A 45,141-nucleotide genomic window follows, 5' to 3' on the forward strand; every position below is an offset into this window, starting at 1 on the left:
CCGACCACGGCAACTTCTTGACCATGACACCCCTCCAACTACAGGGGTGTTGCACTAGCCACCTGAAGACGCCTGCCCGGCATTGTCATTAAGTGCCACCTCGGCGAGAGGATGAGGGGTTTAGCGCAGGGACTTGTCGTCCGGATTGCGGGGAACCACGTAGGTGCTGCCATCCGGACGGCGGAGGGTTTCCCACTGCTGGGTCTCCGCTTGGCGCTGGGCGAGCAGCTTCCGGTTGGCTTCCGTCATTTCGTGATCCAGGGAGCTGCTGTGTGCCGGGCCAAAAATCACGCGAAACTTTCCGGTTGCGCGCATGAATTTCCGGGTGAAGGATTCCTTTGCCACGCGGATCGACTCCTCAGTGTTCGACGACTCTATACGTTCATAGTACGCTAATCATTAGTACACTAACTAATTGGTTCGGTGTAGCCTCGTCAGTGCAGCAAGCAGGAGGAAGCCATGACGACCATCAGCGATACCAGCCAGGAAACCGATGACCTCCTTCTGGAGCGCCAACTGTGCTTTGCCCTCACCGTAGCCTCGCGCAGCGTTGTGGGTGTCTACAAGCCCGTTCTTGAAAAGCTCGGCCTGACCCACCCCCAGTACTTGGTGATGTTGGCACTGTGGGAACGCAGCCCGAGGACGTTGAAGGACATCAGCGACAGCCTGCTCCACGATCCCGCCACCCTCTCCCCCTTGCTCAAACGCCTGGAAGAAGCCCAGCTCATCACCCGCGAGCGCGTGCCCGGAAATGAGCGCGCACTGGCCATCACCCTCACTGACAAGGGAGCGGCCCTCCGCGCACAGGCCACGGCTGTGCCCGGCGAAATCCGCAATCGCCTGCACCTCAGCCGCGAAGAAGTCGCCGAGCTCCACCAAGCGATGACCGGCCTGATTGCCGCCACTCAGCGCACCGCCGACGAGCCACGTAAAATGGAGGCAACCTAGGAGATCCCATGAGCATGCGAAGTGTCCGCCCGTTACTGGCAGTACTTGCTGTCGCAAGCCTCGCCGCATGCTCCGGTGCCCCCTCACCAGGTTCCTCAGGCAGCCCAACCCAGGCGCCGACGTCGGGCCCTTCAAGCAGCAGTACAGCACCCGGCAGCCCCTCCACCAGCAGCACCCCGACGGCGGGCGGCAGCCAATCGGCAACGGCCGGACGCGGCGACGCTGAACTGAGCATCACACTCCTGGAAACCCCCGAGGCCGCGCCCAAGACCTTCACCCTTGTCTGCACGGGCGGAACTCCCGCTGCGGAGAGCAACCACCCGTCGGCCGCCGAAGCATGCGCCGCGATCAAGAACAACCCCTCCATGCTCAGCCCGGCTCCGCCCCGGGCCGACCGGGCCTGCACCATGCAGTACGGCGGCCCCGCAACCGCCAAGGTGACCGGCGCCGTGGACGGCAAGGAAGTAGTCGCGGCCTTCAACCGCACCGACGGCTGCCAGATCGGTATGTGGGACGTCGCCAAGAGCGTCCTCGGATCAGATGGCGGTTTCTAGGCTGCGACACCTCCCCCAAGAGGAATGGCTTGGGCTGGAGGCTGCCCATCACACTCGGGTCGCACGCTATGCGGACCCGTACTTGGCCCGGCGTTCGGCCGGGAAGAAGCACCCCGTGGAGGACTTCCTCTTCACCTACTACACCCAGAAGCCGGGCCAGTTGCTTCGCTGGCACCCCGGGGATGCCATAGTCCTCAGCGGTGAGCGGGCATTGGAGCGCAGCGCGTGGAAGTTCTACAGGACACCCGACGACGGCGAACTCGCCTCACTGGGGCTGCCCTCGGGTACACCGGCGGTCACCTTCGACCGGGCCGGCTTCCTGGCCGACCGCGCCGAGGCCGTCCGCTTCGCGGGCATCATCCTCTCCGGGACCGCGAAACGTCCGGCCCAGTTCGGCTGCTTCGGCCTGCACGAGTGGGCCATGGTGTACCGGCAGGAAAAGTTCGAGCTGCGCCACGAATACCTCAAGCTCAGGCTGGGCGGCGAGGGTACTGACACCGTGGTGGAAGAGAACCGGATCCGCTGCTCCCACTTCGATGCCTTCCGCTTCTACACCCCCGACGCCTTGCCCCTTAATGAGCTCACGCCAACCCGCGAAAACCAGCGGACCATGGAGCAACCGGGCTGCCTGCACGCCAACATGGACCTTTACAAGTGGGCCTACAAACTGACGCCTGCGTTGCCAAGCGGGCTGGTGATGGACTGCTTTGAGTTGTCGTGGCGGATCCGGGCCATGGACATGCAGGCTTCTCCGTACGATCTCGAAGAATGGGGCTACCCGCCCATCAGGATTGAGACACCGCAGGGCAAGGCCGAGTACGTTGAGTACCAGCGGGCTTTCGCAGCCGAATCCCAGGAGCTGCGGGCCCGCGTGCTTCAGGCAGTAAGCCCGCTCTTGGACGAGCTGAGCGGCGCGGCCGCCTGAGCACCCGACGCCACCAGCGAAAGGTCACCATGGTTTCCCCAAGCAACAGCGACACCACCGACGCAAACGCAAGCGAAAACGACGTCGACCTCACCGTCACGCTGACAGAGTCACCGGGCGCTGACAGCCGGGTGTTCCACCTCCGGTCCGCAGGGGGTGTCCTCTCCCCCGACCCGGACTCGGTCGACTCAAACCTGCCGGATGCGACGGCGGCGCTTGCCGCCGTCGAGCAGTTCGGGGAGGAGATCTTCTTCCCGCAGCCGCGGCCGGACCGGATCTGCACGCAACAGTACGGGGGCCCGCAGGTAGCCGAAGTCCGGGGATGGTTCCGTGGGCGTAAAGTCCATAGCCATTTCAGCAGGACGGATGGTTGCGAGATCGCCCGGTGGAAGACCATGGCGGCGTTGCTGGGCAATACCGGAGGCGCAACGTCCGGCTCATGACACGCAAATGGGCTGGGGACGCCCGGATTCGGGTGTCCTCAGCCCATTTGCGTGTCCCGCAGAGTTTTAGCCGGCGTTGTTGCTCTGTGTCGGCTCATCGCCGCGGATCTTGCCCCGCGGCTTCTTGTCCTTCTTGTCCTTCTTGGGGTCTTCCTCATCCGGAACCACAACAGCTCCGCCGGGGTTGACCAGGACCGTGACGAAGCTCGGCTCGCTGGTTCCTGCGAAGGTCAGGCGGCCAATGTAGGAACCCGGTTCCAGGTTCTTCCAGTTCAGCGAAATCTGGCCCGTCTTGCCGTTGGCGAGTCGGATCGGATTCGGCGTCACGGTGGCGTTGCCCTGGTTGGCCCCCAGCACTGCAGCATCAACGGTTGCCTTGGTGGGCTGGTTGTTGGGGCTGGCGTAGAGGTTGGCGTAGACAAAGTAGTCGCCCGGGGCCGGGTTGGGAACGGACAGGGTTTCGCTGGCGGATGCCGTTGCGGCCGGCAGCTGCTGACCGGACGGAGTCAGGACCAGCATGTCGAAGTCGGCGGCCTCATTGGAGGAGATCACCGAGAACTTGGCCAGGGCACTGCCCTCACCAACGGTCACCTTCTTCACGAAGTTCGATGCGTTGGTTTGGCCGGCAAACGGGCCGGGAACCAGCTCGATAGCCGAAGAATCCGCCTTGGACAGGCCATCAATGGTCACACCCACCGGCAGGTTGGTGCCGGAGGTGATGTTGATGGTGCCCGAGCCGTTGGGGCCCGTGCCGGTGAAGGCCAGTGCCTTGTCCGCGATGACGGACTGCGGACGGACGGCGATCGGCGAAGTGACGGTCTTGTTGGCACCCTGCCAGTTGAGCGAACCCATGGCGAACTTGCCCAGTTCGGCGTTCTTGTTCTCAAACTGGACCTTGAAGGTCTTCTTTTCACCGGGTGCACCGAAGGTCAGCACGGACGGTGTCACCTTGACGTTGACGCCCGGAACGTTGGCCGTGGCCCGGTAGGTGCCCGGCGTCAGCGCAGTCAGCGTACGCGTGACTTCGATCTTGCCGGCCAGGTTGCCCAGCGCGAAGGAGGGAACGTTCATGTCGCGCGCAGCCGTGGTGCCGAGCCCTTCCATGCCCAGGTCCATCCCGGTGCCCTGGATGAACTTCAGGTAGTCCTCGGTGGTGGCGTCGTAGACCAGGCCCGGGTTGAGTACCTTTGCCGGATCAACCTGTCCGGCGCCGGTGGCGAAGACGTCCTTGTTGACGGCGCCGTTGGCCAGCTTAACCGGACCAGCGGTGGTCATCATGGCGGACTTCACCGTAGCCGGGGACCACTGCGGGTTCTTGCCGAGGATCAATGCGCCGAAACCGGCCACGTGCGGTGAAGCCATGGACGTTCCGGACAGGAAGCCGAAGTTGTCGCCGCCGGTTCCGATCGGGGATACACCCGCGAGGATGGCGACACCGGGTGCCGAAACATCCGGCTTCAGCAGGTCCGAGTCAGTGGCAAGCAGCGGCCCGCGCGAGGAGAACCCGGCGATCTGCGGCTGTGCTTCGGCCGGCAGTCCCGTGGTGTCGCGGTTCAACAGGGACACAGTGATGGTCGGGTTCGCCGTGACCTTGTCCTTGATGGTCTGCGTGGCGGGCGGGTTCACGTGCACGGTGGGAATGACGTGCTTGTCAGTATCCAGCGACGAGTCCGTCAGGTTGACGAGGATCATGCCAACGCCGCCGCCGCGCAGGACTTCAGCGCTCTTGGCGGTGCGGTCAACCACGCCACGGTCACAAACAACAACCTTGCCGGCAACCTTTGCCGGGTCCAGGGACCCGGGAGCACACAGCGCTGCGTTACCTTGGCCGCTTGCGGCGTTGGTGGACAGCACGACGCCGGCCCCGCTCACCTCGCGGTTCATGATGCTCGCTCCGCGGAACTTGCTGCCGTCGGAGAATTCAACTGTGCCCTGGAGTTCCTGGGAGAAGGACGTCGCAGCAACGGTGGTCAGCCAGGGAGCTCCGTGATTGACGGTGCTGGCCGTTGGTCCGGAGTTGCCGGCCGAGGTGGCGACGAAGATGCCGGCTGACGCTGCGGACAGGAATGCCAGCGACACCGGATCCGTGGTGGAAGTGGTGGAACCGGAGATGGAGTAGTTCAGTACGTCCACGCCGTCCAGGATGGCCTGCTCGATCGCATCCACGGAAGCGGAGCCGTAGCAGCCACCGGTGGCGGGATCGGTGTCTTCCCAGCAGACTTTGTAGATGGAGAGCTTGGCGGCCGGTGCAATGCCGCTGGTGGTTCCGAAGCTCCTGCCATCCACGACGGCGTCAACGTTGCCATTGCCTGCTGCCGTGCTGGCGGTGTGGGTGCCGTGGCTGTCCACGTCCACCGCTGAAATGACTTCTTCGGGAGCCCGGTTTTCCGGGGGAACTGTTTCAAGGAAGGCGTCTGCGAAGTAGTGGGTGCTGAGGACCTTTGAGTTGCAGGCGCTGCCGTCGTAGTCGGCGCCCGTCCCGGTGCCCGGCTGGCATTCGCCGACGAAAGTGTCGCCGTCGGCCTTGAGCATGGCGATCTTGCCGTCCGCAGTGCGGTAGGGAACGCCAACCTGGGGGTTGCCGACCAGCGGCCCCACGGGCTCACCGGCGAAGAACGGGTTTGAAGGGGTGTAGCCGGTGTCGATGACGCCCACGACCGTGCCCTTGCCGGCATTCTCCTGCCCGCCATACTGGGTGGCCCAGGTGCCGTTGGGGCCGCTGAGCTTCAGGAAGTCGGTGGTGGAGTAGTCCGGAGCGTATTGCGTGTCCGGTGCGACCATCAGGACTTTGGGATCCTTGGCAAGGTTGATGGCCTGGTCCGCGGTCAGGTTGGCGCTGAAGCCGTTGACGGCGGTGGTGAACTCGCGCTTGATGGTGACGTTTTCCTGCCGGGCAACTTCCTGCTGCTTCTGCTGCAGGTGCTGCTGGTATTCCTTCACCTCGGCACTGTCGGCGTCGAGCTTTTTGCCTTCCTCCGGTTTGGTCGGCGCGAGCCCTGCCGTGCCGCCGTCGTAGGTTGCCGCAGGCTTTTCGGCAAGGACCACCATGTAGCGGCCGTCCTTGTAGGAACCGGGGTCAAGGTTCTTCTTGGCCACGCCTGCAACATTTCCGGGCGCCTCCGGGGCAGGGGCGGCCTGGGCCGGCATCGCCATGGACGAGAGCAGCAACGGCAGGCCGACGGCAAGCACCGCGGCCTTCCGGAGTCCCCCGCTTCTGACGAAGCTCTTTCCTTGTGATTTCACGAGTGGTTGCACCTTTCACTGAGGAGGCCCGGGCTCCATCGCCGAGGCCTGTCAACTTTCAGATGGTTGAACCTTTGACAGTTCTTGTCAAAGCCGCACAACCAGCCGAGTCATAGAGTATCTACTGAGAGCCGAATATGACATACAGCACATTTCAGCGAATTTGTCTTGTCACAATGGCCGCGATTCGTCATGGAAAGCAGCAACGGACCGCAGGGAACAACCCTGCGGTCCGTCGTGTGCAGCCAGCCGTAAACGACTAGCCCTTGGGTGTCACCTGGAGCCGGTCAAACGAAACCTGCACGCCATCCTTGTCCAGGACCACGACGTCGTCGCGGCCGTTCTTGACATCCGAAGGCAGGATGAACTCCACGGTGTTGTCGGTGGTGGGGAAGATCCAGCCGAGACGGTACATCGTCTTGTTGAGATAGACGTAGTACCACTGACCGTATTCAAGACCCTTGAGCTCTACCTTCTGTCCGGTCCGGTACTTGTCCGTCGTGCCCAGGTCAAAGGGCGGCGTCCGGCCGTCGAAGTCCTGGACTGTCAGCGCAGGCACGTTGCCCGGCTTGGCCGGCTGGACAGTCAGTACCAGCGGATCCGCTGCCGCAGCGACAGCCACTTCCGTTGCACCATTGCGGGCCGTCGCCCCGAAACCCACTGCCGCAAGGCTTCCGGCGGCCACGTCCGCAGCTGTCAGGACATGCTCCCGGGTGGACGTCACCGTGGCGCCCTCAGCAAGCGCTGCTGCGGAAATACCGGCGTCGGGGGCCTCCAACCCGGTTACCGCAACATTGCCCGCGTTGCCCACCGTGTACGTGTAGGTCACGGGATCACCGGGGCTGGCGAAACGATCTCCGTCAGCGTCCCGCCATTCAGCGGAAACCGTTGCCGCAAGCTTCGGTTCGCGCACTTTGAGGTCCACCTCGCCGCCGTTCACCGTAATGGTCTTGGTGCTTTGGCCGGCAGCGCTGACCTCCCAGGTGGTGTCCGGGACGAAGAAGCCCTGCTCGGCTTCGGCGGCAGTCACCGTGTGCCGCGGGGTGGTGCACTCGTAACTCTGCCCCGCCGGCAACACGCTGTAACGGCAGTTCCCCGGACCCTCGGGAAGGAACGGGCCGAAGTTGCCGGCGGTGGGGACTGTTTTCTCCACCAAAGGGCTCGTGTTCTTCACCGTGAACGTGTACGGGACAAGCTCACCTGCGGCGTAGGGCCGGGTTGCGAGGTCACGCCCGACGTCGGCACGCGTCCCGCTGATGTCGGCCGTCAGCAGACCGTCGCGCAACGCGACCGCAGCACCAGTGAACTGCACCGTTTTGCTGAGCGACGGCGTCGCGCTGGCAGTGATGGTGAAGCCCGCCTCCGGAAGGAAGTAGCCACGCTGGACGTCCGTAGCCGTGATCACATGCTTGGCAGTGGTGCAGGTGTACGCGGCGCCTGCGGCCAGGTTGTTGAACCGGCAGTTGGGAGCCGAGGGCGGCAGGAAGCCGGAGTCGAAGGTTCCCGAGACCGGTACGGAGTTGGCCGTGACGTTGGCCGTGCTCTTGACATTGAACGAGTAGCTGAGGACTTCGCCCACCTGGTAGGGGCTGGCCACGACATCGCGTGCGGGTGCAGAACCGGTGATGGTGAGACCCACCTGCGGAGCCACCGGCACGGTGGCGGTGAAGGTGAACTGCGAAACCCGGCCATCCGCCGTCGTGAAGGCCGCGTTGAGGTTCTGCGGCCCGCTGGCGTTTGCCGGTGCGGTGAGGGCTACGTTGACGGTGACCGAGGCTCCCGGCGCGACATCGGGAACCGGCACTGTGGTGGCCGACCAGCCGCTGGGTGTGTAAACAGTGGCGTTGGCGCCAGTGAGCGTGGTGGCTTCCTGGTTTGTCACGGTTACCGGCACTTGCTGCGTAGCTCCGGGAGCAGCGGTGACGGCCGGCGCGGACAACGGTGCGCAAACGTAGTTCAACCAGGCGTCGTCGAACTTGGCGAACGGCATGTTGTCCGTGTAGTTGCCCTCATAGAGCACGCCGAACTTGCCGTCCTCCAGCCGGGTCACAGTTGAGTACGCGGAGAACCCGGAGCGGATGGTGCGGACGCCCGGCCACGTAGCGCCGTCGTCGCAGGAGACACGGGCGGAGACATTTTCGCGGCCGGTCTTGGAGTTGGCGTTGGTGAAGATGAGCTTCCTGGCATCGGCCGAGCCCTGCGCGGCGTTCGGGAACATGCGCGCGATGGCTCCGTTGTTGGCGGGATCCGGAAGCTCCGTGTCCTGCGTGACCGGACCGTACGTGGCGCCACCGTCAGTGGAAACGGCCACCTTGCGGTAGCCCTGGTTGGCGTTGTCCCGGGAATTCAGGAGGACACGGCCGTCGGAGAGTTCAACGGTCTTGTTTTCGTCCATCCGGTCACCGACGTTGGCACCCTTGTGCCAGGTGGCGCCGTGATCGTCCGAATAGACGCTGTAGGCCTGGATCTTGTTGGTGCCGTCGGCCTGGCGCACATCGCCGGCGTACTGCTGGATGAGCCGGCCCTTGTACTGGCCGTACTTGAGCTGGATGCCTTCGCCGGAGGAGGCAAAGTTCGAGCGGACGTCCCCGGCCGCCGGGCTGGTCTTGCTGGTCCCGGGCTTGGTCACGTTGGTGATGAGCCGGGGCTGGCTCCAGGTGATTCCGCCGTCGGAGGACTCGATGACTGCCGAGGAGATCACTGCCCTGTCGGCGTCGTCGTTGCCGAACTGGCTGCCGCCGAAGCCTTGGTCCTTGGAGTAGACGAAGAAAGCGAAGACCTTGCCTGCTTCCGCGTCGTAGATGTAGGAGGGGTCGCTGTAACCGTATTTGGGTCCGCTGGCGTCAGCCACGTGACCCGCAGCGATGACCTGCACCGGCCCCCAGGTCTGGCCGCCATCAGTGCTGCGGCGCTGGACTATCGAGTTGGGGTTGGGCGCGTCGGCCGCTGAGCCGGGACGTCCGTCCCAGGCTGCCAACACCACATTGTTGCCCAGGTAGGTCAGGGCGGGGATCCGGTAGAAGAAGTTGGCAGCCGTGCGGTCAGCGGCGATGTTGGCCTCGGTGAAGGTGCCGGGGGATGCAGAGGGGTTGCTGGGCGGGATGGGGGCGGCGGTGGCCGGAAGGCCGAGCCCGGCCAGCAGGCCCAGGCTCAGGGTGCCGGCAGCCGCGACGCGGGCGAGCGATGGTGCAGGGGGTATGGATTTCAAATCCAGTGTCCTTTCGAATCGGCTCCGGGTTGGCACTTCACGCGTGGTTGGTTCAGGGATTGGCGTGTAGTGCTACCTCGTGATGGGCGTTCGTGTTACGTGCTACGTCGAACGTCCTACAACCATAGAGTGCTGGCCGTCACATTGCCAGAGATGGAGCAGGAGCAGATGCGCGGCGGGATAAAGCGGTAGCCTCGAGTGCGAACTGCCCGACGCCCGTAAACCTTGGAGTTGCCGTGAAAATCCTCGTCCCGGACACCATCGAACTGGACCTTTCCGATCCCGCAACCTCCGGGGACGAGATCGTGGTCTACGCAGTGGACAAGCCCATCCCCGGCGAGCACCGCGACGCAGAGGTTCTGGTGGCATGGCGGAACACCTCGGAGAACCTCGCCGATGCCGCCAAGGAAATGACCTCACTCAAGCTGGTCCAGACGCTCGCAGCCGGACCCGACTCCGTACTCGCCGCTGGATTCGGGGACACCACAGCCATCACGTCCGGACGCTCACTCCACGACGGCCCGGTCGCTGAACACGCGCTGGCGCTGGTCCTGGCTGCCGTGCGGCGCCTGGATGTCCTCCTGGAATCGCAAAAAGCCGCTACCTGGAACCAGCCGTACAACGCCGAGCAGTCCAACCCCGGCACCGAACAGCTCTACACGCTCGACGGCGCCAAGGTCACCATTTGGGGGTTCGGTTCCATCGCAGGGCGGTTGGCTCCCCTGCTGGCCGCGCTGGGCGCGGAGGTCACCGGCGTCGCAAGTTCCGCCGGCGAGCGCTATGGCTTCCCAGTGGTGGCCGCGGATGGGTTCCCGGAGGTCCTGGGCACCACGGACGTGCTGATTTCAATATTGCCCGCGACCCCGGAAACCGCCGACGCCCTCAATGACGAGGTCCTGCGTCATCTGCCGGCGACCGCCGTGTTCGTCAACGTGGGCCGCGGCGCGACGGTGGATGAGGACGCGCTGCTGGCGGCGCTGAAGGAGGGCCGCCTGCGTGCAGCAGCACTGGATGTGACCAAGGTGGAACCACTGCCGGCCTATTCGGAATTGTGGTCGGCGCCCAACCTGATCATCACGCCCCACGTCGCGGGCAACCGCCCCAAGGGTTCGGCGAAGCTGGTCCTGGCCAACATCTCCGCCCTCAAGGAAGGCAAGCCGCTCACCAATCAAGTGGCGGGCTGAACGAATCTCCACTTACTTGCGAAATTCCTTGCGTGGAAATAGTAAGCATGCTTATGTTAGGTGGGTCCGGGGTGGCCAGCAGAGGGTTCCCATCCCACGCATAGCATGAGGCAACGTGAGGAAACGTATGTACCTGCACACCCAACTTCTCATCAATGAAATCGCTGCCGACGAGCCTGATCCCGCTGCAGCCAACGCCCTCCAGGAAGGCCTGGGCGGACAGTTCGGCGAAATGCGGACCATGATGCAGTACCTCTTCCAAAGCATGAACTTCCGCGGCGATCCCGCCTCCAAGCCCTACAAGGACCTCCTCCAGGGCATCGGTACCGAAGAGATCAGCCACGTGGAACTCATCGGAACCACCATTTCCCAACTCCTTGATGGGTCACCCCGCTACCAGGGCAAGAAGTCGGATCCGGTGGACGAGCCCGGCGCCGGCGGTGCCACTCCCCTGAAGATCGCCCTGGACACCAGCAATATCCACCACTACCTGGTGGGCGCCCAGGGTGCGTTGCCCGTGGATGCGGCAGGCAACCCTTGGAGCGGTTCCTACGTCTACAACAGCGGGAACCTCGTCCTGGACCTGCTCTACAACCTGATGCTCGAATCCACGGGGCGGCTCCAGAAATGCCGCATCTACGAGATGACGGAAAACAAGACGGCACGCTCCACCATCGCCTACCTGATTGTCCGCGACCAGGCCCACGAGAATGCTTACGCAAAGGCCTTGGAAAGCCTGGGCGTGAACTGGGGCAAGGTCCTCCCGATCCCCAAGACCAACGCCGAGCAGTTCCCGGAAGTGAAGAAGCTCCTGGACCTGGGACTCCAGAGCGTTCAGTACACCTTCAGCGCTGACAACCTCAGCGAAGCAGGCAAGCTCTACCGTGGGGCGTCACCGTCCAACGACGGCACCGAACTGAGCACCGAGCAGATGCCGGACGGTTTCCCCATGACCATGTCGGCGGAACGCAAGGAAGAGTTTGCGCCCGGACTCGATCCTGAACTCCTGGCCTTGATCCAGGCTACGGCCGAGCAGGAGATGAAGGACGCCGACAGCCCCAAGGAAGCCGCGGCAACCCCGGCCAAATCCAAGACGGCCAAGAAGTAGCCTGACATCAAGAAAGTGGGCCCAACCTCGCAGGAGGTGGGCCCACCTTTCGCTTAGTCAGCAATCAGGCGTGCTCGTAGGTCAGGCAATCGGCGGCCTCGCGGCCGGGTCCGACCTTGACGTCGTGGGCCTCGCACATGAGGTTGTTGTTGTGGACGCATTCGGACCGCTGGCAGGCGCCGACGTGGGCCAGGACCTTGGGCAGGCCGCCCATGGCATTGGTGTCAATGAAAGTTGCGCAGGAAGCGTGGTCCTGGGTTCCGCCGATGGTGATTCCAAAAGCGGTGCAGCCATCGTGGTTGAATCCGCAGCTGCCAACGCTACAGGCGGATACTTCTGCAATGTGATCGGTCATTGGTCCTCCTGGTTATCTTTGTTTTACCAGGGGGGTGAACCCCCGCGTGTAACTCCAAAGTACGCCGGAATCACGCCGTTTAACCCCTTTGAATAGCGCATTTGTACGTGCGCTAATGTCAGGTTCCCTACCGGGGTCCGCGCAGGGCGTCGCTGATTTTCGCCCGGGTCTCCGCGTCCAAGGGAGCTGTCACCCTGTGGTCGCGGGCAGCTTTGTCAGCCCTGATCTTTTGGATGACCATGCGGCCCAAACCTGCAAAAACGGCTGCGGCCACAACACCCAGCACCATCGATTTCGGTTTTTCAGCCATGCGGCAATCCTAGTGACGCCGGGCCGCGGCGGCCAGCGCCGACAGGCGCTCGTGCCTGCCGCCGTCGGACGTTCCCTTGGCACGATTTCCGCCGTGACGGCGGGGTGTCCTCGCAGAATCGGGCTGAATAGGGTATGTGCGCCGCTCCCGGTAGAATGGTTGTGCAAGCTCGCGGAGCGCCCCCATGCCGTTCAAACAATGCAGTTCACAACCGTGTTTAACCCTGTGTCCATAACGCTGTTTGAATGCGGCTGAACGGCGTGAGACGGCATCTCCGCGGCAGCCTTATTTAAGGTTCACCCAACTCACGCACAGGAGTTACCGGATGCCCCGGATCGTCGTTGACGTCATGCCCAAGCCCGAGATTCTGGACCCCCAGGGGAAGGCCATCGTGGGTGCACTGCCCCGCCTCGGCTTCAACAGCTTCAGCGCAGTCCGCCAGGGCAAGCGCTTTGAACTGACTGTCGACGGCGAGGTGACCGACGCTATCCTGGCCCAGGCCCGCGAAGCTGCCGAGACCCTCCTGTCCAACCCGGTGATCGAGGATGTCGTCAACGTCGAGGTCGTCGAGGCCTGATATGACTTCACTCCCCCTGATCGGCGAGGCTATCGCCGCCGACGCTCATGGTGCTCGTGGCCTCGCTGGTGCCAAGATCGGCGTCGTCACCTTCCCCGGCACCCTTGACGACCGCGACGCCGCCCGTGCAGTGCGTCTCGCAGGTGGCACAGCGGTGCCGCTCTGGCATGCCGACTCCGAACTCGGCGATGTTGACGCAGTCATCATCCCCGGCGGATTCTCCTACGGCGACTACCTCCGTGCAGGCGCCATCTCGCGTTTCGCACCGCTGATGTCCAAGATCATCGATGCTGCGAACTCCGACGCCAAGCTCCCGGTCCTGGGTATTTGCAACGGCTTCCAGATCCTCACCGAGTCGCACCTGCTGCCCGGTTCCATGATCAAGAACGACCACCTGAAGTTCATCTGCCGCGACCAGACGCTGCGCGTGGAAAACGCCAACACAGCCTGGACCGTGGACTACACCGATGGCCAGGAAATCATCGTGCCGTTGAAGAACCAGGACGGACAGTACATCGCCGACGAGAAGACCCTGGACGCCCTTGAGGCTGAGGGCCGCGTGGTGTTCCGCTACGTGGGCTTCAACCCGAACGGCTCCCGCCGCGACATCGCCGGTATCTCTAACGCAGCCGGCAACGTGGTGGGCCTCATGCCCCACCCCGAGCACGCAGTGGAGGCCGGCTTCGGCCCCGAGTCGCTGAACGGCGAACCCCGCGACACCGACGGCCTGGGCTTCTTCACCTCCGTACTGACCAAGATTGTGGGAGGCGACAAGTGACCACGGAAACCACCAAGAAGTTCAACATCGACACCGTTGAGCACGCTGCCAAGACCCCGGACACGGAACTCCCGTGGGCCGAGCTGGGCCTGAAGCAGAACGAATTCGACGAGATCGTCAAGGTCCTTGGCCGGCGCCCCACCGGTGCCGAGCTGGCCATGTACTCGGTCATGTGGAGCGAGCACTGCTCCTACAAGTCCTCCAAGAACCACCTCCGCCAGTTCGGCGAGAAGGTCACCGAGGAAATGAAGAAGGACATGCTGGTGGGCATCGGCGAGAATGCCGGCGTCACCAACCTGGGCGACGGCTGGGCCGTGACGTTCAAGATCGAGTCCCACAACTCGCCGTCGTTCGTTGAGCCGTACCAGGGTGCCGCTACCGGCATCGGCGGCATCGTCCGCGACATCATTTCCATGGGCGCCCGCCCGGTAGCCGTGATGGACCCGTTGCGCTTCGGCGCCATCGACCACCCGGACACCGCACGCGTCATGCACGGTGCTGTTGCCGGCATCGGCGGCTACGGCAACTGCCTTGGCCTGCCGAACATCGGTGGCGAAATGGTCTTCGACTCCGTCTACCAGGGCAACCCGCTGGTGAACGCGCTGGCCGTGGGCGTTATGCGCCACGAGGATATCCGCCTGGCCAACGCCTCCGGCAAGGGCAACAAGGTTGTCCTCTTCGGTGCCCGCACCGGCGGCGACGGCATTGGCGGCGCCTCGGTGCTGGCCTCGGAGTCCTTCGATGACACCAAGCCTTCCAAGCGGCCGGCCGTCCAGGTGGGCGACCCGTTCGCTGAGAAGGTCCTCATCGAGTGCTGCCTTGAGCTCTTCAAGGGCTCCCTGGTTGAAGGTATCCAGGACCTCGGCGCTGCAGGCATTTCCTGCGCCACGTCCGAGCTCGCCTCCAACGGCGACGGCGGCATGGAGGTCGAGCTGACCTCGGTCCTGCTGCGCGACCCCACGCTGACCCCGGGCGAGATCCTCATGTCCGAGTCGCAGGAACGCATGATGGCCGTCGTTACCCCGGAGAACATCGAAGCCTTCGAAGCCGTGATGGACAAGTGGGCCGTGGAGTACTCCTGGTTGGGTGAAGTCACCGACACCGGCCGCCTCATCATCACCTGGGAAGGCGAAGTAATTGTCGACGTCGATCCCCGCACCGTCGCGCACGACGGCCCGGTCTACGACCGTCCGTTCGCCCGTCCGGAGTGGCAGGATTCCGTCCAGGCAAACTCCTTCACCGGTTCCGTTGAGGACGCCGGCCGCCCGTCGGCTCCCACCGAGCTGGCTGCGGCTGTCACCGAACTGGTGGCCTCGCCCAACATGTGCAGCAAGTCCTGGATCACCAAGCAGTACGACCGCTACGTTGGCGGCAACACCGCCATGGCTTTCCCGGATGACGCCGGAGTAGTCCGTGTTGACGAGGAAACCGGCCTGGGCGTCGCCCTGGCCACCGACGCCAACGGCCGCTACACCTACCTTGAGCCGTACCAGGGCGCACAGCTCGCACTGGCTGAGGCCTACCGCAATGTCGCTACCTCCGGCGCCGTTCCGATGGCCGTCAGCGACTGCCTGAACTTCGGTTCCCCCGAGGACCCGGATGTCATGTGGCAGCTCGCCGAGGCCATCCGTGGCCTCTCGGACGCCTGCATGGAACTTGGCATCCCGGTAACCGGCGGCAACGTCTCGCTGTACAACCAGACCGGCACCACGCCGATCCACCCCTCCCCCGTTGTGGCGGTCCTGGGCAAGCTTGACGACGTCGCCCGCCGTACGCCGTCGGGCTGGCGTGAAGATGGCCAGGCCATCTACCTGCTGGGTACCACCGCAGCTGAGCTGGATGGTTCCGAATGGTCCAACCTGCGCGGACACCTCGGTGGCCTGCCGCCGAAGGTTGACCTCGCAGCTGAGCGTGCACTGGGTGAAATCCTGATCAACGCTTCACGCGACGGCATGGTCGACGCGGCACACGACCTCTCCGAAGGTGGCCTCGCGGCTGCTTTGGTGGAGTCCTCGCTGCGCTACGGCGTCGGCGCCCGCATCGCCCTTGAGGAACTCATGGAGCGCGACGGCGTGGACCTGTTCACGGCCCTCTTCTCCGAGTCCCAGGCCCGGGCCATCGTGTCCGTGCCGCGCTCCGAGGAAGTCCGCTTCAAGGACATGTGCACCGCCCGTGGCTTCGCCCACCTCCGGATCGGCGTCGTTGACGCTGCCGGTGGAAAGCTGGAGATCAACGGCGTGGATGAGCTCTCGCTGGACGCCCTGCGCGAAGCCCACGAAGGAACCCTGCCGAAGTACTTCGGCTGATCCTCTCCGCCTGAAGTGACGCGAGGTCACTTATGGCCCGTAAATCCCTCCGGGATGGGCCATAAGTGACCTCGCGTTTCCTTTAACCGGGCAAGGAAGTCTGCTTCGGGCAACGGCCTGCCGAAGAAATACCCCTGTCCGCTCGTACAGCCGATACTCCGCAGCAACTCTGCTTCCCGCGCTGTCTCAATGCCTTCCCAGACCCCTTCCAGCCCGCACGAGCGGATGACTTGCTGGATTGCCGCCAGGAACTCCAGCTGGGACGGGTCCTTCTCCAGGTCCTTCACGAACTGCCGGTCAACCTTCACCCGATCCACGGGGAGTTTGCGCAGGTAGCCCATCGAGGAATAACCGGCGCCGAAATCGTCTATCTCCAGGCCTACACCCAGCCTGTGCAAGCTCATCAGGGTGTAACGGTCCAGCTCGTTGTTCTGGATGATGGCGCTCTCGGTAAGTTCCAGGACCAGCGAATCCGGGGACAATCCTTCCTTTTGGAGAACGTCGCGGACGTCGTCCACGAATTCCAGGCTTTGAAGGTCGGCGGCAGAGACGTTGATGCGCATTGAGAAGGCGGGCTCCGACGTCGCCGGATTATCCCGCCATTGCCTCAGCTGGCGCATTGCTGTGCGGAGGACCCACCTGCCCAGTTCCGCAATCAACCCGGTGGCCTCTGCCACGGGAATGAACTGGTCCGGCATGATGAGCCCGTGTATCGGATGGTTCCAGCGGACCAGGGCCTCGCAACCCTCAATGGTTCCCGTGGCAAGGTCAACGATTGGTTGGTAATAGAGGACCAGCTGCTCAGAGCGGATCCCCTCCCTCAGGTCGCCCACGATCTGCCGCTGGAGTTGCCGGGAGTGCAGGGTCACGGGATCGAAGAGCTTGAGCTTGTTCCGGCCCTCGCTCTTGGATTCCTCCAGGGCGAAATCGGCTTCCTGGAGGAGGTCCTCCAGGGTGTGGTGCGGCTCGGCGATCCGCAGGCCCATGCTGGCAGCACACTGGACACTGTTGTTGCCGAGGTCGATGCCGGGTTCCAGCGCGGCCAGGATGCGGTTCCCGACGGCGGCAGCCCGGTTCTTGGGGGTGCCGGGCATCAACACAGCGAATTCGTCGCCACCCAGGCGGGTGACGACGTCGTTCTCCCGGACTGCCGAGCGGATGCGCATGGCAACGGTGACCAGAACCTGGTCCGCTGCCGCATGGCCCGCAGAGTTCTTCAACGTCTTGAATCCGTCCAGGTTCAACAGGAGCAGCGCGGGCGGGGCGATGCTGTTGGCCATGGCAGCCGTGGCTTCCTTGAAGGCATCGGCCAGGGCCAGCCGGTTGCCGACGCCTGTCAGGGGGTCGGTAAGGGCCTCATGGCGTCGTTCATTCCGGACCTCATGGAGTTCTTGCATGAGTGCCCGGACCTGCCGTTCCAGGCTTTGTATTCGGGGGTCGTCATCATCAGTGGACACCAGCCGGCGAGGCTTGGTACTGGTCACGATTCGTCCAGGCTGCGCAGCGTCATATCGGCTACGGCCTGGGGCTTGGGAACCGGGTTGCGGTGCTCGTCCAGGAACAAGCGATAGGAGGCGATATCCAGCCGGCCGTCGGGCTTTGCCTTGTTGCCCATGCGGTAGACGTTTGTGATCCACGACCCGCCCAGGATGGCCTCGATCCAGGCATCGCATTCAGCGAGCGGGAGATGGACGCGCGTGCCGGTGTTCCGCCGGTGGCCGGCGATGGATACTGTGATGCAACTTCCCAGGAGGCCCTTGTCCGCAGTGAACCAGGCAAGGCCTTCGACATCGGCCACGATGGTCAGGTTGGCGTTTCCGTCCTCAACGGACTGGACAGGACCCATCCGCACCGAGCGCCGGTCCGCGTTCAAGGATGTGGCTGTTCCGGCTTTGTAGGGAGCACTGGTGATGTCTTTCCTGAAGACGGACAACTCCTGGTTGTGCTGGATCTGGATCCTGGTGGTCAGTTCATTGAGCGTCATGATCGTGCCTCATCCGCAATAGTGGCCGCCTCGAGGCGGTCGGCTCCTACAATCCGGTTTCTTCCTTGTGCCTTGGCACTGTAAAGCGCTGCGTCAGCTACCTCGATCATGAAGTTCAGATCGGCTCCGGCAGAGATGCTGGACGTAACTCCATAGCTGATGGTGGGGAACGGGATACCTTCCGGTGTGCGCATGCCTGCGGTCCGGCGGCTGATTTCGACGGCGATGCTCTCGGCCCGCTCCTGTGTGGCCCCGGGCAGGAAAAGGATGAACTCCTCCCCGCCGTAGCGTCCAATGAGGTCCGTGGACCTCACGGACGCGGCGCAGGCCGCAGCGAAGGCCTTCAAGGCCTCATCCCCGGCGCCGTGACCGTATTCGTCGTTGACTGCCTTGAAGTGATCCAGGTCTGCCAGGACCACGGCAGCGCCGGATCCTGTGGAGTACAAACGGTGGAGCTCGGTGGTGGCCAGTTCGAGGAACGTTCCGCGGTTGAGCAGGCCGGTCAGGTGGTCGCGGGCCGCCCGCTCCTTCAAACCCTTGATGAGCTGGTCGCTGGTGAGGGCCGTCATGCTGAAGGACACCGTCACCAGCAGCACCAGCGAAACCAGGCCCGACGGTCCGGGACCGAAGTACATACGGAAGGCCTCACTTGCCGGCCCTTCCAGTGCATAGACCGTAAAGCGGCCCAGGTAGTACGTGGCCAGGAGACCTGCTGCCAGCGACAAAGCCTTGTGGACCTGCGAACGGGAAGCTTTGATCAGCCAAAGATCCCGGGCGGCCAAGGCAATCCCGGTGGCCATCATGGCCAGATAGACGAAGCCCCCGGACCAGACATTGGTGGCGGGGCTTTCGAGGACAGAAGCAACAGCAGTGACCACAGGACCTGCGGCAAGTTGCCAGCGTGCGGTCTTGAGGTCCCGCAAGGAGCGGGCTCCGGCCCACACGCTGAATGCTCCAGCCACCACCAGGACGTTTCCCACCGGATTGGCCCATTGCTGATGCGGGGACCCGTTGAGCAGGAAGGCTGTGTTGCCGGCCATGAATTGCAGCAGGGCCAGGCTCCACCAGCCGGCATACGGCGAACGGGTGCGGTGGAAGGAGGTACAGAACAACACCAAGAGGGTTACTGTGACGACGCCCAGGGCGACTCTTACAGAGAACGGATCGAGCACCGTGTCCAACCCCCTCAGCTGGTCATCCTGCGGCTTTGGATTCAGTGTGGCGGTGCTTACTCAACCTCTCTGCGGCATTTGCTCAAGATTGGCTCAAGATCAGGTGCGGTACGTCACCCGACCCAGTGGCCGTCGTCGTGGTATTCCGCCTCCAGCCCGTGCGGGGTCTTCTCCCATTTATGGGGGCTGGTCAGCATCTGCCAGGCCGCGCGCCACGCCGCCACGGAATGCAGGACCCAGTAGAACGGGTTCAGCAAGGCAAAAATCGCGATCCTCCAACCATGCCTGCGGAAGGTGGCGACACCGGAGACGATGATCATCATGGCATTGCCGAACAGCATGGACACCACCCCTCCGGCCAGCAACCACCCGGGAAGGACCAGGCCTACGATGTCGTAACCGATGTAGGTCACCACGGTGAATCCAACCACCAGCGGATAAGCCAGGAACGCCAGCGGCGTGCCGAGGATCAGGCCAAGGAAGCCTACGGTTCCGGCTACCCCCGTGCTCTTGATGTACCTCAGGGAGTTCCGGGTATTCACCGCCGAAGTAATCATGTACCCCTTGATCCAGCGGGTGCGTTGCTTGATCCAGGCAGGCACCTGTGAACAGGCCTCCTCCCACGTTGTGGAGTCGATGACACCCACCCGGTAACCGTCCACGGCCGCCCGAAGTCCCAGGTCCGCGTCCTCTGTCACGTTCCACGGGTCCCACGCGCCAACTTCCTTGAGCAGCGCGGTGACGAAGTGGTTGGACGTGCCGCCCAGGGGCAACGGGATCCCGGAGTTGTCCAGGCCCGGGAGCATGGAATCGAACCAGTGCGTGTACTCGATGGTGAACAGGCGCGTGAGCACGTTCTGGTCGGCGTTGAAGTAATTCAGCGCGGCCTGGACACAGATGAGGGGTTTGCGGCCGGGGTTCAGGTGCTCCCGCTCGAACTCATCCCGTTTGAAGGCTGCAATGGAAGCCCTCAGCTGTCCCGGATCAGGGCGGTCCTCGGCGTCGTAAATGACCACGTATTCGCCCCGCGCAAACGTCAGTCCGTAATTGCAGGCCCTTGGCTTGGTTTGGGGCTCGCCCCGCGGAACGATGAGGATACGGACGTACTCCGGCGGCCTGGAGGCCTTGGCCGCGGCGATGGTCTCGGCGTCGTCTTCCTCCAGGAGGACCAGCACATCCAGCTTGGACCGGGGGTAATCCAGCTGCCCCAGGTTCGTCAGCAGTTTGTCGATGATGTTGGCCTCGCGGAACACCGGTACAAGGATCGTGTAGACGGGCAGTTCGGAATCCGGAATCCGCTCATCGGCCACCGGCGGAAGGCCGCGTCGTGCGCGTTCCTTGTTCCGTGCCCGGACCACTGCCGCCTCGTGGAGCTTGTCGAAAGGCCGACGGAGACTGGCCAACGTCTTGAATCCGATGCTGATCAGGAAGACGATGTTCGCTGCAGCCAGCAGCACGATGACCGCCGTCAGCGGCGAGATCACGAACCCCACCATGATTGCCGCTACAAGGACCACAGGAAGGTACCGTTGCCACGGCGTCAACGCGATGCGAGCGGAGTCACCCGGCCGTTCCTCGGCCAGGCGTTCAGCGGATTCGTAGAGCAGGTGGCGCCTGAAGGAGCGTTGGATGGATTGGTTGATGTCCCAGTCCGTCGTGGTGCGGAAGACGACATCGGTGGCGCCGAACTTCGCTGCTGCTTCCTCGGCGATTGCCGCGGACGGAACAACCGCCGTCGCCACGGTCAGGACGCCGTCCTCGCTGCGCCACGGCAACCATTGAGGTTCCGCAAGCTCGCTGAAAATGAGCTGCTCCATGAGTTCGTCCGCTGGTGGCTCGGCCATCAGATCCACCAGCGGGGCGTCCCACTGCCGGGCCAGCACTTCATAGATCCGACGCCGGTCCAGCCCGGCTTCCAGGATCAAGTGCCGTCCCAGCAAACCGCCTTCGATCGCGGCCCGATCCAGTGCACGCTGCAGTTGTTCAGGGGTCACAAGGCCTGCGGCGAGCAGTGTCTGGCCGATCGACTGCCGGTTGAACTGTCCTTTGACGAGGGAAGCAGGGGTCATGAATCCGAGGACCTTTCATAGATCCGGTGCGTGGGCGTGGAAAAGGCGACGGAGTAGCGCACGCCGAAGGAAGGGTTCTTGATGATCGCCTGGTAAACGAGGTCGGTGGGGCCCGAATCCCGCGCTCCTGTACCTGCTTCGACGTTGACGAATACCCATTTGGCATACTTGGCCGGATCATCCAGCGCAGGAGCGAAGTAATCGCCGGAGGCCCTGTTGTAGATTTCCTTGAGCGGGATGCCCATCACTGGAAGCACTGCGTTTCCGCGTGCGCTTTCGTCCATCAGGATCCCGCCGGATTCGTAGTGCTGGTTCAGCCAACGGGCGGCGGCGGTGGAGTTGGTGGTGGATTCAGCTGACATCCTGCCTTCCGCCAGGACGGCCAACCTCCCGGTGGGGTCCTCGTTCCACCACACGTTCTGCACCACCAATGCACCCAGCAAAGCACAGATCAGCCAGGGCCGGAGCCGCGCCGGCCGGGTCAGTTCCTGCACGAAGACGGCCACCAAAACCGCTACCAACGGCAACGCCGTCAGGGCGAAGCGGTTGTTCCACCAGGTGGTGGGAAGCGAGTGGTCATTGTTGATGGCCGTTTGGCCCAGGAAAAGGCTCAACAGCGCAAAGGCGTAGGCGCTGCCGGTCACCGCCACCAGGAGGGTGCTGTTCGCGAAGCCCCTCCTGAAGACCAGCACGACGGCGCCGCACGCCGCCAGGGCGAGGACCACCACCCCCGCGGTTTCCAGCAACGACCAGTGGAAAGTAGTCAGCGTCAGTCCGAGGTTGCCCTTGGTAGGCAACAGGCCGCCGTCGGTGATGTTCTTCTGCTGCGCGTAAGCGGAATACTGCCCGAACATGAACTCAAGCGGGTTGCCGTAGATGGCCCAGTTGTACGAAAGCCACCACAGCACCGCCGCAGCAGGGATCATCACGTAGCCGCCGGCCATGGTGAGGGCTTCGCGCCATTGGCCTGTGCGGCGTTTGGAGACGATCAGCACGAACAGCGTCCCGGTCATCACCAGCGCCCACCCCTCATAGCGAGAGAGGACGGCTGCGGCCGAGGGAATGCCTGCAAAGACTGCCAGTTCACCGGCGCTCATCCGACGCCGGCTGGTGGACCAATGTGCCAACCCTGCCATGCCGCCCACGATGCACATGATCAGCACGGGCTCGGTCAAAGCAGTGGTGTAAACGTAGAGGACCGCCGGGTTCGCCAGGACCACCAGTGTGGTCGCCAGGCGGCCCGCCCGGCCCAAACCGAGGCGCGCTGCGATCAGGTACAGGCCCGTGGCGGTAGCGGACAAGGCGAGGATCCCCAATAGTCCCGCAGCCCAGCCCGTGCTGAACAGCCACATGTTCACCACGAACGGCGCCAGCAGAAGGTGGGGCATGGGCAGCCACACCGTGCCGAGCTGTTCAAAGCCGGGCGCCTTGCTGTCGAAGATGCGCCGGGCGATGGTCAGGTGGCTTTGGGCGTCGGAGTAGTCCAGGTTGGTGCCGTGGCCGATGGTGTACAGGCAAGCAACGTAGCCCACCACTGCGGCCAACAAGGCCACAATCCTGGTGCCCGGGACCTTGCGTCCGTCCACCGGGGCGCCGAGCCGTTCCCAACCCCGGATCATCAGCGATGACAGGGACCGCAGCACCGGCTGCCGGTGGGCAGCGCGGCGCCGCGTGGCAACGCTAGTTGCCATGGCCCGGTTCGGTCGCCTTCTGTTCAGCGTCCACGTAGGCCTGAGCTTCCTTGGCCCGGCGCCGCATCAGGATGGTGCGGGCGGCGAACGCGAGGCCCAGCACCAGCACTGCACCGCCGATCCACCAGGCGTAGGGACGGTAGTCGTCGGTGACGGCCTTCTGCGGAACCACCACGTTGCTTTCCAGCAAGACCGGCGTACCCGAGGGCTGGGTGACCAGGAGGTTCCGGGACAATGATGCCCAACCGCCGTCAACACCACTGATGTGCGAGGTCAGGGAAGCCTGCAACGCAGCCGCGGAAGCGTCGCCGTCCGGTGCCCATGCCCCGAGGAGCAAAAGATCACGGCCGCCTTGTTCGAACGCCTCCAGGACACCGAACGGTGCCGACGTGCCCACCCCGTATTCGACGTCCTTCGGGGAGATGGTGCGGAACTCGGCCAAACGCAGGGGTGCCGAGAGCTTGTCGGCAACATCGCCGGTGGCGCCCACCACCAGTCCGGACTCGCTGGAGCCGGCCAAGGTATCCAGGCCCACCACCCGGGTGTCCAGCAAGGTGGCGCTCTGCCGCTGCAGGGAAGCTACCAAGGTGGCCGCGTTCACGGTGTTTGCCTGCGCGTTGCCGTCGCCGAACGCTACGGGAACACTCTGTCCCAGGGCTTGGGGGAACCGTGCAAAACCGGCCTTCATGGAACCGCCCCGGGCGGCAGTCAGCGTGCTGCCTGCCGTGTCCACGGTGACCTCCATGGGCATCACACCTGCGGGGCCGGTGCAATCACCGCCCGCGGGAAGGGCCGCGAGCCGGATCCGGAGGCCGTTGTTCGCCTGAAGCTGCCCGGCTGGTACTTCGGCGTCCACCGAAAAGCTGTCACCGCCGTCGAGGTTCCTGGAGCTAAGCAGGTAATCGTTCCAGAAGACGGAAAGCTGAGCCTGGGCGTTGGCCGGCACGGCCGTGTGCGTGCCCTTGAGCTGGACCTTCACTGATTGGACGGGTCCGCCGAACTGGGACTGGGTGACTCCCACGTACGATTCCGGCGTGCCGTATCCGGAGAGTTTCAGGGTGCTGCTGCCCAGGTCCTTGAGGCTTTGCGTCAGGCCCGGCGACGCAGGCAATGCGGACGTCAACCCGGTGACGGACGATGTCACGGCGAGCGCTGTATTGTCGCTGGCCAGTGCGCGCGCGGCGGTACGGAGCTGTTCGTCATGGCCGCTGAGGATGAGCTGCGGGAGGCCGGCTGTGGTGGAGAGTTTGGTGCTGGTTTCGCCTTGGTCACCCACGACGCTGAGGACCCGGCTGCCCGCAGGAAGGCCGGCCACCCGGGCGGCAAGTCCGGCTTCCGGGACCACGCTGACAGAGGCGTCCGGGTAGCGGTGCGTCATCGAGGCGGCGGCAGTCATGACGGCCGCGGAAACATCGGCACCCGGGTCCGCCGGGACGGGAAGTACGACGGCGGGCACGGACACCGGGAAGAACCCGCCGACGGTCGTGGGAACCTCCGCGGTTCCGGAGAAATCGACTGCGAGGTTGTTCAGCGTGGCTGTGGCGTTTGAGAGGACGCACATAGTCTGCGCCGCCGGGATGAACTGCAGTCCCACGGTCATCTGTTGGTTGATGACGTCTGCGCTGCTCACTGCCTGGTCCAGGGCGATGGCTGCTGCTGCGTTGGCTTCGAGGACTATCCTGCCGTTGACCGTTGCGCGGACTGTTCCTTCCGGCTTTCCGGAGACCACGATGCTGCCCTTGATCCGTGTGGGCTCCAATCCCGCAGTCACCGGAACCACAAGTGTCTGCTCCACCTGGCCGGCCATGGCCGACACGCTGGAGGACGCCCGGACCACTGCTCCCTGGGCGGGACCGGCCGAAGCCATAGGGGCCGTGATGGCGGAAACCGCGAGGGTGGCGGCGCAGGCGATGAGTATGGCTGCGGTGCGGGATCGGGCGCGGGCTCTGGCAGGGTTTTGGGTCACGATGTCAGTCCTGGGTAACTAGCAGCGGATGAGTCGGGGGCCCTTTTGGGCCAACCTCATAGACACTGCCGGGCCGAACTCAAGACGCCTTGCTGCGTTCGATCAAGATTCCCTCAAGACCTCAAACAAGGCGGGGTCACTTTTGGCCCGTAAACGCCCCTGACATGGGCCTTAAGTGACCCCGCGTTGCTGTTGAATGGGGTTTATGTGGATCGGGTGGATCGAATTTGATGTCTTGCTGGGCGATGTTCACAGCCTGAAGGAGAAGCGTTCGCTGGTCCGGCCGCTGGTCGCCGAACTCAAGCGCCGCTTTGAGGTCTCCGCAGCTGAGACCGGCTTCCAGGACCAGCACCGGCGCGCTTTGATTGGCGCTGCTGTGGTGGCCCCTGACCACGCCCACCTTCAGCAAGTGCTCGACGCCGTTGAACGTTTCGTGGCTGCCAGGCCTGAATTTGAGCTGCTTAGCGCACGGCAGCGGGAGTTGCACAGCGAGGATTAGTAGCCGATGACGGCCCATCGGGTGGAGTCCAAGTGCGCATCGATGGCTTGGTGGGCCGCTTCCAGGCTTCGGCTGCGCAGGGCGTCCACAATTAGTTGATGTTCGCGAAGCACATCACCGGCGCGATCCGATCCCCGGGACACTGCTTTGACGCCGATTCTCAGCTGCTTCTGCCGGAGCGAGGCGTAGAAGTCGGCGAGGACCGGATTTCCGCCGGCCTGAACCATGAGCGTATGGAACTCGGTATCCAGCTCAATGAAGCGCGCGGGATCATCCTTGGCTTCCCGTTGCTGGTCGATGACGCTCTGGAAAGCGTCGATCTGTCCGTCGGCCATGGTGTCCAGGGCTGACACGGCCCACTTTTCCACCACGGCCCTGGCCTGCAGGATTGCCCGCACATCGGGGTCGGAAATTGGGGGCACGAACGCGCCCTTATGGGGGATCCGCTTGACGAAGCCTTCCGCTTCGAGGCGCAGCAGGGCCTCCCGTACCGGCGTACGGGATGTGCCCGTGGTCTTGGCGAGGACGGCCTCGTTGAGGAACGTTTCCTCCTCCCGCGGGAGGGCAGCGATGTAGCTTTTCATCCACTGATAAGCCACTTCGGGCTGGGATTGCGCAGTGGGAGTCATTTGGATCATGGAGAGCCTTTCTCGCGAAGCCCAGTATACGAGTTGCCTCCAGGAGGGTCCCGGACGTCTGGAAGAATCTTTAACCCCAACTATAGACAGGTTGTATACAACTCGTCTACAGTAGTTTTCAGTGGCGGCTCAAGTGATTCCGCTCACGCACTGGAACCCCTCAATTTCTTGGGACATCGGCCCGCCTCACAAGAAGCCCGGCCGCTCCCAATCGCAAAAGGATCCCCACAATGACCGATTTGAAGAAAGCCGAGCCAAGGCAGCAAAAGCACTCCAGCTTGCCCGTGGTTGCTGCTTCGAGCCTCGCCGGTACGGCAGTGGAATGGTACGACTTCTTTCTCTACGGCACAGCCGCTGCACTGGTATTCAATAAGCTCTTCTTCCCCACGGACGATCCCCTCGTCGGCACCATGCTGGCGCTGGGCACATTCGCTGCCGGCTTCCTCGCCCGGCCCCTCGGCGCGATTGTCCTGGGGCACCTTGGCGACAAACACGGCCGACGCGCCACGTTGGTAGCAAGCCTCATGCTCATGGGGGTCGCGACGACCCTCATCGCCTTCATCCCGTCATACGCGGCCATTGGTATTGCAGCACCGTTGCTGCTGCTGTTGCTGCGGCTGATCCAAGGGTTCGCACTCGGCGGGGAATGGGGCGGCGCTGTCCTTCTTGTGTCGGAGCACAGCAATGACAGTTCACGCCGCGCGTTCTGGTCCTCCTGGCCGAACGTGGGCCCGCCCCTGGGCAATCTCATGGCAGCCGGCGTGCTCGCTATCCTCGCAGGCACCTTGCCGGAGAGCGAATTCCTTGCATGGGGCTGGCGCATAGCATTCGGATTGTCCGCATTGCTGGTCATCATTGGCCTGGTCCTCCGCCTCTACGTGCAGGAAACACCGCTGTTCAAAGAAGCGCAGCGGAAGCGCGAGACCATGGCAGTGTCCGAGCGCAAGATGCCCTTGGCCATCCTTTTCCGCCGCAACTGGCGCGAAATCCTCATCGCCACCGGAAGCCGCATGGGTGAGAACGCAGGCTTCTACATCTACTCGCTGTTCATCATCACGTACGTCACCCAAATCATGGGATTGCAAAGGCAAGCCGGGCTCACCGCCGTCATGATCGGTCAGGCAGCGGCCGTCGTCGCTATTCCTGTCCTGGCCATCTACGCGGACCGCGTAGGCCGGAAGCCCATCATGATCGGGGCTTCGATCGCCACCGTCATCTGGGCATTCGCCTTCTTTGCCCTCCTCAACACCGGACAGATGTGGGGCATCATCGCCGCGGCGGTAGGTGGCCTGTTGATCTTCGCCGCGTACAGCTCGGTGATCGGCGCCTTCTTCTCCGAACTCTTCCCCACCGATGTCCGGTACAGCGGCACCTCCGTAGCCTACAACCTGGCTTCGCTGATCGCCGGCTCGCTGTCTCCCATCATTGCGTTGGCTCTCTACAGCGCCTTCGGTACGGGCTACGCGATCGGCATCTACCTGGCAGGGATGGGCTTGATCTCGATGGTCTCGGTGATGTTTGCCAAGGAAACCAAGGGCCTGAAGCTCAGTGATCTGGACGAGCCGAGCAGCAAAGAGAAGGAACAAGCATGAAAATCGCGTTGGTCCAGGTAGCCAGTCCGGACACCGAAAGCCGCGGGGACCGGATCGACCGGGTCGAGAAGATTCTTCGCAACATCAGCGGCGCCGAGCTGATCGTCCTCCCGGAACTGTGGAGTGCAGGCTACTTCCACTTCGATGACTACGCGACCCTGGCTGAGACACTCTCCGGCCCCACCGTTTCAATGTGCTCACGGGTTGCGAAAGAACTGGGCGTCCATCTCCATCTCGGCAGCATCATTGAAGCCGGCGCGGACGGGCAACTCAGCAACACATCAATCCTGCTGGGCCCGGACGGCAGCGTGGTCCACACCTACAGGAAGATCCACGTCTTCGGTTACAAATCGAAGGAAGCCAGTCTCCTGACAGCCGGGGCCGCACTGCCCGTGGTCCCGCTCCCCTTCGGGGCCACGGCAGGAATCACGTGCTACGACCTGCGTTTCCCGGGGTTGTGGATGGAGCTGAGCACCCGCGGCGCAGAAATCGTGATCGTTCCGGCAGCCTGGCCCGCCGCCCGGCGCGAACACTGGCGTCTCCTCACCACCGCCCGCGCCCTGGAGCACCAGATCTTCGTGGTTGCCTGCAACGCTGCCGGTGTCCAGGAGGGCGTGGAGCTCGGCGGCCACAGCAGGGTGGTGGATCCCGCCGGCAACGTGCTGGCCGAGGCCGACGCCGGGGAGTCCGTGCTCATGGTGGACATCGATCCGCAGCAGGTGGGCATTGTCCGCAACGAGTTCCCGGTGCTCAATGACCGCTTGGCCAGCTACGAAACTCTGACCGTCTAGAGGAAGTCCAATGCAAACACAGCAAACAACACGGCAAGTCCCACTCACTTTCAGGGTGGTGGGCACGGACAAGACAATCGTCATTTCGGATTTCCACGCAGTGGTGGCCGGCTACACAGGCCGGGATCCAAAAGCGGTGCAACACCATATTGACGAGCTGGCTGCCATCGGCGTAGCCCCTCCCCCGGAGGTGCCCATGTTTTACCGCATGGACTCGGACCTCTTCGAGACCTCGGGCGAGCACGACGCTTCGGAAAACCTGACCTCCGGTGAGATTGAGCCCCTGTACATCCGCCACAACGGCCAGTACTACCTCGGCATCGGATCCGACCACACAGACCGTGACATTGAAGCCCGGGATATCGGCGATTCAAAGCGCGCGTGTCCCAAGCCGGTGGCCGCTGAGGTGATCGCCGTAGAGAACCTGGAAAATCTCGACCTCGACGAGTGCACAGCGCGCTCGTGGGTTGACGGAGTCCTGTACCAGGAAGGTTCGCTGAGCGGCCTGCGCAAGCCGGCCGACGTCGTCGAGCGTCTCCTGGCCCGGACCGGCATCGGCGACGCCGACTTCATGTGCCTCGGCGGCACCCTGCCGCTTCTGGACGGAAAGTTCATAGACGGAACTTCCTGGAAGTTGGAGCTCTCGTTCCCAAATGGGACCACCATTGAACATAACTACAAAATCAAGAAAGGCTCACTCTGATGAGGACCGGAAAAGAGTAACTGAAGTCCCTTAATGACGGCAGGACGGTTATCCTCGACGGCGAGGTTGTCGGCAACGTCCTGGAACACCCGGCCTTCGCGAAGGTTGCCCGGACCATGTCCGAGCTGTTCGACATCGCGGCTGATCCCGCCAATGGAATGCAGTTCCATTCGGAGGAAATCGGCGGGCCGGCAAACCGCACGTTCGCAGCTCCCCGGACCCAGGAAGAGCTGGTGCTGCGCCGGCAGGCCATCGAAAAGTGGGCCAAGCACACGCACGGCTGGGTGGGCCGCAGCCCTGACCACGTCGGCACGTTCTTTGCCGCGTTCGGTTCCCATCCGGAGGTCTTCAAGAACGACGAACGCGACTTCGCAGGCAACGTGGAGCGGTACTACAAGAAGATCCTGTCCGAGAACCTGTACCTCTCCTACGCGATCATCCCGCCGCAGGTCTCCCGCGCCACCACAGCGTCAGGGTGGGAAGGCGAATACCTGCAGGTCGGCGTCGTGCGCGAAACCGAAGAGGGCATCATTGTCCGGGGTTCGCAAATGCTCGCCACTGGCGCTGCGATCGCCGACGAAGTTTTCGTCACCTGCATCAAACCGCTGGGACCGGACGACGTCGACTTCGCCGTCAGCTTCGCCATCCCGGTGGCCACCGACGGCCTGAAGCTGTACTGCCGCCGCCCGTTCGCGCCTGCCGCCACCAGCGACTTCGACTACCCGCTCACCAGCCACTACGACGAGCCGGACGCCTTGGTGGTCTTCGACGACGTGCTCATCCCCTGGGACCGGGTATTCATCAACCGGAACATCGACACGCTGCGCCGCCAGTTCTTCGAGACCGGCGCCCACGCTCTGGGCAACTGGCAGGCCCAGATCCGGTTCTCCACCAAGCTCAAGTTCATCGCCTCCGTCGCCCGCAAGGTCACCCAGGTGAATGGCACGGACAAGATCCCCGGCGTGCAGGAGAAGCTCGGAGAACTCGCCGCAATCGTCCAGTCCGTCGAATCGGCCGTGCTCGCCGCCGAGTACACCGCAACAACGGACGACGCCGGCATGCGGGTTCCCGGGAAGAGCGCACTGTACGGGGCCATGGGCCTGCAGTCCGAGACGTACCCTCGAGTGATCTCCATCCTTCGCGACCTCGTGGGCGGCGGCGTGCTGCAGCTGCCCTCCAGCGTCGCCGACATGACCAGCAGCGTGACGCGGCCGGATATGGAACGCTATGTCCAGTCCCCCGGCGTCACCAGCGAGGAACGCGTCAAGCTGTTCAAGCTCGCCTGGGACATCATCGGTTCGGAGTTCGCGGGCCGCCACCAGCAGTACGAAATGTTCTACGCCGGCGCCCCGTTTGTAGTCCGGGGTGCGTACACCTACCGGAACTACGGCTACGACGCACTGGTCGCCGAGCTGGACACCTTCCTTGGTTCCTACAGCATTGCCGGCACCACCGAGTCGGAGGAGATCTGATCATGGCCAAGCCCGAATTCGAGTTCACGCCCACGGACTCGGTGGACTTTGCACCCTGCAACCCGCACATTGAGGGTTTGTCCGAGGCCATCCTGGCCCGGGACTCGGACAACGACTCAGTCACCCGAATCCTGAAGTTCGAACCTGGAACGGACACCTCCCCCAACGGCGTCCTCACCCACGATTTCTGGGAAGAAGTGTTCATTTTCGAAGGCTCGTTCGTTGACCAGCGCCTGGGCAGGACCTTCAAAGCCGGCGACTGGGCTACCCGTCCGCCCGGCATGGAACACGGCCCGTGGGTTTCCGAGAACGGTGCCAAGATGTTCGAAGTCCGCTACTACACGGATCCAGCACCAGCTGAGCGGAGCAACTGACATGAGCCTCGCACCGCTTTTCACTGTTCCCGATGCCATGGGGATGCGCCGGGCCATGGGCCGGTTCCTGACGGGCGTTGCCGTGGTCACCACCCAACACGAGGATGAGCAATACGGGATGACCATCAGTTCGCTGACATCCATCAGCCTGGAGCCGCCCATCCTGATGATCTCGCTGAACTTCGGTACCCGCACCGGTGAGGCCCTGATGGAGAGCGGCAAGTTCGCGGTGTCCATCCTGGGGTCCAAGCAGGAGTCGATCGCGCGGCGGTTCGCGGTGCGCGGCGGTGACCGCTTCGGCGACGGAGACTTTGACGTCACCGAAAGCGGCCTGCCCGTGATCAAGGGCGCCCTCGCCCAGGCGGATTGCACCGTTGTGCAGAAGTACGACGTCGGCGATCACCAGGTCTTCTTCGGCCAGGTCACCACGTGCCGGGACCGGGACGGCGAGGTGCTCGCGTTCAAGGCCGGACGGTTCGGATCCTTCTCCGACTTCGGCCACGCGGAGATTCCGTGGATGTTCTGAGGAGTTAAACAGGTGGTGCCCGGCTCGTTCGAGCCGGGCACCACCTCTACCCTCCGGCTAGGCGATGGTCAGCTCACCCATGCGGTCCCAGCCACTGCCCTCGATCTGGCGGCTGATGATGTGCGGCGTTTCGGCGAGTGCCTGCGGCATGTCCGACATGGCCTTCTTGAAGTGTTCGCTGTTCACGTGCGCCTCGGCGGCATCGTCCTGGAAGGCTTCCACGAGGACGAATTCGTTCGGGTTCTCCACGCTGCGGGACCAATCGAACCACAGGTTCCCGGGTTCCGCGCGGGTAGCATCGGTGAAGTCACCGACGAGATCCAGCCAGCGATCGGACCAGTCCGGCTTGACGTTGAACTTGACCACGATGAAGATCACGGTTGCTGCCTTTCGTTGCGTTGCGGTTTACCGTCCATGTTTACTGTCCATACTGTCAGAATTCCTGTACTTCCCTCCGCCGTGGAGATCCCAATGACGCTTTCACGCATTGCTGCCACCCTCAGCTCCACAGCCCGGAGGATATTGGACCCGGCGCACGATTAGGACCAGGTGGTGGAGGCATGTACGCGGACACTGCGCCCCCACACGTTGCGCCTTAACGGCAGGACATCCCGGCTTGCGGCGCGGCTCGACCATCAGCAGATTGGTTCGCTTTCGATCAACCGGCTGCACTACGGCGCTGCAGTCACGGTGTCGCCGGCGGAGCCCGACGAGAACAGCTTCCTGGTGAGCATGCCCGTCCGCGGCCGCGCACTTTTTCGCTACGGCTCGGAGACCGCCGTCGCAACGCCTGACAACGCAGTGGTTGTCGGCCCGTATGACCTCTTTCAATTCGACCTCGACGCCGACTACGACCAAGTGGTTTTGAGGCTGGATCGTCATCGCGTCGAGACCGTGGCCGGCCAGGCAATGACCACTGGGCCAGGCCGAAGAGTCGAGCTCCCCTTGTCCCTGGGGCTGCCGCCGGCCCTGCTTTGCAGCTTGATCGAAAGCAGCATGAGCATATCGACGGTGAAAGACTCCAGCTGGCAGCATCGGGTAAGCCTTCACCTTGAAGAGCTCATCATCGAGTCCCTCCTCATCCCCAGCGGAGACGTTGCCACCCCCTTCCAGCCACGGAGCCCGGGCGGGATTGCGTCTTTGCGTGTCCGCCGGGCAACCGAGTACATGCTGGAGCGTATTGGCGAACCAGTAAGCCTCAGCAGCGTCGCACGTTGCTGCGGCATCAGCATCCGCAGCCTGCAGGCAAGCTTTCGCCGCGAGCTGGACACGACGCCCGGCCAATGGCTGAAAATGAAACGGCTCGAAACCGCCCACCGGATTCTGCGGGAATCAGATCCGGACGGGACCAGCGTCACCGAGGTCGCGTTGCAGTGCGGCTTCTTCCATTTGGGTGAGTTCTCAACCCAGTTCAAGTCCCGCTACGGCACGACGCCCTCCGTTGTCCTGAAGGCTGCGCGAATCCGATAGGACCGCCGTCGTCTTTCCGATAGCGGCCCCGTCCGCCGTTCAACATACTTCGATGACAAGCAATTGATCCCGGATTCGGAGAGAACCATGAAGTTTGTCCTTGTACACGGCGCTTGGCACTACGGCGAAATGTGGGACCCCGTTCGCACCCACCTTGAGGCGGCAGGGCACGAAGTTCATACCCCCACTGCGGGTGGACTGGGGCCGAACGACAGCAAATACGTCAACCTGAACGGTGCGGCCGAGCCGATCATCGAATACATCAGGGAGCACAACCTCAGCGACTTTGTGCTGGTGGGCCACAGCTGGGGCGGTTATCTGATCTCCAGGGTCGCCATTGAAATGCCCGAACGGATCCGACGACTCGTCTACTTTGCAGCGTTCGTGCCGGAGCACGGCAAAGCGCTGGTGGACGAGGTACCGCCGCACCTCCGGGCCGCCCTGCAGGCAAGCGCCGACGAACGCGCTGACGGCTCGGTGGTCCTGCCGTTCTTCGTGTGGAGGGACGGATTCTTCAACGATGGAAGCGCCGAACATGCCCAGGAAATCTACGATGTACTGCGCCCCCAGCCCTTCGGCGCATTCACCGACCCGGCAGACATGACAGGTTGGGAGCGCGTTCCCCAGGCGTTCAGCTACATCGCGCCTTTGGACGACAACGACATCACCCAGGGGGAATGGGGACGGCACCCCCGGCTATCAAACAGGTTGGGCGTCTTCCGGCTGGTCAGTATGGAAGGCAGCCACGAGGTCCTCCTGACAAACCCCGGGTACACCGCCCTTAAGTTCATTGAGGCCGGCAGGGACTGAACCGGACCGCGACCCCTCCCCCGCTGCCCTTAACGCCCGACGGCGGCCCGCACCTGGGGTGCGGACCGCCGTCGAACGCTGTTTTTAGCGCGGTTGTACTACTTTGAGGTGCCCTGTGAAACGGAGCCCTGCAACTGGCGCTGGAAGATGATGTACACGATCAGCACCGGAACCACGGTCACGGTAACGGCGGCGAACAATGCCCCGAAGTCCACCGCGTAGCCCATCTGGCCGGCGAAGGCCGCCAGTTCCTGCGACAGCACGCGTGGGCCGGCGGCGTTGATGGACACCGGGATCAGGAACTGGTTCCACAGGCCCAGGAAGTTGAAGATGGCCACCGAGGCGAGGCCCGGCTTGGCCATCGGCAACATGACCTGGAAGAACGTCCGCCACTCCCCCGCACCGTCAAGGGCTGCTGCCTCTGTGATTTCGTGCGGCAACGACTTGAAGAAGGAGAAGAGGAAGAACACCGTGAACGGCAGCGCGAAGCCGACGTAGACCAGAATCAACCCGGGCAGTGTGTTCAGCAGTCCCATGTTCTTCAGGACGAAGAACAACGGAACCATGGCCAGGAAGATCGGGAAAGTCAGGCCGGCGAGCATCAGGTAGTAAATGGCCCTGCTGCCCGGGAAGGTGTAGCGGGCAAGCACGTAGGCACACATGGCGCCAAGGACCATGACGATCACCAGGGCCACAGCGACCACCAGCACGGAGTTCAGGAATGCAGCTCCGATGCCTGCTTCACTCCACGCCTTGGTGTAGTTATCCAGGTTCCACTGGGACGGCAAGGCGAACGGCGAAGCAAAGATCTCGCTGGACGTCTTGAAGGACGACATGACCGTCCACAGCAACGGCAGGATGACAATGAGCGTCCAAATGGTCAGGGCAGTGTGCGAGACCGCTCCCACCACTTTGTCGGACGTGGATGTTGCCGGGGTCCGCGGCTGGAAGTGCAGGGACTTCATTTCCGGAGTTGAAACTTTTGTCGTCATTACAGGCTCACATCCTTATCGCCGCCGGTGAGCCGGTTGACCAAGAAGACCAATCCGGAGAAGATCAGCGTCGCAATGGCCAGCACGACACCCATGGCGCTGGCGAGACCGAACTGCCCCTTGCTGAAGGCTGTGAAGAACAACTGCTGCGCCATGACCAGTGTGGAGTTGTCCGGACCACCGCCGGAGTTCAGTGCGGCCATGTAGACAAACGCGTCCAATGCCAAAATGCCCATGTAGATGTAGGCGGTTTGGATGTTGTCCCGGATCAGCGGAATGGTGATGGACACAGCGGTGCGGAAGCGGCCCGCGCCGTCGATCCTTGCCGCTTCGAAGAGTTCAGCGGGAATGCCCTTGATGCCTGCAACGAACAGGACCATGTAGAAGCCAACGAAGCCCCACACGATCACGAACATCGTGGCAATCATGGCAGTGTCCTTGTTGCCCAGCCAGGCGAAGTCCTTGAACTGGTCCAGGCCCATCCCGGTAAGGATGCCGTTCAGCAGACCACCTGAAGGATCGTAGATCTGCCCCCACATGATGCCGATGGCAATCGCGGGAATCGTGTACGGGAAGAATGACACAACCCGGTAGAAGCTGGAATTCCGGAGGCCCTTGATCTGCCCCTTGCTGCTTCCGCCAACGGTCACCAGGGAAGCCAGCACCAGGCTCAGGATGATGGTGATGATCGGCAGGAAAATAACCAGGAGGATGTTGTTCCCCATGGCTTTCATGAAGATATCGTCCGTGAAGATCTTGGTGTAGTTCTCCAGGCCGATGAAGTTCTGCGTGGGCGAGAAGCCGGACCAGTCCGTCAGCGAGTAGCCGAATGCCTGGATGAACGGCCAGATCACGAACAACAGGTAGATCGCCAGCGGAAGTCCGAGGAATACCGCGAAGAAGCTGACTTTGTCCCAGGTCAGCGGCTTGCGCCGCCGCTTGACCAATTGCTGTGGAGCTGCGGCCGGAACGACGGCGGCCAGGCCGTCGTCGTTCCGGCTCTGCTGTGTTTTCACTACGGTCACTTCACTTCGATCTTCTTGACCGAGCTGTCGTTACGGACCTTGTCGGTGATGTTCTGCAGTGCGGAGGTCAGGGTTGCGACGTCCGACTTGCCGTCCAGGAAGGTGTTCCAGACAACGAGCTGGTCCTTGTTGGTTCCGTAAAGGTCGATGAAGTTCCAGGAGTAGACGTCGTCGCCGGCATCGCCCAGCATCTTGGTTTGCGAGACCAGCGCGGTGGATCCGAAGCCGTCTGCCGGAACGGTGTCCTTGACGATCGTTGGAGCCAACTTGGTCTTGGCGAAGTTGGTTGCAGCTTCCTTGGACAGCATGATGCGGAGCATTTCCTTGCCGCCTGCCGCGTTCTTGCCTTGAGACGGGACGATGTACGGTTCGCCGGCTGCGCTGTGGAGGGCGGTGTAAGGCATCTTGGGGCTGGCGCTGACCGAGGGCGCCGGGGCGCCCATCATGTTGAAGCCGGCCTTCGTCTGGTCCTTCATTTCGTTCTCGATCCACGAACCCGACGGGTAGAACACAGCCTCCTGGGCGTTGCTCCACTGTGCCTGGGCGGCCGTGAACTGCGTGCCCGAGCCGCCCGGCTTGAAGAAGCCGGCCTTCACGATCTTGTCCAGTGCGGTGAAGACGGACTGGATGGCCGGGTGCGACCAGCAACCTTCCTTGAGGTTTTCCAGCGCGAGGCGGACTTCGTCCCCGCCTTCCTTGATGGCGGACGCGATGGCGAGTTCCTGGTAGTAGGTGGCGGCTTCCTTGCCCCACACGAACAAGTACTTGCCCTTGGCTTTTGCCTGCTCGCCGAGCGCATACATTTCATCCCAGGTCTTGGGAACGGTCCAGCCGTTTTCCTTGAGCAGGGAATCCGAGTACCAGACGGCGTAGACGGTCAGTACGTAGTTCAGCGCGGCAAGCTTGCCGTCGAAAGTGCCCGGAGCCAGCACTCCTGTGTACAGGGTGTCCTTGATGACCTTGCCTTCGAGGTTCTTGGCCTCCACCACGGGGGTGAGGTCCTCGAGCTGGGCCAGGATGGTGCTGAAGCCGATTGCCTTGGCGCCGGAGTTGTCGATCAGGTCCGGCGGGTTGCCACCGACGAAACGGGGCTGGAGTTCCTGGGCGATGTCCGTGGACGGGGCGATCTTTGCGGTGGAACCCTCGTGCGTCTTTTCAAAGATCTTGCCGGCGAAATCTACGTAGTCGATACCGTAGCCGCCCTTGAAGATCACGGCGTCGAGGGTGGCCTTGTCAGCCATGCCGAACGGGTTGGTGTCGGAGACAGTGCCCGTGGGGCCGGTGGTGGTGCCGCCTCCCCCGGCAGCACAGGATGCGATGGTTCCCCCCATGGGCACGAGTACGGCTGCTGCGAGTGCCCCGCGCAGGAATCCACGGCGACCGACGGACTGGTGCTGAATGGTCATTTCAATACCCCTCTAGTGACTCGTAAGGCCGACTCCGGCGGCTAGGGCCGTCCAGTCGGACAGTCTGGGCTGACGCTCTGGCAGCACCAACCTTCGTGTGACATACTTCACCACGAATGATCGAAAATCAATATTTCTCCGCAGTTTCGATCAACATTTGTCAAAGCGTGATCTTTTCACGGTCCCTCCGCGAGAGCCTTTCCGCATTCCGTCCGGGACCGGCGATACACCCCGTCGGGATGTTCAGTTCCCTTTGGTTCCGCCCAATTTTCGACCATCCCGGACTCCGTCGCGTGGTCAGTGAGGCGGTTTTTACCGTCCGGAAACACTCCGGAGCGAGTGCGCGAAGCAATCATCCGCCGCGTGGTTCGCTCATCCAGGGAAGCAGGGGCATATCTGTCGGCCTTGCGCATCGCTTCACCGGCTCAGCGCGATCGGTGGGACGTTCCACAGCTGCGCCTGTGCTTTCGTATCCACCATCAAACCGCTCCTGACCAGCCCGGTGGCTGATGTCGCCTGGTATGCACTATCAATCTAGTCCGATGTCAGCGCCATGGGGAGGGGTGCATCAGCCGCCTTGCGGGCGCGCCAGCCGGGCCCAGCCGAGTTGCTCCTGCTGCTTGCGGCTCAGCGTGGCCACCACGAGGTCGTAGGAGTCCTCCACCATGTCCCGGACCATTCCGTCCGGAAGGGCACCATCCAGTCGGACACCGTTCCAGTGGGTCTTGTTCATGTGCCAGGCACCGGTGATTTCCGGATTGGCCGCCCTGAGTTGTTCGGCCAGCGCAGGCTCGCACTTCAGGCTCACGGACCAGTCGTCCGGATCCATGGAGGACAGCGCGAACATCTTGGCCTCGTGCCGGGCACCACCGGCGACGGCGGCACGGACCTTGAAGACCGATGTCCCGGGCCCGAACGGGAAGTCCTCAAAGGCGCCCGGGAAGCCAAGGCATATCTCACGGAGCTGGGAAACATCCATGGAGCGAGCCTACTGGAGCGCCACCGCTGCAGGTACGGCTACGCCACGCCCAGGAAGTCCTCAAGCAGCACCACTTCCAGCCCCGCTGCAAGCTGCGCAGCCCGGAAAGCAGCCAGGTCAGCGGCGAACTCTGCCCGGAAATGCATCAGCACAATGTCACCCGGTCGCAACGCGTTGCCCACTTGGTAGTCCATTTTTCCCGCGTTGGCTTTGGCTTCCCAAGTAATGATGGCTTTCATGCCGGCATCGGCAACGGCCTGGCGCATCACGTTGGAATATGCGCCTCCCGGCGGACGGAAAAGTGTTGGCCGGCGGCCATAGTGCTGGAGGGCGTACTCCTGCATTCCCACCATGTCATTGAGCTGCTGCTGATATCCCCATTGGCGCACCATGTTGATGTTATGGGTGACCGTGTGGTTTTCCACCAGGCTGCCTTGGGCTTTGAAGGCGTTGAAGAACGCCGGATTGTCAGCGATGGTGTCCTTGGTGAGGAACAGCGACGCCGGGTAGTCGTATTCGGCCATGAGCCTGACCGATTCCGGGGTTTTGATGTTGCCGTCGTCGATGGTCAGAAAAACGACCGGGTGCTGTGTGGGGATTTTGGTGATGACCGGAGCGAGGCCGCCCACGGCCGGCGGCAGTTGGAAGTCCGGAATGAAGGAGCGGCGGATCCGCTTCGTTGCTGCGGGGGTCGACGTGGGGGTGGGCGTCGCCGTCGCCGAAGGGGAGGCCGCTGGCGTTGCCGTGTCAGTCGGCGCAGGCGCCGGCGTCGAACTTTCCGCCCCTTCAGCGGCAGTGCAGGCGGTTAGACCGGCCACCATGGAGGCGCCGAAGATACCCAAGGCGGCCCGTCTGCTGGGAATGGAAAATGGCATTGCAAAATGGTCGCCGGACATGGCCGTCCCCCGGGGCTGAAGAGATGAGTCAGCAGCAATCTAGCAGAAGAACCAGCGCAGGAATCACAAGCCGTAATGCCAGCCTTCACGCGCCGGACATGAATTCACCACGACGTCGAGGCCTGCGTCCATTGCGCGTTGCGTGGCGTCGTCGTCGAAGACTCCCAGCTGGAGCCATACCGCCTTGGCGCCGACCTCGATTGCCTGGTCGATGACCGCACCAACACGTTCGGAATTGACGAAGCAATCCACAACATCGATGGGGTGCTTGTCGAGGGGAATATCCCCCAGGCTTTTGTAGCCCTTCTCGCCGTGCACGTCCTCGCCCTTGAGGTTGACGGGGATGATCTCCATGCCCATCTTGTCCCGGACGTAAAGCGAAACGTCATAGGCCGAACGCCACTCGTTGTTGCTGAGGCCGACGATGGCCCACGTGCCTTTGGTCCGCATCAACCGTTCGACGACGGCGGGATCGTTGACGTGCATCATGGTCCAAGCCTACTGCCGTCCTCACGCGGGGAATCACGGACGTGGCTGTGCCGGATCCTGCCGTTTCAGCTGCTTCTTCCACTGCTTCAGTTTTTCTTCAGCGGCTTTGAGCTGCGCCAAGGCCTCCTTTTCAGAAGCTACGGAAAGGCCGTTGCCGGGCAGGGCGCCTGGGCCCGCCGGGCCGGGCCGCAGCCAAGGCGCCGGCGTGGTGGGCGCAGCGGGCATCGCTCCCGGCACAGCCTTGGCCGGTTGCGGCGCTGGCGGATTCGCGGAGGGCACGACGGCGGAGGCGGCAGCGGGCGCGGTTCCCGCCGGCGTCTGGGGTACTGCTTGGGATGCTGCCGGCGCCTGTTGCTGCGCGGGAATCGGGATCATCGTTGCCGGCGTTGGCTGCACCGGAGAGGGCTGCGGGATCGCGGCCGGATCCGCCGAGGGAGCCGGCGCGGTGCTGACCTTGGGAGCATCGGGAGCGGGCAAGGCGGGCGCTGCAGCGGCCCGATGCGGGGCGACAGTGCCCAGCAGACCCTCGAACGACGGGCTCCGCGTAAAGCCTGAACTTGCGGCTGCAACACCGCTGGCGCCAAGTCCCATCGCCGCAACCACGGCAACACTTACTACTGCGGTCCGGTGCTTATGCCGCCAACGTCGTTTGGAAACCTCATCATGCGGTCCCGCCAGCATGGCAGCGAGTTCCGCGCCGGGTGGAGGAGCCGCCGCGTCGGCAAGCTGACCCATGGCCAGAAGCGCCTGCCGAACATCGGACGCGTCGCTGAGACCGGCGTCGAGCAGCAGCTCGTCCACGATCTGCCCGCGGTCCAAATCCTTGTATGTCATGGCGACACGTATTCCTTTACTGCCGAATGCTCACGGAGGGTGATCAGTGCCCGCCGTTGCAGCTGCTTCACTGCACCGGCGGTTTTCCCCATGATTCCGGCCACCTGCTCCACGGTGAGGCCTGCGACGATGCGGAGCGTCAGGACCTCCCGCTGCTCTTCGCCGAGGTGTTCCAGCAACGCCATCACCTCGTAGGGGGCCAACCGCAGCATCGCCTCAGCCTCTGCCGAGCTCGCTTCGCGCGCATCCCGCTCGGGCTCAAACTCGTGCTGGTCAGGTGTCCGGCTTTCCTTCCTGTGCTCATCCACCATTCGGGCGTGGGCTACCGAGAAGATAAAGGTCCTGAGGCCGTTGACGCCTCCATTGATCTCGTCCAGGCGTGGAAGGACAGCGAGGAAAACATCCTGCGTGGTTGCTTCCGGGTCCGGGACGCCTTTGGCCGTCAAGTACCCAAGAACCTGGCCCGCATAGGCCTGGTAAACGGCGCTGAACAGTTCCGCGTTATTGCCTTGGAGTGCGTGAAGCGCTTCGTCGGTCAATGCGTCGGTCACAGATTTCGGACTTTCGATCGGCGGTTGGTCCAGGCTGGGAGCCAGATCATCCGATTCCCGCAACGGACGACCCCACCAAGAGTAACTGCTCTGCCGGGCCTGCCAAAGGACGAACCCTTGACCGGCAGGAACTCCCGGACATGGAAGAGCCGGGCTGGAAGATGATGGGGGACAAATTCCAACCCGGCCCTTTCACAGACGTAATCGTCGGAGCGCGGCAAAGGGTTACGCGGGAGTACAAACTTTTTTTGGAAGCCTTTCCGGCGCCGTTCAGCGCCGGACCGGGCGGGGTAGCCGGGGCAGGGACAGACTGGCCCTACTGCCCGTGGATCAACCACTGCGCCGTACGGATGACCGCCTGGTCACCGTGCACTGTTCGAAGTCCCGCAATATCAGAACGCGTGACGGCCGCACCCTCGAACAAGCTCACAATTGCGGCGGCCACTGCGTTGGCTTCCTGGTCCGGGAGCTCCGGCCTTCCCCTGCGGACCAGACCCTGCACGTGCGCGGCGTACCGGGAATAGAAGCCCCGCAGGGCCCCGGCAGCTGCTTCATCCGAGGCGGCCAGCGCCCAGATCTCCAGGTGCATCCTGACGTCGGCCATGTCCGAGTGTTCCCGGAGCAACGCGGTCAGGAGCCGCTGTGACTCATCCATGCCAAGCCCGCCGGCAGCCTCCGGCGCGAGGTCCACGTCGGCGACGTCATTGAGCCGATGAAGCGAGCGCTCCAGCGATCGCTCAAGGACCGCGCGAATGAGGTCAGCCCTGGTGGGAAAGTAGTGCTGGAGGTGCCCGACCCGCACCCCGGCGGCGGCTGCGAAGTCCCGCATGGCAGCGTTTGCGTTGCCTTTGGTAACCAGCACTTCTTCGGCCGCGTCCAGAAGGGCCGCCCTGCGCAGCGCGCCCTTGCTTTCGGTCATGACCTCAATATTGTCACACCGTATGACTCGAGTTTGGCGAGCTGCGCAGCTGGTTCGGGCGCCGATTCGGGAAAGGAAACGCCGGGCCGCGCATCATCGCTGAGCACCGTGTGGAGCCCAAGAAGTCCACCCGCTGCCGTCAGGTGGGCCTGCCCCAGGGGATCGGTGATAGTGGCAGTCCCGGTGCCGCCCGGACCAGTCACTTCCACCCGGATATGCGCCGTCCCGCCCGATCCCGGGGAGTAGAGCAGCGAACGACGCAGCGATGCCCATTTCTCGCCGCTGCCCCACCGAAACAGCCCCACCGCGCGCGCGGCGAGCAACGCCGTCGTCGATGTATTGGAACTGAAGCCGATCCTCGTTGCCACAGAACCTGCACCCAAGGTGAGCGGCAGCGTGAACTGCTCGGGGGTGTCAAGCCTGGCGACTTTGGTGCGGTGCCCGGCGATATCCACCCAGCGCGTGTCGGTCAAGGGACGTACGACGGCGGCCTTGCCGCCTTTGCGGGCTTCGAACTCCAGTCCCAGCCGGTCCATGAAGTCAACGGAGTCGGCCCCGGCCTGGTCATTGACGTCATACCTGATGGAAATGTCCACCTCGGCTGCTCCGCCCACTTCCCGGGCCAGGGCTGCGGCCACGGTATTGGTGACGCCACCCATCCACCCCGAACTGAGCAGCACAGGCGCCGTGGGCTGCAACAGGGTGGACAGGGTGACGGCCCGGGTGACCCGGCTGGTCCAACGGGTGACGTCAACGTACGGAATCCCGGCGCTTACAGCTGCCCGAAGCACCCTGTCATCGGGGTCATTGACTGTACTGATTACTGCCCGGACCCGCGCTTCGAAGGGCTCGGATTGGTTGAGGTCCCATGCCCGGACAGTCACTCTGTCATTGGTCAGGTGGCTCCCGCGGTCCGGGTTCCTGCCGGTCAGGAGAAGCGGCCACTCCCCCTGTGCATGCTGCGTGAGCGCTGCGCCGACCGTTCCGTAACCGCCGACAATCAGCACTGGACCGGAGGTATCGAGCTTGAGATGATCTTTCATGAATCCGATTTTAGGTCATATGACCTAAAAATTGAAACAGCCCACGGAGTGGTGGCGCAGCAAGGGGCCCGCGCCTAGGCTGCTGGTATCTACCCCGAGCACCAATCACCAGAACGCAGAGGAGAGATCATGACATTGCCCCCAGCCCACGAGCCCGAGCCGTTCCCGCCCGACCCCGGCCCCGTACCTCCGCCACCGGACCCCACGACGCCGTTTCCTCCGAGCCCCATACCGGACCCCAATCCGACGCCGGGCCCATCACCGGTTCCCGACCCCGGCCCGGTTCCCCCCACCCCCAACCCGGACCCCACCTACTAGTCACACCGGCCCCTGTTCCGCGCAGGAGGAGCCACTCCCCGCAAATAGTCAGTAGGCTTACGTTTGATCCCATCGGCTGACCGATGCGAACGAACAGGAGTTCACATGACGCGACCCGAGGAAACGGCTCACCTTTCCACGCGCAACAAACCCAAGCCCGACCTGTGGAAGGACTCACTGGGTCGGACGGCTATCCGTGCCGCCCAGATTCTCCTGATTCTGGTCGTGGCAGTAGTGGTGGTGTTCGCGCTGCTGCAGATCCGGCTGCTGGTGATCCCGGTCCTTGTCTCACTGATCCTGGCCGCCGCCATCGGCCCGTTCGTCAACATGCTCCGGCGCCGTGGCTGGCGTGGCGGCCTCGCCACCGCCGTCGCATTCCTGGGACTGTTGATTGTCCTGGGCGGCGTTGTCAGCATCATCGTCCTGTCGGTGCGCAGCCAATGGGACGAACTGATCAGCCAAGCGGCAGAAGGCCTGGACGAGCTGGAAAACTTCCTGCTCACAGGGCCCTTCCCCCTGGATCAGGAACAGCTCAACCAAGCCCGGCAAGCTGTAGTGGACTTCGCCCAGAGCAGCCAAGTGCGCTCCGGTGCCGTGACCGGTTTGTCCGTGGTGACCGAGTTCCTGGCCGGCGCGAGCCTCATGGTGGTCATACTCTTCTTCTTCCTCAAGGACGGCGCCAAGATCTGGGACTTCTTCCTGCGGCCTTTCAAGGGCACTCGCGAAGCCAAGCTTCGCCGCGTGGGCAAACGGACCATGGAGGTACTGGGCGGTTACGTGCGGGGGACGGCGATTGTGGCTTTGGTGGATACAGTCGCCATCGGAGCCGTGCTGCTGATCCTCCAAGTGCCGCTGGCCATCCCCCTGGCGATCATCGTCTTTATTGGCGCGTTCATCCCCTTGGTGGGTGCTACCGTCGCCGGCATTCTGGCGGCGTTGGTGGCCCTCGTGGCGAACGGTCCGATCGTGGCACTCATCGTGGTCATTGCAGTGATCGCGGTCAACCAGCTTGAGGGCGACCTTCTCCAGCCGGTGGTCATGGGCAAGTCGTTGCAGTTGCACGCCCTGGTGATCCTGATGGCACTGACGGCGGGCACCATCCTGGCCGGCATCATCGGCGCCGTCCTCTCTGTACCCATCGCCGCGGTCACCTGGGCCATCGTGCAGGTGTGGACGGCGGAAGACCCTGACCTTGAGCCGGTCAGCCCGGACCTGCCGCCGGCCAACAGCCAGCCGGTGTAGCGGCCGCCCAAGCTGGAAGTCCGACTGTCAGGCGAGTGCCTTCTTCAACAGTTCGACGATCTTCGCTTCAACAGCCGGCGTGATCTCCTTGAGGGCGAACGATGTGGGCCACATGTCGCCGTCGTCAAGCTTTGCATTCTCCTCAAAGCCGAGCGTGGCATAGCGGGCCTTGAACTTATGGGAGCTCTGGAAGAACACGATGTTCTTTCCGTCCCGGGCATAAGCGGGCATTCCGTACCAGGTTTTCGGGGTCAGTTCCGGCGCGTGTTCCTTGACCAGGGCGTGCAGGCGTTCGGCCATGGCCTTGTCCGCTTCGGGCATCTCGGCGATCTTGGCCAGGACATCGGCCTCACCGTCGGCTTTGGAGGCCTTCTTGCGCGGCGCCTTCTTCAGCTCCTGCGCCCTTTCTTTCATGGCCGCGCGTTCGTCATCGGTGAAGCCGTCGTAGGACTTTTCTTTGGTAGCCGTTTGCTGCTTGTCCGTCATGGCGATCTCTCTCCCCTGGTCTTTTGCTTGACACCATCAACGATATGACCCGGCGGCCCGTGGGGCTTCTCCAAAACTGCTCGATCGGAAACTTCGTTGGTCGCTTGGCATTGAGAGCCGGGACGAGCAAGCAGTGGGTGCGGTTTTCTTGAGGGTTTCCTGAGGAAGTGTTGTGGGTTTGCAGGATCGGTTCTTGATCCAGGCCCGGCAAAGTATTTCTTGTCAGCCACACAGGCTGAAGAAACGGCCGGCCGGTCTCACGGTG

The 45,141-nt window shown here is 63.3% G+C and carries 44 protein-coding genes; 20 read left to right on the forward strand and 24 right to left on the reverse strand.

From position 1 onward, the window contains the following. Nucleotides 1-120 precede the first annotated feature (120 nt). Entirely contained in the window at nucleotides 121-345 is a 225-nt protein-coding gene (locus PV760_RS19520) for a hypothetical protein (RefSeq protein WP_018779981.1), read from the reverse strand. Nucleotides 346-459: 114 nt separating this feature from the next. On the opposite strand from PV760_RS19520, the gene PV760_RS19525 reads away from it, so the two are divergent. The 4 genes from PV760_RS19525 to PV760_RS19540 are packed head-to-tail and all read left to right on the forward strand — an operon-like array spanning nucleotide 460 to nucleotide 2,870. Next, entirely contained in the window at nucleotides 460-948 is a 489-nt protein-coding gene (locus PV760_RS19525) for a MarR family winged helix-turn-helix transcriptional regulator (RefSeq protein WP_018779982.1), read from the forward strand. An 8-nt stretch (nucleotides 949-956) separates the two neighbouring features. Continuing rightward, nucleotides 957-1,502 carry an SSI family serine proteinase inhibitor gene (locus tag PV760_RS19530; protein WP_354628484.1) on the forward strand — a complete coding sequence of 182 codons (546 nt, stop codon included), beginning with the start codon at nucleotides 957-959 and terminating at the stop codon, nucleotides 1,500-1,502. Beyond that, nucleotides 1,489-2,427 (forward strand): 3-methyladenine DNA glycosylase, encoded by a 939-nt coding sequence (locus PV760_RS19535; protein ID WP_354628485.1) that lies wholly within the window; start codon nucleotides 1,489-1,491, stop codon nucleotides 2,425-2,427. Before PV760_RS19530 ends, PV760_RS19535 begins: the two co-directional genes overlap by 14 nt. A gap of 29 nt (nucleotides 2,428-2,456) precedes the next feature. Beyond that, complete coding sequence (locus PV760_RS19540) at nucleotides 2,457-2,870, forward strand: hypothetical protein (protein ID WP_018779985.1); 414 nt, start codon at nucleotides 2,457-2,459, stop codon at nucleotides 2,868-2,870. Nucleotides 2,871-2,936: 66 nt separating this feature from the next. Here PV760_RS19540 and PV760_RS19545 read toward each other — a convergent pair whose 3' ends face one another. Together PV760_RS19545 and PV760_RS19550 are read right to left on the reverse strand one after the other, a co-directional pair. Next, nucleotides 2,937-6,113, reverse strand: a complete 3,177-nt coding sequence (locus PV760_RS19545) for a S8 family serine peptidase (protein ID WP_502921450.1) — start codon at nucleotides 6,111-6,113, stop codon at nucleotides 2,937-2,939. A gap of 259 nt (nucleotides 6,114-6,372) precedes the next feature. Next, nucleotides 6,373-9,321, reverse strand: coding sequence for an exo-alpha-sialidase (locus PV760_RS19550; protein WP_354628486.1), 2,949 nt, complete (start codon nucleotides 9,319-9,321; stop codon nucleotides 6,373-6,375). 236 nt (nucleotides 9,322-9,557) lie between these two features. Between PV760_RS19550 and PV760_RS19555 the strand changes: the two genes are divergently transcribed. Both PV760_RS19555 and PV760_RS19560 read left to right on the forward strand, forming a co-directional pair. Continuing rightward, entirely contained in the window at nucleotides 9,558-10,505 is a 948-nt protein-coding gene (locus PV760_RS19555; RefSeq protein ID WP_039239579.1) for a phosphoglycerate dehydrogenase, read from the forward strand. Between the two features lie 127 nt (nucleotides 10,506-10,632). After that, nucleotides 10,633-11,613 (forward strand): manganese catalase family protein, encoded by a 981-nt coding sequence (locus PV760_RS19560; protein WP_055977094.1) that lies wholly within the window; start codon nucleotides 10,633-10,635, stop codon nucleotides 11,611-11,613. A gap of 64 nt (nucleotides 11,614-11,677) precedes the next feature. Here PV760_RS19560 and PV760_RS19565 read toward each other — a convergent pair whose 3' ends face one another. Both PV760_RS19565 and PV760_RS19570 read right to left on the reverse strand, forming a co-directional pair. Next, on the reverse strand, nucleotides 11,678-11,968 hold the full coding sequence (locus PV760_RS19565) for a DUF1540 domain-containing protein (RefSeq protein WP_018779990.1): 291 nt from the start codon (nucleotides 11,966-11,968) through the stop codon (nucleotides 11,678-11,680). A 127-nt stretch (nucleotides 11,969-12,095) separates the two neighbouring features. After that, nucleotides 12,096-12,278 carry a hypothetical protein gene (locus PV760_RS19570; protein ID WP_018779991.1) on the reverse strand — a complete coding sequence of 61 codons (183 nt, stop codon included), beginning with the start codon at nucleotides 12,276-12,278 and terminating at the stop codon, nucleotides 12,096-12,098. Nucleotides 12,279-12,603: 325 nt separating this feature from the next. Between PV760_RS19570 and purS the strand changes: the two genes are divergently transcribed. The 3 genes from purS to purL are packed head-to-tail and all read left to right on the forward strand — an operon-like array spanning nucleotide 12,604 to nucleotide 15,939. After that, the gene (gene purS / locus PV760_RS19575; RefSeq protein ID WP_011773385.1) at nucleotides 12,604-12,855 is read left to right on the forward strand and encodes a phosphoribosylformylglycinamidine synthase subunit PurS; all 252 of its coding nucleotides are present in this window, start codon (nucleotides 12,604-12,606) and stop codon (nucleotides 12,853-12,855) included. 1 nt (nucleotide 12,856) lies between these two features. Further along, the gene (gene purQ / locus PV760_RS19580; RefSeq protein WP_281444368.1) at nucleotides 12,857-13,633 is read left to right on the forward strand and encodes a phosphoribosylformylglycinamidine synthase subunit PurQ; all 777 of its coding nucleotides are present in this window, start codon (nucleotides 12,857-12,859) and stop codon (nucleotides 13,631-13,633) included. Then, entirely contained in the window at nucleotides 13,630-15,939 is a 2,310-nt protein-coding gene (purL, locus tag PV760_RS19585; RefSeq protein ID WP_018779993.1) for a phosphoribosylformylglycinamidine synthase subunit PurL, read from the forward strand. Before purQ ends, purL begins: the two co-directional genes overlap by 4 nt. A 26-nt stretch (nucleotides 15,940-15,965) precedes the next feature. Here purL and PV760_RS19590 read toward each other — a convergent pair whose 3' ends face one another. The 6 genes from PV760_RS19590 to PV760_RS19615 all read right to left on the reverse strand — a co-directional run bounded on the left by PV760_RS19590 (nucleotide 15,966) and on the right by PV760_RS19615 (nucleotide 24,821). Next, nucleotides 15,966-17,423: a putative bifunctional diguanylate cyclase/phosphodiesterase gene (locus PV760_RS19590; protein WP_354628487.1), complete on the reverse strand. Its 1,458-nt coding sequence runs from the start codon at nucleotides 17,421-17,423 to the stop codon at nucleotides 15,966-15,968. Then, the gene (locus tag PV760_RS19595) at nucleotides 17,420-17,923 is read right to left on the reverse strand and encodes a hypothetical protein (RefSeq protein WP_018779995.1); all 504 of its coding nucleotides are present in this window, start codon (nucleotides 17,921-17,923) and stop codon (nucleotides 17,420-17,422) included. The genes PV760_RS19590 and PV760_RS19595 overlap by 4 nt, the downstream gene beginning before the upstream one ends. Next, nucleotides 17,920-19,104, reverse strand: a complete 1,185-nt coding sequence (locus PV760_RS19600) for a GGDEF domain-containing protein (protein ID WP_354628488.1) — start codon at nucleotides 19,102-19,104, stop codon at nucleotides 17,920-17,922. Before PV760_RS19600 ends, PV760_RS19595 begins: the two co-directional genes overlap by 4 nt. Nucleotides 19,105-19,208: 104 nt before the next feature. After that, entirely contained in the window at nucleotides 19,209-21,164 is a 1,956-nt protein-coding gene (locus tag PV760_RS19605) for a glycosyltransferase (RefSeq protein WP_018779997.1), read from the reverse strand. After that, nucleotides 21,161-22,855: an ArnT family glycosyltransferase gene (locus PV760_RS19610; RefSeq protein WP_079582723.1), complete on the reverse strand. Its 1,695-nt coding sequence runs from the start codon at nucleotides 22,853-22,855 to the stop codon at nucleotides 21,161-21,163. Before PV760_RS19610 ends, PV760_RS19605 begins: the two co-directional genes overlap by 4 nt. After that, complete coding sequence (locus PV760_RS19615; RefSeq protein WP_281444364.1) at nucleotides 22,845-24,821, reverse strand: cellulose biosynthesis cyclic di-GMP-binding regulatory protein BcsB; 1,977 nt, start codon at nucleotides 24,819-24,821, stop codon at nucleotides 22,845-22,847. The genes PV760_RS19610 and PV760_RS19615 overlap by 11 nt, the downstream gene beginning before the upstream one ends. A 205-nt stretch (nucleotides 24,822-25,026) precedes the next feature. On the opposite strand from PV760_RS19615, the gene PV760_RS19620 reads away from it, so the two are divergent. Further along, the gene (locus tag PV760_RS19620; RefSeq protein WP_018780000.1) at nucleotides 25,027-25,320 is read left to right on the forward strand and encodes a DUF503 domain-containing protein; all 294 of its coding nucleotides are present in this window, start codon (nucleotides 25,027-25,029) and stop codon (nucleotides 25,318-25,320) included. Here the strand turns inward: PV760_RS19620 and PV760_RS19625 are convergent. Then, entirely contained in the window at nucleotides 25,317-25,958 is a 642-nt protein-coding gene (locus PV760_RS19625) for a GntR family transcriptional regulator (protein WP_026267479.1), read from the reverse strand. The two genes, PV760_RS19620 and PV760_RS19625, sit on opposite strands and share 4 nt — an antisense overlap. 230 nt (nucleotides 25,959-26,188) lie before the next feature. On the opposite strand from PV760_RS19625, the gene PV760_RS19630 reads away from it, so the two are divergent. The 6 genes from PV760_RS19630 to PV760_RS19655 are packed head-to-tail and all read left to right on the forward strand — an operon-like array spanning nucleotide 26,189 to nucleotide 31,416. Continuing rightward, nucleotides 26,189-27,550, forward strand: coding sequence for an MFS transporter (locus PV760_RS19630; protein WP_039239561.1), 1,362 nt, complete (start codon nucleotides 26,189-26,191; stop codon nucleotides 27,548-27,550). After that, entirely contained in the window at nucleotides 27,547-28,341 is a 795-nt protein-coding gene (locus tag PV760_RS19635) for a carbon-nitrogen family hydrolase (RefSeq protein WP_018780003.1), read from the forward strand. The genes PV760_RS19630 and PV760_RS19635 overlap by 4 nt, the downstream gene beginning before the upstream one ends. 10 nt (nucleotides 28,342-28,351) lie before the next feature. Next, on the forward strand, nucleotides 28,352-29,044 hold the full coding sequence (locus PV760_RS19640) for a DUF2848 family protein (protein ID WP_018780004.1): 693 nt from the start codon (nucleotides 28,352-28,354) through the stop codon (nucleotides 29,042-29,044). 20 nt (nucleotides 29,045-29,064) lie between these two features. Further along, nucleotides 29,065-30,516: a 4-hydroxyphenylacetate 3-hydroxylase family protein gene (locus PV760_RS19645; protein WP_354628499.1), complete on the forward strand. Its 1,452-nt coding sequence runs from the start codon at nucleotides 29,065-29,067 to the stop codon at nucleotides 30,514-30,516. A 2-nt stretch (nucleotides 30,517-30,518) separates the two neighbouring features. Further along, complete coding sequence (locus tag PV760_RS19650; protein WP_018780006.1) at nucleotides 30,519-30,890, forward strand: cupin domain-containing protein; 372 nt, start codon at nucleotides 30,519-30,521, stop codon at nucleotides 30,888-30,890. Nucleotide 30,891: 1 nt separating this feature from the next. Continuing rightward, on the forward strand, nucleotides 30,892-31,416 hold the full coding sequence (locus PV760_RS19655; RefSeq protein WP_018780007.1) for a flavin reductase family protein: 525 nt from the start codon (nucleotides 30,892-30,894) through the stop codon (nucleotides 31,414-31,416). 57 nt (nucleotides 31,417-31,473) lie between these two features. On the opposite strand, the gene PV760_RS19660 is transcribed toward PV760_RS19655, so the two are convergent. Next, nucleotides 31,474-31,794, reverse strand: a complete 321-nt coding sequence (locus PV760_RS19660) for a putative quinol monooxygenase (RefSeq protein WP_079582715.1) — start codon at nucleotides 31,792-31,794, stop codon at nucleotides 31,474-31,476. A 174-nt stretch (nucleotides 31,795-31,968) separates the two neighbouring features. Here PV760_RS19660 and PV760_RS19665 point away from each other — a divergent pair, with 174 nt between their 5' ends. Both PV760_RS19665 and PV760_RS19670 read left to right on the forward strand, forming a co-directional pair. Beyond that, nucleotides 31,969-32,886 carry an AraC-like ligand-binding domain-containing protein gene (locus PV760_RS19665; RefSeq protein WP_354628489.1) on the forward strand — a complete coding sequence of 306 codons (918 nt, stop codon included), beginning with the start codon at nucleotides 31,969-31,971 and terminating at the stop codon, nucleotides 32,884-32,886. Between the two features lie 87 nt (nucleotides 32,887-32,973). Continuing rightward, nucleotides 32,974-33,696, forward strand: coding sequence for an alpha/beta fold hydrolase (locus PV760_RS19670; protein WP_354628490.1), 723 nt, complete (start codon nucleotides 32,974-32,976; stop codon nucleotides 33,694-33,696). Between the two features lie 98 nt (nucleotides 33,697-33,794). Here the strand turns inward: PV760_RS19670 and PV760_RS19675 are convergent, their stop codons facing one another. The 10 genes from PV760_RS19675 to PV760_RS19720 form a co-directional block, all read right to left on the reverse strand. After that, nucleotides 33,795-34,688, reverse strand: a complete 894-nt coding sequence (locus tag PV760_RS19675) for a carbohydrate ABC transporter permease (protein WP_018780011.1) — start codon at nucleotides 34,686-34,688, stop codon at nucleotides 33,795-33,797. Then, a complete protein-coding gene (locus PV760_RS19680) occupies nucleotides 34,688-35,713 on the reverse strand; it encodes a carbohydrate ABC transporter permease (protein ID WP_354628491.1) in 1,026 nt (341 codons plus the stop codon). Before PV760_RS19680 ends, PV760_RS19675 begins: the two co-directional genes overlap by 1 nt. Beyond that, a complete protein-coding gene (gene ngcE / locus PV760_RS19685) occupies nucleotides 35,710-37,119 on the reverse strand; it encodes an N-acetylglucosamine/diacetylchitobiose ABC transporter substrate-binding protein (RefSeq protein WP_018780013.1) in 1,410 nt (469 codons plus the stop codon). Before ngcE ends, PV760_RS19680 begins: the two co-directional genes overlap by 4 nt. Nucleotides 37,120-37,687: 568 nt before the next feature. After that, on the reverse strand, nucleotides 37,688-38,098 hold the full coding sequence (locus PV760_RS19690) for an MmcQ/YjbR family DNA-binding protein (protein WP_055977125.1): 411 nt from the start codon (nucleotides 38,096-38,098) through the stop codon (nucleotides 37,688-37,690). Between the two features lie 38 nt (nucleotides 38,099-38,136). After that, complete coding sequence (locus PV760_RS19695; protein WP_354628492.1) at nucleotides 38,137-38,973, reverse strand: polysaccharide deacetylase family protein; 837 nt, start codon at nucleotides 38,971-38,973, stop codon at nucleotides 38,137-38,139. 84 nt (nucleotides 38,974-39,057) lie between these two features. Beyond that, the gene (locus PV760_RS19700) at nucleotides 39,058-39,483 is read right to left on the reverse strand and encodes a CoA-binding protein (RefSeq protein WP_018780017.1); all 426 of its coding nucleotides are present in this window, start codon (nucleotides 39,481-39,483) and stop codon (nucleotides 39,058-39,060) included. 33 nt (nucleotides 39,484-39,516) lie between these two features. Next, a complete protein-coding gene (locus PV760_RS19705; RefSeq protein ID WP_354628493.1) occupies nucleotides 39,517-40,317 on the reverse strand; it encodes a hypothetical protein in 801 nt (266 codons plus the stop codon). Continuing rightward, nucleotides 40,314-40,868 carry an RNA polymerase sigma factor gene (locus tag PV760_RS19710; RefSeq protein ID WP_039239583.1) on the reverse strand — a complete coding sequence of 185 codons (555 nt, stop codon included), beginning with the start codon at nucleotides 40,866-40,868 and terminating at the stop codon, nucleotides 40,314-40,316. Before PV760_RS19710 ends, PV760_RS19705 begins: the two co-directional genes overlap by 4 nt. Before the next feature lie 316 nt (nucleotides 40,869-41,184). Then, nucleotides 41,185-41,787, reverse strand: a complete 603-nt coding sequence (locus tag PV760_RS19715) for a TetR/AcrR family transcriptional regulator (protein ID WP_354628494.1) — start codon at nucleotides 41,785-41,787, stop codon at nucleotides 41,185-41,187. Beyond that, entirely contained in the window at nucleotides 41,784-42,830 is a 1,047-nt protein-coding gene (locus PV760_RS19720) for a saccharopine dehydrogenase family protein (protein WP_354628495.1), read from the reverse strand. Before PV760_RS19720 ends, PV760_RS19715 begins: the two co-directional genes overlap by 4 nt. 129 nt (nucleotides 42,831-42,959) lie before the next feature. On the opposite strand from PV760_RS19720, the gene PV760_RS19725 reads away from it, so the two are divergent. After that, on the forward strand, nucleotides 42,960-43,148 hold the full coding sequence (locus tag PV760_RS19725) for a hypothetical protein (protein WP_144027705.1): 189 nt from the start codon (nucleotides 42,960-42,962) through the stop codon (nucleotides 43,146-43,148). Between the two features lie 105 nt (nucleotides 43,149-43,253). Beyond that, complete coding sequence (locus PV760_RS19730; protein ID WP_354628496.1) at nucleotides 43,254-44,390, forward strand: AI-2E family transporter; 1,137 nt, start codon at nucleotides 43,254-43,256, stop codon at nucleotides 44,388-44,390. Nucleotides 44,391-44,417: 27 nt separating this feature from the next. On the opposite strand, the gene PV760_RS19735 is transcribed toward PV760_RS19730, so the two are convergent. Continuing rightward, nucleotides 44,418-44,876 carry an iron chaperone gene (locus tag PV760_RS19735; RefSeq protein ID WP_354628497.1) on the reverse strand — a complete coding sequence of 153 codons (459 nt, stop codon included), beginning with the start codon at nucleotides 44,874-44,876 and terminating at the stop codon, nucleotides 44,418-44,420. Between the last annotated feature and the right edge of the window lie 265 nt (nucleotides 44,877-45,141).

The organism is Paenarthrobacter sp. CC6, from assembly GCF_040560085.1.
GTDB lineage: Bacteria > Actinomycetota > Actinomycetes > Actinomycetales > Micrococcaceae > Arthrobacter > Arthrobacter nicotinovorans.

Bases quoted from the DNA above. Each gene is read 5' to 3' on its own strand.
- PV760_RS19635 (WP_018780003.1), top strand. From the start codon at position 27,547: ATGAAAATCGCGTTGGTCCAGGTAGCCAGTCCGGACACCGAAAGCCGC.
- PV760_RS19610 (WP_079582723.1), bottom strand. From the start codon at position 22,855: ATGGCAACTAGCGTTGCCACGCGGCGCCGCGCTGCCCACCGGCAGCCG.
- PV760_RS19720 (WP_354628495.1), bottom strand. From the start codon at position 42,830: ATGAAAGATCATCTCAAGCTCGATACCTCCGGTCCAGTGCTGATTGTC.
- purS (WP_011773385.1), top strand. From the start codon at position 12,604: ATGCCCCGGATCGTCGTTGACGTCATGCCCAAGCCCGAGATTCTGGAC.
- PV760_RS19670 (WP_354628490.1), top strand. From the start codon at position 32,974: ATGAAGTTTGTCCTTGTACACGGCGCTTGGCACTACGGCGAAATGTGG.
- ngcE (WP_018780013.1), bottom strand. From the start codon at position 37,119: ATGACCATTCAGCACCAGTCCGTCGGTCGCCGTGGATTCCTGCGCGGG.
- purQ (WP_281444368.1), top strand. From the start codon at position 12,857: ATGACTTCACTCCCCCTGATCGGCGAGGCTATCGCCGCCGACGCTCAT.
- PV760_RS19570 (WP_018779991.1), bottom strand. From the start codon at position 12,278: ATGGCTGAAAAACCGAAATCGATGGTGCTGGGTGTTGTGGCCGCAGCC.
- PV760_RS19640 (WP_018780004.1), top strand. From the start codon at position 28,352: ATGCAAACACAGCAAACAACACGGCAAGTCCCACTCACTTTCAGGGTG.
- PV760_RS19725 (WP_144027705.1), top strand. From the start codon at position 42,960: ATGACATTGCCCCCAGCCCACGAGCCCGAGCCGTTCCCGCCCGACCCC.
- PV760_RS19620 (WP_018780000.1), top strand. From the start codon at position 25,027: ATGTGGATCGGGTGGATCGAATTTGATGTCTTGCTGGGCGATGTTCAC.
- PV760_RS19705 (WP_354628493.1), bottom strand. From the start codon at position 40,317: ATGACATACAAGGATTTGGACCGCGGGCAGATCGTGGACGAGCTGCTG.
- PV760_RS19675 (WP_018780011.1), bottom strand. From the start codon at position 34,688: ATGACGACAAAAGTTTCAACTCCGGAAATGAAGTCCCTGCACTTCCAG.
- PV760_RS19540 (WP_018779985.1), top strand. From the start codon at position 2,457: ATGGTTTCCCCAAGCAACAGCGACACCACCGACGCAAACGCAAGCGAA.
- PV760_RS19730 (WP_354628496.1), top strand. From the start codon at position 43,254: ATGACGCGACCCGAGGAAACGGCTCACCTTTCCACGCGCAACAAACCC.
- PV760_RS19595 (WP_018779995.1), bottom strand. From the start codon at position 17,923: ATGACGCTCAATGAACTGACCACCAGGATCCAGATCCAGCACAACCAG.
- PV760_RS19650 (WP_018780006.1), top strand. From the start codon at position 30,519: ATGGCCAAGCCCGAATTCGAGTTCACGCCCACGGACTCGGTGGACTTT.
- PV760_RS19630 (WP_039239561.1), top strand. From the start codon at position 26,189: ATGACCGATTTGAAGAAAGCCGAGCCAAGGCAGCAAAAGCACTCCAGC.
- PV760_RS19565 (WP_018779990.1), bottom strand. From the start codon at position 11,968: ATGACCGATCACATTGCAGAAGTATCCGCCTGTAGCGTTGGCAGCTGC.
- PV760_RS19560 (WP_055977094.1), top strand. From the start codon at position 10,633: ATGTACCTGCACACCCAACTTCTCATCAATGAAATCGCTGCCGACGAG.
- PV760_RS19605 (WP_018779997.1), bottom strand. From the start codon at position 21,164: ATGACCCCTGCTTCCCTCGTCAAAGGACAGTTCAACCGGCAGTCGATC.
- PV760_RS19655 (WP_018780007.1), top strand. From the start codon at position 30,892: ATGAGCCTCGCACCGCTTTTCACTGTTCCCGATGCCATGGGGATGCGC.
- PV760_RS19525 (WP_018779982.1), top strand. From the start codon at position 460: ATGACGACCATCAGCGATACCAGCCAGGAAACCGATGACCTCCTTCTG.
- PV760_RS19715 (WP_354628494.1), bottom strand. From the start codon at position 41,787: ATGACCGAAAGCAAGGGCGCGCTGCGCAGGGCGGCCCTTCTGGACGCG.
- PV760_RS19695 (WP_354628492.1), bottom strand. From the start codon at position 38,973: ATGCCATTTTCCATTCCCAGCAGACGGGCCGCCTTGGGTATCTTCGGC.
- PV760_RS19625 (WP_026267479.1), bottom strand. From the start codon at position 25,958: ATGATCCAAATGACTCCCACTGCGCAATCCCAGCCCGAAGTGGCTTAT.
- PV760_RS19535 (WP_354628485.1), top strand. From the start codon at position 1,489: ATGGCGGTTTCTAGGCTGCGACACCTCCCCCAAGAGGAATGGCTTGGG.
- PV760_RS19690 (WP_055977125.1), bottom strand. From the start codon at position 38,098: ATGGATGTTTCCCAGCTCCGTGAGATATGCCTTGGCTTCCCGGGCGCC.
- PV760_RS19530 (WP_354628484.1), top strand. From the start codon at position 957: ATGAGCATGCGAAGTGTCCGCCCGTTACTGGCAGTACTTGCTGTCGCA.
- PV760_RS19735 (WP_354628497.1), bottom strand. From the start codon at position 44,876: ATGACGGACAAGCAGCAAACGGCTACCAAAGAAAAGTCCTACGACGGC.
- PV760_RS19700 (WP_018780017.1), bottom strand. From the start codon at position 39,483: ATGATGCACGTCAACGATCCCGCCGTCGTCGAACGGTTGATGCGGACC.